Raw genomic sequence first — 57,671 nt, 5'->3', positions numbered from 1 at the left:
CCATAAGCTAGGCCCAGAGCGGTCATGGAATTTCCGGCGATGGTTCCACCTAAGGCAATTACCTGTGAAGGGGTAAAAGCCAGGGCCCCACCTAGAACCAGTAAGGAAAGCGTCCCGACCACCGTAAAGCTAATGGCTAAGAGCGAGATCCAAAAAACGTGGTCAACCCCCTGGCCCCGTTTCGCTGCGTGAAAGGCCGCATTAATAATAATCAGACCGATCAGCGTAGCAGTCAAGAGTGGGTGGTTGATATCAAAAATAAAGGAAAGAACCAATCCCACGAGATAAAGTTGCAGGACCACTCGAAAAGCGGAAGTGATTAATTCGCCCTCTAAGCCTAAGCGTTGGCGGTAGGAAATGTAGAGACTAATCACCACCAGGCCCGCACTGAAAATCAGAGAAAGGGGGTTGGCTTGGAGCATACTATTCACCCACTTCACCCCCTGCCTTTTCTTGGCTAGATGATTCATCTTCATCAGATGGCGCTTTTTCCGTAGCTGATAAGGTCAGCGTTCGGTCAGTCATCTCATGTTCCGAATCAATGTGGGAAACCATCAAGTAAGTCACCTGGTGTTTAGCGCGATAATCTTTTAGCCAGGACCAAACCAGGTCACGGGACTTAGCATCCAGGGCACTGGTAATTTCATCTAATAAGAGCACCTTGGGTTCAAAAAAGAGGTTCCGAATTAAAGCCACCCGCTGCTTCTCCCCGCCAGATAAGGTATCAATCGCCTTATCGATAAAACGGGTATCCAAGGCCATGGCTTCTAAGCCTCGCTTGGCTAAGGACTCATCGAAATCTTCCCCACGAATTTCAAAAGGAAAGGCCAGGTTTTCTCTCACCGTGTGGCCAAATAATTGCGGGGATTGGAAACAATAAGACACTTGCTTACGGATAGTGGTTGGCGGGTAATCCTCAATCCTTTGGCCATTTAATTGGTAAGTCCCGGAAACCTGTAAAGCTGGATCATACAATTGGGCCAAGTATTTCAATAAGGTACTCTTTCCTGAACCGGAAGGTCCCTTAATGCCAACAAACTCCCCCGCTGCAATGGTAAAAGACAAGTCCTTAATAATAGCCCCTTGGTCACTGGCAATATTTAAATGGTCGACTTGGATAATATTCTCTTTCATAATTACCTACTTTCCTGATAAAGAAAATAATCAACAAGAGCCAGACTGTCTCATGTTGATTATCTTCCTTCCTATATAATAAAAGTTAAAACTCTGCTTTTTTGACAGTCTCCCTGCCTAGTCTTCCTCACTTTGTTTCTTAATCACATCAACTAAAAGCTCACGGGCTTGACTGACACTAACATCAGAAATTTGGGTAGCGGCATTCGACAAGTGGCCGCCGCCGCCAAGTTCTTCCATAACGGTTTGTACATTAACATTCCCCATACTACGAGCAGAGATCCCTACCCGCTTGTCTTCTCTTAAGAAGACCACAAAGGAAGCGACAATCCCGTTCATAGATAGTAAGGAGTCAGCCGCCTGAGCTGCAGTCACTGTGGAATAGACCGTGTCATCATCCCCCGCAGCGATCCCATAGTAAGGTGGCATGATGTCGACACTTTCAATCAATTCATTCCGTTTAATGTATTCGGACAAGTCCTCCTTGAGGAACTCTTGAATCAGGATTGAATCGGCCCCACAGGATTTTAAGTAAGAAGCGGCGTCAAAAGTCCGTGATCCCGTTCTTAAGGTAAAGTTCCTGGAGTCAATAATGATCCCAGCTAACATGGTCGTTGCTTCAATCCGGTTAATGGATTTAGAGGAAGCGTTCTGATATTCAAAAAACTCGGTGATCAGCTCACAGGTTGATGAGGCATAAGGTTCAATATACTCTAGGAGGACATTCTCAGGATATTCTTCCCCTTTACGGTGGTGGTCGATCACCACTACCCCATTCACCATATCAATCAATTTCGGTGCGGTAGTAATCGAAGGCCGGTGAACATCGACGATAAAGAGTAAGGAATTGTGTTCAATCAGCTCTTCAGCTTCTTGCGGGCTGATGATGGATTCACTAATGACCTCATCCTTACGCAATTCCACTAGTAACTTCTCGATGTCAGAATTAATCCGTGATTCGTCAATAATAATATGACACTTGCGATCATTCATCTCGGCAATGCTTCGAATCCCAATGCAGGCCCCGATGGCATCCATATCCGGATAATCGTGACCCATTACAAAGATAGATTCGTTTTGTTGCATCATTTGGGCAATGGTGGTTGCAATTTGGCGGGAACGAACATGCGTTCTCTTTACCATGGGGTTGGTTTTTCCACCATAGTAACGCGCTTTTTCGCTTTCAATCTTAATAACCACCTGATCTCCCCCACGACTAAGGGCTAAATCCAAGTTAGATTGGGCAATTTCGTTAATTTTCCCAATATCTGGCGCTTCATCATCCTCTTCTTGGTAAGAAATCCCCATGGAAATCGTCAAGGGGAAGTTGCCCTTAGAGGTCGTCTCGCGAATGGTATCGATGACTGAAAAGCGGTCTTCTTCCATTTCCATCAATTCCCCATACGTAGTGACTAAAAGGAAACGGTCGTCATCCAAACGCTTGATAAAAGAACCAAACTTCTTAGCCCAAGCGAATAATTGCTTAGTCATAAAGTTATCCACTGTGGATTTCCGCCGGTCGGAATAGGAAGCGATGGTTTCGTCATAGTTATCAATTAAGATGTTAGCAATGACTAGACGGTTCTTGTCAGCCACATCGGCTATACGACCATATTCAGTGATATCTAGCATATACATAGCATTTTGGTCTTCCAAAAGTCCCACCGAGAGATAGTGGTCATCCCAGGAAATCGGGTGGCCAGTGACGTCATCTTCATCCCTTTCTTTTAATTGGTGGTAGATATCGGATAAAACGCTATCCACGTCATCAATCTTATTGCCTAAAGTATCACTACTATTAAAGTAATTTTGCATATAGGGATTCATCCAACGTATGGTGTCATCCTCTTCAAACAAAATAATTCCTAGGGGGATCTGTAAAAGAATTTCATTTTCAATGGTTTGAATATCATCAGTGAGGTCATAGACCTGCTTATTCAGTTCCTGTTCAATCAACCTGAAAGCTACATAAACCAGAATAATAGCAAAAATAACCAAAAGAAATGAAATCATGGCAATTAAGGGATTGTTATGCATCAACATCCCTACCGCTAGGAAAACTAAGATGGCAGCAATAACCAAAGGCACAAAAATATTGGATTGATTTAAAATATTGGACAGCCGTCCACTATGTTTACTATCTTTCATATTTTTCTCCTTTGTAGTTAACGATAAAGGTATACATACATCCTCTATTTTACCATATTTTTAATAAATTCTAAAGATTTCCTATTCCTGAGCGATGTAAGTCTACAAGAAATCTAAACTGTGAAACAATTGCTTTCTATTAAAGCGGCTTACCAAAGTAAAGCTACTTTTATGAGATTGCAGTGACTTGATTTGCCTAAATAATACAAGTATTGACTTAAAAAGGAAAAAGCAGGCTTTTTTAGGTGGGTGAAAAAAGAAGTCAAATAAAGGAGAAGGGGCAACTTGAAGATCCCTCAGGAATGTTTCACGTGAAACATACTTTCTTATTTCTTAAATGCCAAGCTTTAAAGAATATATATTTCTAGTGTGTAAAGGACTAAATTATTATATCTTACTAGCTTGAAGCACTACTTTTCATTAGTAAGATACTTAAAGCTTAAAAGCCGTGTCCCGTCGCCTTGATTTGATAAAAAAGAACTATTAATCATCTACTTGCATAGAAAATTATTTATAAGCGAATTTTCAGATAATTATAGCCCATTGTTGTTATTTTCCTTGATCAAGCAACTAGGCAAAGATAAGTAAGACACATGAGTAAAACGATTTAACGGAGAGAAATACACATATAATTAAATACCTTATACATATATATATTATATATCGCAGATCAGAGCAAAATGGTAAGAAAAGCATGAGTAACAGTTTTCCTTTTCAAATTTATTGAAGCTTGATAAATTTAGATTTAGCAATTCTTCAATTTCTATATCTTTTTACTGTATAACCCCTTATAGATTATAAGGAATCAGTAAGATTGCAAAGTAACAGAGAATGTTTCACGTGAAACATGTGTAAATAGGCTACAGCATTACTAATATTAATAGAATAAATTGAATGAGTATGATCTAGATAGCAATAAACAAACAGCACAGTCCATCAGATATATGAGCTATGGCTAAGAATACCTCACAAAATCATTATATATTTTTGCTAGCTGCGAATTTGGAACCCGTGCTGCCATTTTGCAATACCTTCTTTATGCGAAAACATAATTTATATAAGATATACTCATTGTTTCACGTGAAACAATAGTAATAAATACGTTTTTTCTTTGATTTTAAACTGATTTACCTTTCCTTTATTTTATTAATAGCTTTTTTTATTGCCTATTTTACCCATTACGGACTATATAACTTAATAAACGATGGATAAAGCTTAAAGCTTACTTATGCTAAGTTCACTATCATTATAAAGCCTATCTATGATTATAACTTATTTCAATTTCAAGCAAATCTAATTAAATAGACTTATAAGGGTAAATGTTCCACGTGGAACATTTGGAAATGAAACCTATTAACAAGTTAAACAAAGCTGTTTACATGTTTCACGTGGGACAATACTGTAAAACAAATAAATATTGAACTCTATAACTCCTATATAAGAAGAAGGAATATCCAAATCACACGAACTGACTGGATAGGATTACCTTTTTTCTGGAAAAACGAGTAACTAGTAGTTGTACAAGCTCTAATACTAAAAGAAGCAAATCTTTTAAAAAGTCTTTGCCTAGTACAGTACAGACTAGCAAAGTTAAATTAAGCCCATAAAGGAAATAATTTGTCAGTTAGGGAGTTTATGAGTTAAAAAGAGGATAGATAATAGTGAAATTATAATAACTTTATGCTCAAAAAGTGACTTGGGCTGCATAAAGCATAAGAAAAGACTAAAAGCTAGGATGAAAACTCAAAGTAACGCTGTTCCACGTGAAACATCGAATTTCTCATAGCTAAAACTAGACTATAAGCCCGAACTCTAGCTTATTCTCAAAAAGTGCTAGTGTTAAGTTCTTTTCTAATACTTACTTAGCTAATTTATGAATAAACAGCGCGGAGAACATCATTTTTAGGTAAGAAAATAAGCTATTTGATATCTAACGTAATAAGTGATTTAGTGATTTATTTACATTACAGGTTCAAATAAAAAAATATGGCAAGAGAGTATATAGACTCAATAACCATCACCAGCAGCATATTATTTATAAAAGACTCATCAATCAATCACCGCTTATTTACTAAATAAAGAAGCAAAGCAACAAATAACAGCTAGGAAAGAATAATGACAAGTAACAGAGGATACCAGTACAGTAAACAGTACAGTAATGAATTTTATATTTCCCTAGCATCAAGGGAAACTATAAATAGATTCCAGCTCAAAAAAGAGAAGAGACAATAACTTTATAGCTTATCCACAAATTTAGCTTAAAGAAGACGAAAAAGTTCACTTCACTTTATCCACTATGAGTAAGTGATATCCACTTGTGGATAAGGTCAGCTGCATGGAATTTTTCCTACCAGAACACTCATAATCCGAACACTTATCCACAACAACAAAAGGCTTAGTAGCAAGGTTTTAAGATAGAACATTAGTTTTATTAACAACTTTATCCACAAGTGCAAATCTACTGTGTTCTTTTGTTTCACGTGAAACACTTATCCACAAAAAAAGCCTAGCAATCAGGCTAGGCTTCTACTACTTTTATTCAATAATTACTTATCCACAGGTCCTTTTCAAATTAAGAATCCTCATATTTCTTTAATAAATGCATATTCATATAATACATGAAGAGATAAAAAGTAACTGTCGCTACCAAGAGAAAAACAACTTCTCTCAGGCCAAATTGTACAGCACCTTCCCTAACCTTTTGGCCTAAGCTCTGAAATAGAAAAAGGATAATCCCATAGATTAGCGAACTTTTGGCACTTTTCTTTCGTATCCGCTTTTTATTGGCAGCGTAGTCAGAGGCATCAATTTCCTTTACCATAATACCTAATTTCATCGAAAAGATCAGAATATAGACCATAGTCAGGACAATGCCCAATAAGGATCCCCATAAAATGAAATTAAAAGCCATCAATGACTGGTCAACTGGGAAGAAGAGAGCAATTAAGAATAGAATGGCTTCCCAGAACCAGAGAAAAATAAAACACTTGTTCCCCATGCGCTCACATTGAATAAGCCGATATTCATCCATTTCTTCGACTCCGTAAAAGAATTTCAAGAAACGAATATAGAGACTATTTTTCTTTCTCATCATCATCTTCCTCCCAAAATAAAGCATTTAAATCAGTATCTAAGGCTTTGGCTAAGGCAATGCAAAGCTCTAGACTCGGGTTATAACGGTCATTTTCAATCATATTCACGGTTTGACGAGCAACGCCGATTTCTTCAGCTAGAGCTTTTTGCGATAATCCCGACCGTGTGCGGTAATATTTTAAGCGGTTCATTGTTCACCTCACCCATTTCACAGCGATGTCAGTAATATACGACAGTATAATCGAATTTTTTTATTTTGTCAATTATAATAGACAAATTATCTTTAGATTTTTATTTGTCCACATGTTGATAAGTTTTCCTACAGCCTTTATTAGAATCAAAGTTTTTGCCTAGGCAAGTTTCGTGCGCTCAGCAGAAAAGGGCCAAATAAAAAAAGACTGCGATAGTAATTATCACAGCCTCCTTTAACATTTTATTATTCAGCAACGGTAAATGGCAAGAGGGCCATAATCCGTGCGCGTTTGATTGCTGAAGTTAAGGTACGTTGGTGTTTAGCACAAGTACCAGTTACGCGACGTGGTAAAATCTTACCCTTGTCAGAAACGTAACGACTTAGCAAATCGGTATCTTTATAATCAATAAAGTCCATATGGTTAGCGCAGAAGAAACATACTTTTCTACGTCTGCGTCCACCACGGCGACGATTTTGTGCCATGTTCATTATCCTCCTTTATCCATTCCACTAGAATGGAAGATCATCATCAGCGATATTGATCGATCCGTCATTATCATTTGATGGGAAAGGATTATTATTTCCACCAGCAAATGGGTCGTTGGATCCACCAAAGCTGTTATCATTCATTGAAGGGGAATCTTGTTGATTATTATAGCCGCCAAAGCTTTGATTGGAGCCAAAAGAGTCATTAGCAAAATTATTGCCTGGGTTGGCAAAGTTATTGCCATTGTCACTGGCTTGTGGGCGTTGTTCAGTGACACTCTTAGGTTCCAGTAGGCTAAAGTTATTGGCTAAAACTTCAGTCACATAGACACGTTGGCCTTGTTGGTTTTCGTAATTACGGGTTTGAATATTCCCTTCAATCCCTACCAAAGAACCTTTCCGTGTGAATTTAGCAAAGTTTTCAGCAGCCTTACGCCACATCACACAATTGATGAAATCGGTTTGGGTTTCACCTTGGGCATTGCGGTAGTTACGGTCACAAGCTACAGTAAAGTTGGCTACTGCAGTTCCACTTTGGGTATAACGTAGATCAACTTCCCGAGTTAATCGGCCGACTAAGACGACATTATTAATCATACAATGACCCCTCTCTTAAGAATTACTTCTTATCACTAAGCTTCAACTTTTGTAATCATATGACGTAAAATGTCGTCATTAATCTTGGCAAGACGGTTGAATTCATCAATTCCGGCTGCGTCTTCAGCTTCGCATTCGATCAAGTGGTAAACACCTTCACGGAAATCATTGATTTCGTATGCGAAACGCAATTTTTGCCAATCTTCTGATTTAGTGATTGTTGTGCCGTTTGAAGTTAGGATATCGTCAAAACGTTTCACTAAAGCCTCTTTAGCTTCACTGTCAATGTTTGGACGGATAATGTATAACACTTCATATTTTGTTACATTTTCACTCATCAGTTCGCACCTCCTTTTGGTCTATAAGGTTCTTAATTCAATTAAGAACAAGGAGAGTAATTTTCATACTCACAGTTTTTAATCATAGCAAAAACCACTAGGAATAACAAGGATAAAATCTGGAATTCGGTGATTTTTTGTCGAGGCTGCTGAATGTCGCTGCCTAAGTCTATTCTAACAGTTATTTCCAAAAAATGCCGATCAAAAATCTCACGACTCAAAATGATCGGACTAGTCAAAACATCCCTGCTATTAGAGGGAATTAGTAAATGCGCTATGCTATAATAAATAGATAAAAAAAGAAAGACGAGGGAGGAATCATTATGTCAGACTTGACATTGGCCCAAGAGCTATCTGCCATGCGCCGGTATTATCACCGTTTCCCGGAGCCAGCTTGGATGGAATACCGCACCACCATCTCTATCATCAGTCGCTTGAAAGCGCTGGGCTATGAAGTGAAGTACGGCAAGGTCATCCACAATCCGGATTGTATGATGGGCCAACCCAAAAAAGACCTGGCCCAGGCCTATGCCGCAACAATTAATCGAGAGCTTGATTTTGATATTACTGAAATCCTAGCGGGTTATACCGGAGCGGTGTGCGAATTAGATACGGGACGGCCCGGACCAAGTATTGCCATGCGTTTTGATATTGACGGTTTAGCCATTAAGGAGAGTAAGAGTAAGAAACATCTCCCTAATCTCCAAGGCTTTGCCTCTAAGCACAAGGGTTACATGCATGCTTGCGGCCATGACGGTCATATTACGGTCGGGCTTTACCTGGCCCAATGGCTAAACGACCACCAAGACCAGTTGACGGGTAAGTATTTACTCATCTTTCAACCCGCTGAAGAAGGGGTCAAGGGTGGCAAGTCCATGGTTAATACCGGCCTAGTTGATGGCTATGATTACTTTCTATCTGGTCATATCGGAATGGGGGCACCAGCCGATAGCGTCACCATCGGTACCGATGGTTTTCTAGCGACCACGAAGACAGATATCCAGTTTTCAGGTTTATCTGCCCATGCCGGTGCTAGTCCAGAGAAGGGCCATAACGCCATCCTGGCTGCCGCTTCCGCCTTATTAAACCTACAAACTCTCCCTCAATACTCCACTGGGGCCGCTAGAGTCAATGTGGGTAAGATCCAGGGTGGGTCAGGGCGGAATATCATTGCCAATTCCTGCCGCTTAGAAATGGAAACCCGGGGCTCATCGTCGGCCATCAATGACCATTTAAACCAGCGGGTAAAGGAAGTGGTTGCCGGATCTGCCATGCAGTACCAATGCAAGTACCAACTCCAACAAGTTGGTGAGGCTCCTGCCTTAAATCAAAAAGACCAAGCCTTCTACCAAGAACTCCATGAGCTCCTGGACCAGGCAGACATTCCTAATTCCATTGGCTTTCATTTTGGCGCCTCAGAAGATGTAGTCTTCTTTATGAACCGGGTGGCTGAACTGGGAGGCAAGGCCTGCTTCTTTCTCTTTGGCAGCGAACTGGCCAAGGCAAATGGCCACCACAATTCTCAATTCGACTTTGAGGAATCGGTTCTGGTCACTATGGTGGAGACCTTTACTCACTTATTGATGCATTACGGACAGAAGAAAAAGGAGGAATCCTATGACTAAACCAAAGCTACGCCGCTTTAAAATGCCCAATTCCCTAGTGGTCCTATTTATCCTATTAATTGTTATTGCCGGCTTAACCTATATTATCCCGGCTGGAGAATTTGCCACCATGACCTTACCATCGGGGCAAGAGGTGGCTAATCCTGAACAATTTAACTATGTCCCCAGTAACCCCACCAGTTTTACGGACTTTTGGAATGCTATTCCTAAGGGCTTTGCCAAGAGTGCTAGCGTCATTGCCTTTACCTTAATTATTGCTGGAACCGTGGAAGTCTTAAAGAAGACAGGTCTCATTGATGGCATTGTCACCAATCTCTCGGCCCGTTTTTCCCATAATGGGGTTCTCGTCATTCCAATTTTAATGTTTTTCTTTGCCTTAATTGCGGCTTTTATCGGAACAGCAGAGCTGAGTTTGGTTTACTTACCTATTATCATGCCCTTAATTTTAAGTCTAGGCTTTGATAAATTGACCGCGGCAGGTGTGGTCCTCATTTCTACTACCTGTGTGGGGTTCTCCGCCGGCTTTACCAATCCCTTTACCGTGGGAATTTCCCACCAAATTGCTGGTCTCCCCATGTTTTCCGGGATGGGCTACCGAGTGGTGGTCTTTATTGTTTTCTATATGATTTGTAGTCTCTATCTCATGAAATATGCTAAGAAAATCCAACGCCATCCTGAAATCGTTCTTAAAGAAGCCTACCAAGAGGGCCTAATCGAGTCTGAAGAGCAAGGTCTGGGACAAGGCCAAGAAGCTGTGCGTCTGACTGGCCGGCAAAAAGTGATCGGTATCGTTTTGATCCTGCTCTTTGCCTATATGATTTACAATGTCCTGGTTAACGGCTGGGGCATGATTGAAATGGCTGGACTCTTTGTCATGATTGCTGTGGTTACCGCTTTGATTGACCGCATGCCCACCAATGACTTGATCCAAGCCTTTATGGACGGTTGTTCCAGTGTCCTATCCGGCGCCATCTTGATTGCGGTAGCCAATGGGGTTTCAGTCTTGATGAATGAGGCGAAAATCTTAGACACGGTGGTCCACCAATTTGGTAATCTTCTCCAAGGACTTCCAGTCTATCTCTCCGCCTTGGCCATCTTTCTCTTTATTACTATCTTTAACTTCTTTGTCACCTCTGGATCAGGTAAGGCCATTGTGGCGATGCCCATCATCTCACCGCTAGCACGGATGGTAGGACTCAACCAACAAGTGGCGGTCTTAGCCTATACCCTAGGGGATGGCTTAACCAATGTTTTCTATCCGACTTCGGGTTACTTTATGGCCACCATAGCTAATGCCAAGATTGAATGGGGCGACTGGGCTAAGTTCTTCCTTCCTCTCTTAGGAATTCTTTATCTTGCCAGCATGGCCTTAATAATTATTGCCCAAATGATTGGCTACGGGCCTTTCTAGATCATCATAAATCATAAAAAGGAGGTAAAAGATGACAAAAAAACGTATTGTATTAATTAATTTAGGGGGGACTATTACTAGTGTCCATACCCAAGCGGGAGGCTTACAGTCAGGGTCCTTAACCGGGGCCGAACTCCTAAAAGATATGGACTTGACCAGTTTGGCCGTTGACCTAAAAATTAAAGAGGTCAAGAGTATCCCTTCTAATGAAATGAGCCTAGCGGATATGGCTGATATTGCCCAAGCCATTGAAGCCGAAATCGACCAAGGTGCTCAGGGTATTGTGCTTACCCACGGAACGGATACCATGGAAGAGACCTCTTATTTTGTCGACCTGCTCCTAGATACCCCCGTTCCCGTCGTCTTTACCGGTAGCCAATTATCCAGTCAGGACTTGGGTTATGACGGCTTTTCCAATATCCGCGATGCCATCTTGACCGCTGCTAGTGACGATAGTTGCGGTAAGGGGACGCTCCTGGTTTTTAACCAGTGTATCTTTACCGTGAATGATGTGGTCAAAAACAACAGTATCGGCCTTCATGCCTTTGAATCAGTCAATGCGGGGCCTTTAGGTGTCACTTACGGAGGGCGAGCCCACTATTTCCGTGACTATCACCCAGTCGCTAAATTCCCGGTTCATTTAGAGCAAAGTTTCAGTCCCAACGTTTACTTGGTCAAGGCCAGCTTAGACTTCAATCCCAAGATGATTACCGCCTTGGTTGAGGCAGGGGCTGAGGGCTTTGTTTTAGAAGGTTTTGGGGTAGGATCCTTACCTCCGGTCCTCCAAGATATCCTCGCCCAAGTCATCCAAGCAGGAATTCCGGTGGTTTTAGTGGCTAAGGCCAACCGCGGCGGGGTCCATAAGGTCTATGCCAGCAAGGGCGCCGCTATCCAGTTAGAAAAAGTTGGAGTTATCTTAGACCAAGGCTATCTCAACGGCCAACACGCCCGCTTAAAACTCATTGCCATGCTCAACAGCCCTCTAAAGGACAATATCGCTGGCAATTGGAACAAGTACTAATATTAACTTCAACCGCTTGAGAAGGCCCTTAAAAAGCTTCTCAAGCGGTTTTTGATAGGAAATTTAGCGTTAAAGTTTAGCTTTTGTAATAACACTTGATTTTTTCCTTTACATTTACCCAAGTTTAGGCATACAATAGTAACATCGCGCAGGCGTGGCGGAACGGCAGACGCGCTGTCTTCAGGCGGCAGTTTCTTTGAAGTGTGGGTTCAAATCCCATCGCCTGCATAATAAAGTGCGACAGTCACATTAGAGGACGAAACCACTGGAGAAAACTGTCATAAGCTCAGCAGAGCTGAGTGTTGGCAGTTTTTGAAGTGGACGTTCGTCCTGTGACTGGAGCACGTTTGAATAGAGTATAAAAAAGTAGGGTCTTTTAGTTATTTCTAAGAAATCACGCAAATTTCACGTAAATTTCACGTAAATTAAAAAATACATCTATATGCTCTCAAGCTTTATGAAAGAAATAAGCACCTTAGTTACTAGGTGCTTTTTATTTGCTCTTTATATCTTTTAAAAATTATCTAAGGATTAATTCATAATAGACTTTAAAAGGAGAGTCTTCAAAGTCTCTCCTTTTTTGTACCTTAAATATGTTTTTCTAAGTAAACCGTATCTAACCATTGGTCAAATTTATACCCCACCTGGTGCAAGTGACCGACTAATTGGTAACCATTTTTTTGGTGGAAGTTGATGCTGACCTGGTTATCGGCAGTCACCAGGGCCAGGATGGTTTTAATGCCTTGGGCCTTTAAATCCCGCTCTACCGTCTGATAGAGGGCCGTGCCCAGTCCTTTCTCGCTCTTATTGACTTGGCTGTAAATAGAAATCTCAGCGCTATAACGGTAGGCAGACCGCTCATGAAAGGGATGAGCATAAGCGTAGGCTAGCACTTGGCCTTGGTCATTACAAGCCACATAGTAGGGAAAAGCTTTTGCGATGGAATGAATCCGTTCAGCCATTTCTTCACTCGTGGGCGCCACTTCTTCAAAGGTAAAGCTGGTATTTTCCACATAATAGCGGTAGATAGCCGCCAGAGCCTGACTATCCTCAATCTTAACCGGTCTAATTTCCATCATAATCCTCCCTCATCGTTTTTAATCTCTTATAGTGTAACCCTTAATCAATGAAAATACCCCCTAAAATAGTAAAAACCATGTAAGTTTTTTACCTACATGGTTTTTTGTTTAAGCTTTAAGCGCTTAATTATTTAGTATTAACTTGGCGTTCGCTTCTCCAGAGCGAAATGGATTGCTTAAAGGTATCCCAAGGTCCCTTATCACTGTAGGCCAAGACATTGCTCTTGTAGAGGCTGGTAGCAAAGATAAAGATCAATATCATGGTCACCAGAGAAACAACCATAGCCACAATCACTCCAGGCCATTCCACTGAATGATCCGCTAAGCGGAAAGGCATCACGAAAGGCGTAAAGAATGGAATCTGTGAGGAGATCCGATAGAAGGCGGTATCAGTTCCAGCCTGTTGTCCAAAGATACCAATATAGAAGCCGATCAAACCTAACCAGATCACAGGTTGAGACACATTTTGAGCATCTTCGGTCTTGGTCACCAAGGAGCCTAGGAAAGCAGCCAAGGCGATATAAGTCACAATCCCCATCAAAGCGAAGAGCCCGCTGATCAGTAACATAGTCAAGTTATTGGAGAGGAAGGCCTTGAGATCAAAGGCTTGGGTAATTTCCTCTGGTAGGCTGAGAATGCCGAATTGAGTGGATAGGATCCGCCACAGGATAAAGAGGAGGACATAGATCCCCACTTGGGTCAAGATCATTAGAACCACTCCCAAGAGTTTGCCATAGAAATGGGTTTTAGCAGGAATACTAGAGAGGATGATTTCCATAATCCGTGAGCCTTTTTCCGCTGCCACTTCTTGGATGATGATATTAATAAAGAACATCAGGAAGTAGAAGATGATAAAGGCAGCAATAGAAGCGACTCCATTTCGCCCCATCTCATTCATAGCATCCTTGTTTTCTTCAGCAACGCTGCCGTCCTCTTTGACATCAATTGAGACTTCTTCAATCGGCACTTGAGCTGTCATCAGGCTTTGGACTTGGTCAGGACTAATCCCAGCAGCCTGGGCATTGACCATCATTTGGTACTGGCTCAAAGTCTGTTGCAGGTTAACCTTGGCATTTTGCCTTAGATTGCTCTTCCCGTAATAAATTGCTTTGAGCTGGCCATCTTCCTGGTTCAACTTCAGCATACCATCGACTTCGCCATCAGCCAGGGCTTGACGGGCTTGGTCTTGATTTTGGTCAAAGTTGAAGTCTACGTTATGATTATCCATGGTCTTAAGGACTTCGACCATCCCAGGGTCGGCATCAACAACCGCAATTTGGTCCGGTGAACTCGTCTCACTCTGGGAAACAAAGTAGGCTACTGCAGCGATAATCCCGATAAAGATAAGGGGGGAGAGGACCATAAAGATAAAGGATCCTGATTTGACATTCTTTCGATAAACTTGGCGAATAACGACCCATAATTTACTCATTGTGTCCACCTGCTTTCATTTTGAAAATTTCTTCTAGTGTTGGTGGTTGTTGGCTGAAGTGGCGGATGTAATTGCCATGGGTCAGCGTTTGGAAAATAGCTGGTCCGTAAGACTCATCGGTCAGGTAGAGGCGGTAGTAGTTATCTTCCTTAACCCCCACATGGTCGACCCCTTCCAAGGATTGTAACTGTTCCTTGGTCCAATCCGGCGCTTCCACTTCAATGCGGGTGCGACCGAAGCTTTCCCGGATCTCCCGGATCTTGCCATAGAGGACCTGTTCGCCGTCATGGATCATCAGCATATCGTCGCAAATCGCTTCAACATTATTCATATTGTGACTGGAGAAGATAATCGAGGACCCCTTATCACGTAGGTATAGAATCCCTTGTTTCAAGAGATCAGCGTTGACTGGGTCCAAACCAGAAAAGGGTTCGTCCAGGATAATAAAGGCCGGTTCATGGATCAAAGTCGCAATCAGTTGGACCTTTTGTTGGTTCCCCTTTGACAGGCTGTTGATCTTATCGGTCCGTTTCCCCTTGACCTCGAAACGGTCCATCCACTCATCAATGCGGTTAAGGACCTCCTGCTTCTCCATGCCCCGTAATTGGGCAAAGTAAAGGATTTGTTGCTCAATGGTCATCTTCTCATAGAGTCCCCGTTCTTCGGGGAGGTAGCCAATGGTGTCGTAGACCTGGTCACTCATGGGCTTGTCATTCCATAGCACTTCCCCCTCATTCTCTGGGGTTAAAAAATTCAAGATCAAGCGAAAAATAGTGGTTTTTCCTGACCCGTTCCGGCCGATCATGCCTAGGATTTTACCTTGTTCCAGATCGAAAGAAACGTCGTCAACCGCTACGACATCACCAAAAGTCTTGCGTAAATGGCGTGCTTTTAACATGGGCTGGTTCCCTCCTTAATAATCATTCAATAATACCGCTTACATATCCATCACTATTGTATGACGACAGAAAAGAAAATACTATTCTTAGCCTAGCACTGGATAAATAATCAGAATTATCCAATAAATATACTTTATTAGTTAATTTTTGTCATATATATCTGACTAAGTTCAGTGTAAAGGACTTAAGAAACAAAGTCAACCAGTAATCGGTTATTATTTGTTAAAAGCCACAATCCCTTTTCAATCCATTATAATTGAGCCTTTATCAGCCAAGCAAGTGACGACAAAAAAAGAGTGCTCCTAAAGTTGTTAAAAAATACAACTTTTGAAAGCACCCTAAAGCTTATCATCACTCAGTCAAGTGATTTTTTATTCAATTAGTCTTCATCAAAGCTTTGGCCATCGTCTTCTTCCAAGAGTTGGCTGGAGAAATCTTGCATGTTATCGCGTATTTGCTCTTGGTTGAGTCGAGCGGGGACATTGTCATCACTAGAATCAATATCAGGGTCACTGAGGCCAGTTTCGGTGGCATATTGACCTTTTTGTTCCGGATCAACCGCCACGGTCTCTGGACTTTCTTCCTCATCCTCTTCCGGATCGACAACAGCCATGGTGGACACGTGAGCGGCTTCATCTAGGCGCATGAGGCGGACACCTTGGGTTGCTCGACCGGTTTGGGAGATGTCAACAGAATGGAAGCGGATAACTACGCCTTCATCGGTCATCAGCATAACATCTTCATCCAAATCAACGGTGGCTAAGCCCACCAGGGGACCGTTCTTTTCAGTAATGTTAACCGTCTTCACGCCCTTACCACCCCGGTGTTTGATACTGTACTCATCAGCCGGGGTCCGTTTACCATAACCCTTTTCTGTGACGATCAAGACATCTTGGTCAGGCCCTAAAATCGAGGCCCCAACCACATAGTCGTCCTTATCGAGACGGATGCCGCGAACACCAGTTGCCGTCCGACCCATGGACCGGACATCGTCTTCAGCAAAAGATACCGCATAACCTTGGCGGGAGCCGAGAATAATATTATCCTTTCCACTGGTTTGTAAGACAGCCACTAATTCATCGTCATCACGGAGGTTAATGGCAATCAGACCGTTGTTTCGAATATTGAAGTATTCCTCTATCGGCGTCCGTTTGACCCGTCCTTGCTTGGTAACAAAGAAGAAGTAGTCTTCCGTATTAGCGGCCTTGTCACTTGGGTTCACATTAATTACCCCGCGGACTTGTTCATCTTCTTGGAGATTGAGCAAGTTGACAATGGGGAGACCCTTGGCTGCCCGGCCGTATTCAGGGATTTCATAGCCCTTAATTTGAAAGACCCGGCCGCGGTCAGTAAAGCAGAGGATGACATCGTGGGTTGAGGTCGACAGCATGGCATCAATATAGTCGCCATCCTGTAGGGCCATGCCCTTAACGCCCCGTCCGCCCCGGTTTTGGGTCCGGTATTCAGAGTCTTCTACCCGCTTGATATAGCCCTTACGTGAGAGGGTGATGAGGACATTGCTTTCTTCAATTAAGTCTTCATCTTCTAAATTGGTAATTTCACCCACGCGAATTTCGGTCCGACGTTGGTCACCGAAACGTTTTTCAATTTCTAAGAGTTCTTGGTAGATAATTTCATAACGTTTTTCTTCGCTGGCTAAGACTTCATTCAAGTAGGCAATTTCTTCCATCAAGTCTTTATGTTCATTATCAATCTTTTCCCGTTCCAAACCAGTCAAGCGAACTAAGCGCATGTCTAGGATGGCTTGGGCTTGCTTATCGGAGAGACCATATTGGTCCATAAAGATAGTTTTGGCCTGGTCACCGGTCTTAGATGACCGTAAAATATTGACGATCTCATCGATATGGTCTAAAGCGATCTGTAAGCCTTCTAGGATATGGGCTCTAGCTTCAGCCTTTTCCTTTTCAAAGATGGACCGGCGGCGGATAATTTCTTCTTGGTGGTCCACGTAACGATTGAGAATTTGCTTGAGACTTAGGGTCCTAGGCACGCCTTGGTCAATGGCCACCATATTGAAGTTAAAGTTGGTTTGCATTTGCGTTTGCTTGAAGAGGTTGTTCAAGATCACGCTAGCACTGGCATCTTTGCGGCATTCAATCACAATCCGCATGCCTTGGCGGCCGGTTTCATCGCGGACCGCGGTAATCCCGTCAATCCGTTTATCGCGGGCCAAGTCGGCAATTCGTTCCACTAACTTGGCCTTGTTGACCATGTAAGGAATTTCGCTGACGATAATACGTTCTTTGCCACTGGCCATGGTATCAATTTCGGCCCGGGCACGGACGATGATCCGGCCTTTCCCAGTTTCATAGGCCTTCTTAATCCCAGCCTTACCAATCACGATCCCCGCAGTGGGAAAATCAGGACCAGGAATGGCTTCCATCAGGTCTTGGGTAGTAGCCTGAGGGTTTTTCATCAGGATATGGAGGGCCTGGATCACTTCACTCAAGTTATGGGGCGGGATATTAGTAGTCATCCCTACCGCAATCCCAGTGGCTCCGTTAACTAAGAGGTTAGGGAAGCGGGAGGGGAGGACTTCCGGTTCTCGTTCTTCCCCGTCATAGTTAGGAATAAAGTCCACGGTTTTCTTATTAATATCGCGGACCATTTCCAAGGCAATCTTACTGAGCCGGGCCTCGGTATAACGCATGGCAGCGGCTTGGTCACCGTCCACCGAACCAAAGTTCCCGTGCCCATCCACTAACATATAGCGGTAGGAGAAGTCTTGGGCCATCCGTACCATGGATTCATAGATTGCAGAGTCCCCATGGGGGTGGTATTTACCCATAACATCCCCGACAATCCGGGCTGACTTCTTGTAGGGTTTGTCCGGGGTAACCCCGAGCTCATTCATCCCATAGAGAATCCGGCGGTGGACGGGTTTGAGCCCGTCACGCACATCGGGGAGGGCACGGGCGACGATAACAGACATGGCATAATCCAGGAAGGAGTTACGCATTTCATGTGATATTTCACGTGGCGCGGGTTGTTTATGTTCTTCAACCATTGATTATCAACCTTCCTTTCTATAAGTCGATGGTGGCATAGGTCGCATTATTCTCGATAAAATCACGCCGTGGGGCGACTAAGTCCCCCATCAGCATGGAGATATTGCGGTCGGCTTCCTGGGCGTCATCCACGGTGACTTGCAGCATTTGCCGTTGGGTGGGGTCCATGGTGGTTTCCCATAATTGTTCAGCGTCCATTTCCCCCAGCCCCTTGTAGCGTTGAACACTAGGGCGAGGACGTTCTGCTAGAGTCTCCATGTAATCATTGAGTTCTTGGTCACTATTGACATAGTGGATGTTCTTGCCTTGACGGACTTGGTAAAGCGGTGGCACCGCAATATAGATATAGCCCGCATCGAGTAGGGGGCGCATGTAGCGATAGATCAAGGTTAAAAGCAAGGTTCTAATATGGGCCCCATCAACGTCGGCATCGGTCATGATCACTAGCTTATGGTAGCGGGCCTTGGTCACATCAAAATCATTGCCCCAACCGGTCCCCATGGCGGTAAAGAGGGAACGGATCTCCTCATTGGCTAAAATCCGGTCCATAGAGGCCTTCTCCACGTTCAAGATCTTCCCACGAATCGGGAGGATGGCCTGGAAGTGGCGGTCCCGGCCTAATTTGGCTGAGCCGCCCGCAGAATTCCCTTCGACGATGAAGAGTTCGCATTCTTCCGGTACCCGGCTGGAACAGTCAGCCAGTTTACCGGGCAGGTTAGAGATCTCTAAGCCCGACTTCTTCCGGGTCATTTCCCGAGCCCGTTTGGCGGCTTGGCGGGCTTTGGAAGCCAGAATTCCCTTATCGACAATTTGCCGGGCAATGTTTGGGGTCTCATATAAGAATTGTTCCAAATGCTGACCAAAGAGACGGTCAGTAATGGTCCGTACTTCCGAGTTCCCCAGTTTCATCTTGGTTTGCCCTTCAAATTGGGGGTTGGGGTGGCGGATCGAAACAATCAGAGTTAGCCCTTCACGGACGTCTTCCCCGGATAAGTTATCGTCTTTTTCCTTGAGCAGGTTTTGGCTGCGGGCATAGTCATTGATAGTCCGGGTGAGGGCCGTCTTAATCCCCGACTCATGGGTCCCGCCTTCAAAGGTATGGATATTGTTGGCAAAGGACATGAAATTGCTATGGTAGCCAGCCGTATATTGGAAGGCGACTTCCACTTCAATATCATCCATTTGCCCTTCCAAGTAAACCGGTTCTTCAAAGAGGATTTCCTTATTTTCATTCAGGTATTGGACGTATTCTTTAATCCCACCTTCATATTGGTAGGCAACTTCCTGGGAATCTTCCTCACGGCGGTCTTCCAGGGTAATATGCAAGCCCTTGTTCAAGAAGGCCAGCTCCCGAACCCGTTTGTTGAGGGTTTGGAAGTCATAGTCAGTAGTATCGGTAAAGATCTCAGGATCGGCCACAAAATTAACCACGGTACCGGTTTTATCGCTCTCACCGACGACTTTCAAGTCGGAAACGATATGACCGCGGCTATACTCTTGCTGGTAAATCTTGCCATCGCGGTAGACTTCGACACGGAGCTTGGTTGAGAGCGCGTTAACGACGGAAGCTCCCACACCGTGCAAGCCCCCAGAGACCTTATAACCGCCACCGCCGAATTTACCCCCGGCATGAAGGACGGTAAAGACGGTTTCCACCGCGGGGCGGCCGGTTTTTTCCTGGATATCGACAGGGATGCCCCGGCCGTTATCGATGACGGTAATGGAGCCATCACTTTCGATCTTAATATCAATCTTATCCGCATAACCAGCTAGGGCTTCGTCAATGGAATTATCAACGATTTCCCAAACTAGGTGGTGGAGACCAGGGGCACCGGTCGAACCGATATACATCCCGGGCCGCTTGCGCACCGCTTCTAAGCCTTCTAGGACTTGGATCTGACTGGCATTATATTCACTGGCCTGCTTGGGCTGCTTAGTATCTTTGGGATTATGGTTTTGAGGTTGTTCGTGTTCGGAATTATTTGCTTGATTTTCTGCCATCTTGCTTGATTCACTCCTTCAATTCCACCTGACCTGCCTTAATAGTAAAGAGATCAGGATCATCAATCTTATCTGCCTGGATGCCTTCCATGCTAGTTGTAGTCAGGAAGGTTTGGACTTTTTTCTCAATGGTTTTTAGCAGATGGGTTTGACGCTGGTCGTCCAATTCGCTTAAGACATCATCTAATAGTAATATGGGGTATTCCCCCAGGGTTTCGTGCATGCATTCAATTTCTGCCAACTTCAAACTCAAAACCGTGGTCCGCTGTTGGCCTTGGGACCCGTATTGTTGAACGACTTTATCATTAATCATTAACTTTAAATCATCACGTTGGGGACCGATTTGGGTGGAACCCACTTCAATTTCGCGCTCTTGGATGGACTGAAATTTGTCCATGAGCTCGCCTTTTAATTGGTCCACCGTGGACGTCTCATCGACTCTGAGGCTGGCTTGGTAGGCCAGCCTCAGAGTCTCCTTATCCATGGATAATTGGGCATGGATAGGCTGGGCATAGGCTTCCAACTTCTGAATGAATTGAAAGCGTTGGACCATCATCCGACTGGCGAAGTCCACCAATTGTTCGGTTAAGACATTCAAATATAACTTATCGTGGGCTTCCCGCCGCTGGAGCTGCTTCAAATAGGTATTGCGCTGCTTGAGCAGGTGCTGGTAATTACTGGAGTCATAGAGGTAAGTCGGGTTCATTTGACTGAGTTCCCGATCAATAAATGTCCGACGCAATTGGGGAGCACCCTTGACCAATTCCAAATCTTCCGGGGCAAAGAGCACCACGTTGAAGGCTCCAATATAGTCACTCAGCCGCTCTTGTTGGAGGCGGTTGAGCTTGGCAATTTTGCCTTTTTTGGTCATGGTCAGGGATAAAGGAATCTCCCCATTCTTCTTGGCAACCCGGCCTTCAATCCGGGCAAAGTCAGCCCCAAACCGGATCACTTCTCGCTCCTTAGCGGTCCGGTGGCTGCGGGCCAAGGACAGCATATAAATAGCCTCGATCAAGTTGGTCTTGCCTTGGGCATTGTCGCCGATAAAGACATTGATTCCCGGATCAAAATCCATGGTGACCTGGTCGTAATTACGGAAGTCCTTTAAGTAAAGTGACTTAAGGTGCATGGTGATCTGCTAGTGGATCGCTTTCGCTAGCCCCTCGAATGGCGTAAATGGCTCCTTCATGCGGAAATTCAACCACAGAGCCGGGATAAAGTTTCTTGCCCCGTCTTTGTTCCTCCTGACCGTCTAAGAACACTGGGTAATTGGCCAGGTAAATTTTCGCCTGGCCTCCAGTTTGGATATAACCCAGTGCCTTCAATAACTGCCCGAGCGTAATATACTCGGTATCGATGGCGACAATATTTACGTCTGACATCACACACCGCCTCCCTTTACTTTAAACTAAAAAAGCGTACTCCAATTCGGTCTCTTAGAGTACGATTTGTCTCCCTTATTCAAGTAATATTATACCCCAAATCCTCTATATAAGCAAAAAAAGGCCCTATTTTCCACTAGAGCCTCTTTTAGCCACTTCCTACTAATGCTTTTTAGAAGACCATTAAAGCCTAAAAATGAAAGTTTGGCATATGAAAGGGACTTTGAGTTTGGATAGGTAAAAAATTTAGTCGATCCTAAGGCGAGCAGTCTCTCTGCTTTTAATCTTGATCGTAAAAAAGCTGGGAGAGGGTCCCAGCTTGGTTTTCTATTAATGATTATTTTACTCTTCAATTTCAATGACCCGGCCTGGGTTGAGGAGGTTGTTAGGGTCAAGGGCTTTTTTAATGACTTTCATGGTATTTAATTCCGTTTCAGAGAAGAAGATAGGCATGAATTTCACCCGTTCGAGACCAATCCCATGTTCTCCAGAAGGGAGGCCACCATTTTCAGCTAAGAAGTCATAGAGACGGAGGTCATATTGGTGGAGACGGTCTTCCCATTCTTGGTCACTGAGTGCTTTCTTCATGAGGCAGATATGGATATTACCATCCCCGGCATGACCAAAGAAAGTCGAGGCAATCCCTAAGTCATCGGCAATCTCTTTGGATTTATTGATGGCTTGGGTGATCTTATTGACCGGAACGACAGGATCATCTAAGCGCATGGGACCTGCCTTATAAATTCCTGAGAGGATATGGTCACGGATGTCCCAGACGCCTTTTTCCACTTCACCACTTAAGAGCTCAGTCGCTAAAGCCCCAGCATTTTGAGCGATTTCTTCCAAGTTTTCCAGATCTTTTTGGATGGCCGCTTCTTGATTACCACTGAGGGTGACTAAGAGGAAGGCTTGGCCAGTTTTACTTGGCATTTCATTACCGAGCAATTCTTCAGCGTAGGTGATAGCATCGTGTTCAAACATTTCCAGGGCGGTTGGTGCCACAGAGGAATGCAAGATTTCATAAATGACCGGTCCTAGTTCTTCTAAGTGTTCGAAACCGATTAAGAGGGAGTTCTCATATTGGGGTTCCACCCGCAATTTCAATTGTAATTGACTAATAATGCCCAAGGTCCCTTCTGAACCGATGAAGAGGTCCTTCAAGTCATAGCCAGAAGAATCCTTATTATTCAAGCTACCGGCATTAATCACTTCACCATTAGCCAGAACCACCCGCATGGAACGGATATTATCCCGGGTCACCCCATATTTAATGGCCCGCATCCCACCAGCATTAGTGGCCGCATTTCCCGCTACGGTGGCCCGTTTTTCGCCAGGGTCAGGGGCATAGAAGTAGCCACTACCCGCTAAATAATCACGGACTTGGTTGAGGGTCACGCCCGCTTCCACGGTCAAGGTCAAGGTTTCCTTATCGAGGTCGAGGATTTGATTCATTTTTTCCAGATTTAAGAGGATTTCACCTTGAGGATAGGTGCCACCAGCCAGAGCCGTATGCCCACCAATGGTCACGAGTTTTTTCCCTTCAGCTTGAGCCTTCTTGACGGCTGCAACGATTTGTTCTTCATTTTCAGGATAGATAATCCCTTCCGCATGGCCGGCTTCTGATTCATGGATAAAGGTAGTGAGATATTTGTCGTCAACTTGTCTTTCAATTGTCATTATAATGCCTCCTTTTGTTAACTTTATAGTAAAGTAATCGATTTCACTGTGCAATGAAAACGCTTGTTTAAAAGTGAGCAAGATTGGCCTTTGAAAGTAAAAAAATTTCTCTATTTTATACAGTTGATGACTGATTATTTAACTTGTTTTAATAGATAGCTATGAACAGTTGATAGTTATATTCCTTCAAAATTCCAATAAAAAAACGCCCTAATTCTAAGTGAAGAATTAAAGCGTTTGGTCTAAGTATTAGCTTAATTACCAGGTGTCCGGATAGGGGTGATGAGTTGAACCATGTTAAATTCATCTTCATCTTCACTTGGGGTCAAGATAAAGGAGTGGGTTGGGTTAACGAAACGAATGACCACATCTTGGCCGCCAAAACTCCTTAGAGCTTCCCGTAAGTAGTCGGGGTTAAAGGAAATTTCCAAGTCATCGCCTTCAAAGCTTAGGAGGCTGAGTTTTTCCTTAACATAACCAATCTCAGAAGAGTGACCGGAAAGAATGGCTTCTTCTTGGGAAAGGGAAAGCTTAACCACATTGTTCTTGCCTTGGTGGCTTAAGATTAAGGCCCGTTCTACTGCGTGAACCAGTTCTTGGGCATCGACTTTAATTTTCGTGTTGTAGTCCAAGCTCAACAAGCGGTCGGTATCGGGGTAATTCCCTTCCAAGAGTCTGGAATAAAGGTAGACATTATCAATCTTAAAGAGGACTTGGTTATCGGTGACCATCATCTCAATATCTTCATTATCATCCACTAAACGGGTAAGCTCGGTCAGAGTTTGCCCTGGAATATTGATTTCTAAAGGCTTACCTTGGCTTTCTTCTGGCATGGTCAAAGGCACAATCCGTTGACTGAGCCGGTGGGAGTCGGTTGATACCGCTTTCAGTTGCTCATCGGCCAGGATAAAGTGAACCCCGGTAAAGAGTGGGCGGATTTGTTGGTTAGATACCGAAATAATGGTGTGGTTAACCACCCGTTTAAAGAGATGACCCGGTAAGACATAGGTCGAATCAGCATCAATTTCAGGGAGAGTGGGGTATTCGCTGCCGGCAGTCCCATTGAGGTTAAAGACGGATTCTCCTGAGCGGATAACAGTTTGTAAGTTATCTTGGACTTCCAAGGTCAGTTGGTCTTCAGGGAGTTTTTTGACAATGTCACCGAGGAAACGGGAAGGGAGAACAATAGACCCTGTCTCAGCAATCGATAACTGGTTACTTTCATCTTCTTTAGAAATATAAATTTCAATCGAAATGGTTGAATCACTACCAGTAAGGATGATTCCTGAATCCAGAACAGCGATTTTAATTCCAGTGAGTATAGGAATAGTTGTCCGTGAGGAAATCGCTCGTTGGACATTGTTTAAATGATCAACAAAAATGGAACGTTTAATTGTAAATTTCATAAAAAGCTCCTTTGCTGGATGCGTGCTTATTTATATATATATTAATAGTATAGTAATAGTAGTAGGTCATGTGGAAGCTGTTGAAAACTTCCTCAAAGAAGTGACCTTAAGACTTTTCCACTTGTGGATAAGTTGTGGGAAGGCTTGTGCCTAACTTAGCTATTTATCCACAGGCCCTTTTCTTTTATTAGTTTAGCATAAAAAGCTCACTTTGCCTGCCTTGAAGACAGGAGAGTCGGCTAAAACCCTAACGTTTGAGTAAATTTTGAATACTTTCGACATTTTCTTTAATCTCAGTGGCTGATTTCATGGCTTCTGAGATTTTTTCATGGGCATGGAGGACCGTGGTGTGGTCTTTGCCGCCGAATTCTTGGCCAATCTTAGGTAGGGAGGCATCCGTAATTTCCCGAGAGAGGAACATGGCAATTTGCCGGGGAACGACAATGTCCCGTTTCCGTTTCTTCCCTTTTAAATCGGCAACAGTCAGGTCAAAGTAATCGGCTACGGTTTCTTGAATTTCAGCAATACTTGGTACCTTTTTGGTATTGGCGTCGCGATAATTGGATAAGGCCCTGGCGGCGACATCAGGACTGAGCTCTTCTTGGTTCATGACCGCATAGGCTTGAACACTGGTGAGGGCTCCTTCTAGCTCGCGAATATTAGTATCAATTTGACCAGCGATATAGGAAAGGGTCTCGTCTGGAATATCAATGCCGTTGACCTTGGCTTTGTTGCGCAAAATGGCAATCCGGGTTTCTAAATCTGGTGGGGTGATATCCGTTGATAAGCCTTGCTTAAAGCGGGAAACCAGCCGGTCCTCTAACTCAGGAATTTGACTGGCATCGCGGTCACTGGTTAAGACGATATGCTTATTATTATTGTAGAGGGCGTTAAAGGTATGGAAGAACTCTTCTTGGGTCGACTGCTTGTTACCGATAAATTGAATATCATCGACCAAGAGCATGTCCACATGACGGTAGGCTTGATGGAAGTCCGGCATGGTATTGGTCCGAATCGCTTCAATAAAGTCATTGGTAAAAGTCTCACTGGTGACATATTTGACAATAGCATCAGGATGAGTCCGTAAGACTTCGTGGCCAATCGCTTGCATGAGATGGGTTTTTCCCAGTCCTACGCCCCCATAGAAGAAGAGGGGGTTATAGTCCCGTCCTGGACCTTCAGCCACGGCTAAGGCAGCGGCATGGGCCATTTTATTTCCTTCACCTACCACAAAGTTTTCGAAGGTATACTTAGGGTTTAAGTCGCTATGTCGGTTAGCGGTGCGATTGTCAGCTGGGGCTTGGCCAGGATTAGCTGCTGGTCCGAAGTCTAAATGATTGCTCCCCGCTTGTTGGTTGTCGAGTGTAATTTCGATCCGAATTTCTCGGCCGAGGTAGTCATAAATCACCTGTTGCAGCTGCATCATATAATTGGATTCAATGTGTTTTTTGTGCAGTTGGGAAACAGCTTCGATGTATAAGACATCATGATCCATCCGGAGGGGTTTGAGGCCCAAAATCCAGGTATCGAAACTTCCCTTGGTCAAGTGCGCACGAAAATACTCGGTGACCACTTGCCAAAGTTCCTGTAAAGGATCCATCGAAACGACTCCTTTCTATAGAAATAGTCTCTTTTAGTTTACCATGAAGCAGGAAAGTTATCCACATTTATTCACTTGGGGATAAAAGTTTTCCCAAGTTGTTCATAGACTTATCCACAATCTGTGCATAGCTAGGAGTTTACAGGGGAAAACTTGTTCGATTGTGGATAATACACAGGGATAAAAGCCTAACTACACACAGATTTCAAAAAGGAATCCACAGTTGTGGATAACTTCTCCCCTTGTTGTGGATTGTGCAGAAGTCTGTTAAAAGCCCTTGGGATAAGTTCTTGGCAGTAAGCTCTGTCCACTCCCCCTGGGAAAACTTATCCACTTTTGGGGATTTAAAAGAGTGCGACAGTCACGATAAAGGACGAAAACGCTACGCATACTATATCTGTAACTCGCTAACGCTTCGAACAGCTATAGCAATTGGAGAAAACTGTCATAAACTCAGCTATTAGGATGTGAGTACGCCGTCAAAGGCTTGAATTGCTGGAGGAAAATACCAAAAGCACAGGAATCTGTGCGTTGGAATTTTCTGAAGCAACTTCAAGGCTAGCGTACGAACTCAGCTTGACTGAGTGTTGACAGTTTTTGAAATGGACGTTCGTCCTGTGACTGGAGCAGGTTTAGAGAGTGTGACAAGTGCGTAAAAGAGCAAGACCGCTGGAAGAAATATGCGGAAATCCTTGAAAAGGATTGACAAATATTTCTGAAGCGGACGCTTGCTCTGCACTTGGAACAGGTTTGGAGAGAGTGTGACAAGCGCAATAAGAGGGGAGACCATTGGAAGAAGTGCGCCGAAAATCCTCAAAGAGGATTTGCAAGGACTTCTGAAATGGAGCTCACCTCGCGCTTGGAACAGGTTTGGAGAGAGTGTGACAGTCACACAAAAGGACAAAATCGGAGGGTTAGTATTTAAAAATAAGCATAAAAAAAGCCGAGCTTGCGCTCGACTTTGTTAGCAATTTTACTCTTGACCTTGGTAAGCAAAGACCACGTTACCGTCATATAATTTCAATACTTTTTCAAAGAGAACTTTGCTGAGTAAGGCAACGGCTACGGGAATGATCAACCAAGAAAGAACGACTAATGGAATGCTTAGGCCGGCATCGAAGGATGCTAGCGGTCCGACAATACCTACTAAACCGAAACCAGCGGATTGTGGGGTACCGGAAATATTGAAGAGGGCTACTGGAATAGCAGTAATCACTGCAGTAAATAGGGTAGGTACTAAGATGATTGGATACTTGAATAAGTTGGCCATCATCATCTTCATAGCCCCTAAGGCAATGGCTAGGGTAACCCCGGATTCATTAACTTTCCAAGAATGAACCACTAAAACGACTGTTGTTGCCGCAACCCCCATGGAAGCTGCCCCAGCAGCAATCCCATCGAGTTGGATGGCTAGACCGATCGCCACGGTTGAAATGGGTGAGATAATCAACATCGCGAATGAACAGGAGATCAAGATGGTCATTAGGATCGGTTGTAGGTTGGTAAAGCTGTTAATGACACTACCGATGGCGCCAGTGAACTTAGCGATAATAGGGAGTAAGAGGACCCCGATCAGGGCCACCCCACAACCTACTAAGATCGGCATGGCGATCACAGCGGTGGAGCCAAATTTATCTTTGACCCAGAGTAAGACCAGAACCGCTATGGCGGCAGTGATCATGGTATTGATCAAGTCCCCGGTTCCCGCACCGATATAGGCCTTGGCTTCAGGATTATATTGGACAACTCCCGAGCCCACGAAACTGGCTCCGGCGGTCACCATGACTTGCATGGGCTTGAAGCCAAATTGCATGGCGATTAAGGCCCCGATCAGAAGCGGGGTCGCTAATTGGAAAATAACGGCAATTTGAGAAATGGTAACGGCTAGGGGAATGTGGGTAAAATATTTTAAAATCCCGGATAGAACGGCATTAGGAATTAAACCAATAACCACTCCTGTCGCTGTCCCATTCAATACTTTATTAAGAAAGACCTTAGGGGTCATTTGTGTTTCTTCACTCATATTGTCACTCCTTCTTCTCTAGAAATAATTGGTTGACTCTCAGTTAAAGACTGTCGCTAGAGTCTAAGAAGCGCATTAATATATCTCTGTTTCTTGGCTGAATTGAGCTAAATTGTGGACCACATCTTGTAAGAAGCGACCGGCTTCTAAACCGTCGAGGAGACGATGGTCAATGGAGAGACAGAGGTTAACCATGTCGGCCATTTTGAAATTACCGTCATCACTGACAAGAAGGCGCTTCTTAATCGATTCGACTTGAAGAATCGCAGCTTGTGGTGGATTAATGATCCCCATGGATTGGACCGAACCGAAGACCCCCGTATTATTTACGGTAAAGGTCCCGCCTTGCATGTCTTGGCTGGTCGCCTTACCGTTTTTAACGGCCTGGGCTAAGCGGTCAATTTCATGGGCAATCCCATTGATGGATAAACGGTCCGCCTGTTTGATCACTGGCACATAAAGATGGTCTTCGGTAGCTACTGCTATCGATAAGTTAATGTCTTTATGGTAGTGAATCCCATCTTCCTGCCAACTGGCGTTAAGCAGTGGGTGTTGTTTTAAAGCTTGGGTCACTGCTTTAACAAAGAATGGGAAGTAAGAGAGGTGGATCCCTTCATTATCCTGGTAAGATTCTTTTAAATGATTGCGTAAATTAACAATATTGGTCACGTCAGCTTCTACCATCATCCAAGCATGGGGAATCTCTTGATAGGACTTAGTCATTTGTTTAGCAATGGCCTTACGGATACCATCGGCTTGTGTGACTTGGTCTTGAGATTGACTTGGTTGACTCACTTGAGCCTTGGCTGACTGACCAGCTGGGCTGCTATTTTCAGACTGGTTGGCAGTTTGGTCTGGGCTTGGGCCCGATTCAAGTGCCGCTAGAACATCTTTTCGTGTGATACGCCCTTTAGCACCAGTTCCCACCAACTGAGACAAATCAATATTATGCGTCTGAGCTAATTTTAGCACAGCTGGTGAGTATCGGCTAGAAGATTTCGATTTTTCTGAATCATTTGACAATTTTGCTTCACTAGTTTTTGTGCTTTGACTGCTGTTTTTGATTTGATCAGCGGCTTTGAGGACGTCTTTTCGGGTAATGCGGCCATTTTTACCAGAACCGGTGACTTGCTTGAGGTCGATGCCTTTTTCCTGGGCCAAGCGGACCACAGCCGGGGAATAGTTAAGATTTTGAGCTGGCTGGCTGGCTTCCTTTGTTTCAGCGGCCGGCTCTTGGTCATTCGCTGCTGTTGGACTGGCTTCAGCCTGGTCGTCTGGGCCATCCCCTTCGACTATAATGGAAAGGATAGCTTGGCCAATAGGTATTTCTTCATCTTCATCAACCAACAATTCATCGATCACCCCACTATATTCGGAGGGGACCTCGGTGGTGACCTTGTCAGAGATCACTTCTGCAAGCGGGTCGTATTTTTTGACGGTATCGCCGGCTTTGACTAGCCAAGCGTTAATGGTCGCTTCGTGAACACTTTCGCCTAGGGCCGGCATCTTGATGATTTTTTTAGTCATTAGTTTAAGCTCCCTTCTGCTTAATGACAAGTCCTATTCATGATTAGAATTCAGCGAGCTCTTTCATGGCTTGGTAGACCTTGTCCTCATCCACTAAGAATTCACGTTCTAAGTTGAGAGCATAGCCCACAGTAGGCACATCCGGACCAGCTAGACGGCGGATGGGCGCATCCAAGTCGAAGAGGGCCTCTTCAGCGATAATGGCGGCGATTTCACTCATAATGGCGCCTTCCTTGTTGTCTTCAGTGACCAGAAGGACCTTACCGGTTTTCTTAGCCGCTTCCACCAGGGTTTCTTTGTCTAGTGGATAGAGGCTTCTGACGTCAACAACTTCAGTCTCAATGCCTTCTTCTTCACTTAAGCGTTCAGCGGCTTTAAGAGCGTATTGGAGGACAATCCCATAGGCAATCACGGTAATATCGTCGCCTTGACGGAGGACATTGGCCTTGTCTAAAGGAACAGTATAGTCTTCGCTAGGAATTTCATCTTTTAAGAGCCGGTAGAGACGTTTGTGTTCATAGAAGAGGACGGGGTCATCGGAACGGATGGCGGCCTTGATCATCCCCTTAGCATCATAGACAGTGGATGGCGTTACAATGCGAAGGCCTGGTTGGCCAGCAAAGACCTTGTCCGTGGTTTGAGAATGGTAGAAACCACCGCGAACCCCAGCTCCATAAGGTGCTCTAAAGACGATAGGAGCGGTCCAGTCGCCCTTGGTCCGGTAACGCATTCTAGCGGCTTCGGAGTTAATTTGGTTAACAGCAGGGAGGATATAGTCGGCAAATTGGAATTCACCAATAGCCCGGTAGCCTTTAACGCCTAAGCCCACGGTTAAACCAGCAATAGCAATTTCGGTTAGGGGACTGGAGAAGACCCGGTCATCCCCGTATTTAGCGGCTAGGCCTTTGGAGACACCAAAAACCCCACCTTTTTCCCCGCCGACGTCTTCACCAAAGATGAGGACCTTATCGTCGCGGGCCATTTCTTCATCAATACCTTGGTTTAAGGCCTCTAAGTATGTTATTTCTGTCATCTTGAGTCATTCCTTTCCTATTATATGGAGAAATTAGTCGGCATAGACTTGTTCATAGAGTGATTCTGGTGTAGGGTCAGGGCTGGCTTCGGCTTCATCAGTAGCTTGGTCGACTTCAGCTTGGAGTTCTTGGTAGATTTTTTCGTCTTCCGCTTCAGTCAGATAGCCTTCTTCGATGAGTTGTGCTTTGAATTTCTTAATGGGGTCATTGGCCTTGACTTCCTCTAATTCTTCTTTGGACCGGTAAACGGTTTGGTCGTCATCGGAGGAGTGGCTGGTTAAGCGGGTGACCATGAGTTCAATCAGGTGAGGGCCACCGCCTTGGCGGACCTTTTCCACGGCTTTTTTGAAAGCCTTGTAGCTTTGGGCAAAGTCAAAGCCGTCTACCCGTTCGCCTTCAAAACCATAGCCAGGACCTCTGAGGGCCAGGGATTCGGCATGGTATTGGTGTTTGGCAGGAACGGAGATGGCATAACCGTTATTTTCCACCACGAAGATGACTGGAAGTTGCATAACCCCGCTAATATTCATAGCTTCAGCACATTCCCCTTGGTTAAAGGAGCCTTCACCTGTGGTCGTGAGGGCGATGCTGTCCGAACCATCCAGTTTGTTAGCTAGGGCGACTCCCGCAGCCACGGGGTATTGGGTCGACACCGGGGAGGAATGGCTGACGATATTGTGTTCTTTGGAGCCAAAGTGGTTAGGCATCTGCCGGCCGTGAGAGTTGGGGTCAGCATCCTTACCAAAGGTGGCCAGGAGAACATCGGTACAGGACATGCCCCACACCATGCAGGCGGTCATGTCCCGGTAATAAGGAAGGAAGAAGTCCTTGTCATGGTCAAAGGCTAAAGCCATGGCTACTAGACCGACTTCATGTCCTTGACCAGAAATATTAAAGGAGGTCTTACCGATCCGGGTTAATTGCCAAATCCGTTCATCGAGTAAACGGCTCCGGACTACATGCTTATAAGCCTCGATAATGGCTTCTTTACTTAGACCAGTACTTGCTAATTTTTCCATGATAGTCAACTCACTTTCTTTATTCGATGGATGAGCTGAAAAGAGCATCCGATTACCACATTATTTTTATTAGCTACTATATATTTTGTGACAGGGTATTATTTATGAATGGCTATATCCATGGCATCTAAAGCGGCCTCTTGGAGGGCTTCGGACAGGCTAGGGTGAGGGTGGACGGTGGTAGCGATTTCTTCATTAGCGGCATTGAGGTAAAGTCCCAGGCTGCCTTCACTGATCAACTCGGAGGCATGGGGGCCAAAAATCGTAATGCCTAGTAGGTCGTCCGTGGCTTGGTCGCGGATGACTTCAATAAATCCGTCACTGGCCTGCTCGATCAGGGCTTTGCCGTTGCCTGCTAGGGGGAAGTGGCCCACCTTGGCTTCAACGCCCTCGGGAAGGTTATCTTGGTTATAACCCACGCTGGCAATTTCCGGAGAGCTATAGACACAACGTGGTAACATGGTGTAGTTGAGCGGGTCACTGGTCTTGTTAACGATATGGTCAACGGCACACTTGGCTTCCGCCATAGCTACATGGGCCAGTTGGAGGGTATTAATGGCGTCCCCAATGGCATAGATATGGCCTTCCTTGGTTTGGAAGTGCTGGTTGACCTCAATCCCTTTCTTACCATATTTAATCGAAGTATTATGAAGGCCAATATTATCAATGTTGGGTTCACGACCAACAGCCACTAGGACCTTGTCAAAAACTTCCTGGTCCTGACCTTGGTTCATGGAGACCAGGACCTGGCCATCCTTGACCTGGGCTTGGTCGACTTGGCAGCCGAGTTTGAGGGAGATGCCTTGTTTTTTAAAGCTTTTGGCCAGGGCTTGGGAAATATTCTTACCTTCGTTGGCTAAGAGCCGGTCCAGGTATTCGATAATGGTGACCTGGCTTCCCATCCGAGCGAGGAAGGAGGCAAATTCTACCCCAATGACCCCGCCACCAATAATGGCGATGGATTCAGGAATTTTTTCTATTTCTAAGAGGCCGGTGGAGGAGAGAATGTATTCCTCATCAATAGTAATATTGGGCAGGTTTTTGTTCCGCGAGCCGCTAGCAATAATGACGTTTTTGGGAACGATAATACTTTCTTCTTCCTTGGGATCATTTGGACTTACTGCAATGGCGCCCGAATTGGGAGAGAAGATAGAAGGCCCTAAAACTGCCCCGTGCCCCTTTAGGAGGTGGACCTTGTTTTTCTTGACTAAGCCTTCCACCCCAGTTACTAATTGTTTGACTACGGCATTTTTATAGGACTGGACTTTTTCCATCTTGACCTGGGATTGGCCGCTACTTTCAATCCCAAAGTCCTGGGCCTGGTCGACCGTGTCTTTAACATGGGCGGCTTGTAAGAGGGCCTTGGTAGGGATACAGCCCCGGTTTAAACAGGTTCCCCCGACTTTGTCTTCTTCGATTAAATAAACCTCTAAGCCGAGTTTGGCTGCCTGGATAGCGGCCACATAGCCGGCGGGTCCGCCACCGAGTACGACTAAATCTGTATTGATCATCAACCGTCACCTTTCTTTCTATAAATCTTGCTTGAATAATTAGCTTTGTTTACGGTTTATTCACTTGAAAATAAAAAGAGGCGAAAAGATATGGATTTATAGTAAGTAAGCGCTTTCTTTTTCACTTTTATTATACTCATCCTTAGGCCATTTCGCAAAGGTTGGACTTAATTTATAAGAAGAAACTATTAATTATTTGCCGACTAGAAACCATGTTTATAAGACTGCTGGAGAAGATGTGTTTTTTAGAAAAAGATTAGTCAGTTGGTGAATTTTTTTTTAGATTTCTATTGATCTTATTTTAGTTGTTCGGTATAATGTGAAAGATTGTTATTAGATATAACCATTCCCAAATCATAGGAGGTGTCATTCATGAAGAGAACTTATCAACCAAATAAACGTCGTCGTCAAAAGAAACATGGCTTCCGCAACCGTATGAGTACAAAAAATGGTCGTCACGTTTTAGCGCGTCGTCGTCAAAAAGGCAGAAAACGACTTTCAGCATAAGACCACAAAGCGCTGTGGTCTTTTTTTATTTAGTGTCGAGGAGGGAATACAATGCGCAAGAGCTACCGAGTCAAGTCAGAAAAAGATTTTAGCTTGGTTTTCCACCAAGGAGACAGCAAGGCGAACCGGCAATTTGTAGTCTACTCCATCGAAAAAGAGCAAAAACATTTTCGGGTTGGACTCTCTGTGGGAAAAAAGATCGGCAATGCGGTGACCCGCAACCGGGTGAAACGGTTAATCCGCCAGGCGCTGACCGAGTTAAAACCTTATATTAAAAGCAATGTCGACTTCATCATCATTGCCCGTAAGCCAACTAAGGACATGAGCCAAGACCAGGTTAAGTCCAGTTTGATCCACGTCATGCGCTTACAGGGCCTCTTCCACACTGACCCGTCTAGGCCAGTAGAAAGAAACGAGAGGGCAGAAAGTGAAAATTAAACAAAATAAAAAACACCTGCTAGTTCTGGGGATGCTCTTAGTTGGGGTCCTTGTCTTGAGCGGGTGTGCCAGAGCCGGCGGTATGGAGCCGATTACAGCCGATTCCACGGGCTTTTGGGACCGTTTGCTCTACATGCTATCGCAAATCATCATTTGGTTATCAGGGGTCTTTGGTAACAGCTATGGGATGGGAATTATTGTCTTCACCATCTTGGCCCGCCTCCTTTTAACCCCGCTCTATCACTTACAAATGAAGAACACGGAGAAGATGCAAAAGATGCAGCCTGAACTTCGGGCTCTGCAAGAAAAATATGCTTCCCGTGATGCGGAAACCCAACAAAAACTCCAAGAAGAGACCGCCAAACTGCAAGAGAAGTATGATACCAACCAATTTGCTGGCTGTCTCCCCTTACTCATCCAACTCCCGATTCTGACGGCCCTTTACCAAGCCATCAGTCGGACAGAAGCCTTAACTAATGGGCATTTCTTATGGATGGAATTAGGAAAGCCAGATCCTTACTTTATTTTACCGATTATTGCTGCGGTATCGATTTGGTATTCGACCCACCTCAGTCAGATCGCTTCAGGGATTAAGTCGGGATCGATGACAGCTATGCAATACGTTATGCCTGTCTTTATTTTCTTTGTTATGATGAACTTACCAAGTGCTTTGGCCTTATACATGGCAACAGCCAATGTCTTTACCATTGGCCAAACCCTATTGATCAACAACCCTTATCAAAAACAAAGGGTTCGCCATGAAGAAGAGGCCAAGGAAAGAGATTTGGAACGGCGCTTAGAGAAAGCCCGTCGTAATCCACGAGGTAAAAAGCGTAAGTAATAAGGAGCATCAAATATGAAATTAGAAACTTATCAAGGCGCCAGCGTTGAAGAGGCGATTGCAGCAGCTAAAGAAGGGCTCCAAGTCAGTGACATCCCGATGGAAGATGTCAAAGTCCTCCAAGAGCCTAAAAAAGGTTTCTTTGGTTTTGGTAGCCAACCAGCCATTATTCAAGTCAGCCTAGCGGATGATGAACCCAGTGTTGATGAGATTGTGGCTGAAGTAGCTGTTGAAGCAGAAACAGTCACTGACCCAGCAGCTGATACAGAGCCGGCCACGACTGAAGTGGTCGAAGAAGCGACTGTGGTTGAAGCGCTTGATGATAGCCAAAGTGTTGCCAGCCAAGCGACTAGTGAATCAAGCAGTGACAGCCAAGTCGCTGATACACTCGATAGTCAAAGCACTAGCCAAGTTGATGAAAGCGCCAGCGCCGACTTAGAGCCAGTGGAAAGTCAAAGTGAGCCAGCCAGCCAATCAGTAGCAGCTGACTACTCTGAGAGTGCCAGCCAGTCTCAAGACGCAGATGAAGAGGATGATGAAGAAGCTTCCTATCCTTTCGACTGGGGCGTTGAAGATGTGGCCCACTATCTCATCGATGTCATGGAAGCCTACCTGGTGGACGTGACTATTGACGTTGAAGATATGGATGACTTAATTATCTTCCATATTAATACCGACAAACCGGGCTTAGTCATTGGTAAGCATGGTAAGATTATCAATTCCTTAGAAACCCTGGCTCAGATTCTTACCCATTCCCATGTCCGCAAACGGGTAGCCGTTGAAGTCAATGTGGGTGACTACCGGGAACGTCGTGAGCAAACCTTGGAAAAATTGGCGGAAAGAACCGCTGACCAAGTGACCGTGGAACGTGAAGATGTCACCTTGAGTCCCTTGCCAGCGCGTGAACGGAAGATTATCCACCGCTGCCTATCCAAGTACAGTCATATTAAAACCCAGTCTCAGGGTCGTGACCCACACCGTTATATGGTCGTGTCCTATAAGGACTAGTGATGTTGTAAGAAGAACTCCAGTGTCTGATGGCGCTGGGGTTTTTTATTTAATAAATGATTTTAGTGAGCATTCCTTTAGTACAAAAATTGCATAAATCAGCCTTTCAGGAGAGAGATTAGCCAAGAAATAAGTCATTTATTTTTTGGCTTTTTTCTTTATGTTTATATTTTATCAAGGCTAGGGGAGGGCTTGTGAAAGGAATTTTTCAGGCTATCTTGGCTTAGTGCTAGTGATTTTAGTACTAGATAACTAATAAGTGCACAAGCATAAAAATGATAAAGCGCTTACATTTTTGCTACAATACTTGTGAAGATAATAAATCCAAAGAAAGGAAGTGTTGTTTCTATGTCAGAGATCAATACAATTGGCGTGATTGGAGCCGGCTCCATGGGGGCAGGGATTGCTAACGTGTTTGCCTCTAACGGTTACCAGGTGATCTTAAGAGATATTGAAGACAAGTTTGTCCAAGGGGGGATAGACCGGATTAGTAAATTCCTCGACGGCAGTGTGAAACGGGGGAAATTAGATGAAGCCGGCAAGGAAGAAGTGCTCGGCCGCATCACCGGAACCACCGACCTCAAGGACTTCAAAGATGTGGACTTTGTGGTTGAAGCCGTTTTAGAAAAGATGGACTTAAAACAAGAAGTCTTTAAAGAAGTGGAAGGCATTGTCCGTGATGACATTGTCCTGGCGACCAATACCTCTTCTTTATCGATTACCGAAATTGCTAGTGCCTTAGAAGATCCTAGTCGTTTCGCGGGGATGCACTTTTTCAACCCACCACAAGTGATGAAGTTAGTAGAAATTATCTATGGCTATGAAACCAGTGATGAAACAGTGGCTGTGGTTAGAGAAGTTGCTGAAAGTATCGGTAAAGAAACCGTGACCGTTCATAAAGACTCCCCCGGTTTCATCGTTAACCGGATCATGATTCCACAAATGATCGAAGCCATTAAGGTGCTCGAGGAAGGTATTGCCACCCCAGAAGACATTGACAAGGCCATGCGCTATGGTTTGAACCACCCCATGGGCTCATTTGAACTTCAAGACTATGCCGGTGTCGATATTGGTTACTATGTCATGGAATACTTCGAACAAGAGTATGGTGACCCACGCTGGACTCCACCAGTCACCATGAAGAATATGATGCGGGCTGGCCGCTTTGGTAAGAAGGCAGGCAAGGGCTTCTATGACTACGATGAAGAGGGGAATCAATTACCTTCTGAACAAGCCAAAAACCAAGAAAAATTACAGGGAAAATAGTTAGATAAGCAAAAGACCTAAACAACGCTAGTCTGGGGGAGAAATGAACTTTCCCAGTCGCTTGGGTCAATATGAGCGAATTAAAGGACAAGGAGAACGATTATGGTTAAAGAATCTAGAGCAGACATTGATGCAGTTGAAAAAATGTTTTATTCCGACCTTTATAACTATGCCGAAGACTTAACCGATGGGGAAAAAGAAGTCCTCCAAGAGGTCGAAAAAGTCCTGAAAGAGGATATCTACCCAGTCTTAGATGAACACTGGGACAAGGCAACTTTCCCCTTAGAAGAAATGCAAAAAATTATTGATATTGACCTGATTCAAAACCCTAAATTATTAGAAGGACGTGAAGATGGGACTATTAGTCAACTCTTCCGTGGTTTCCGAGCCTATACCCTAGCTAAAACCGACCCGGTGATTGGGACCTTCTATACCTCTAATGGGGGTCTCTTCCACGAATGTGTCAAAATTGGGGGCAGCAAGGAACAGCAAGAAAAACTCATGCCTGGCGTTTTAAGCTGGGAAGGTAAGGGTGTTCTCGCTATGACCGAACCTGAACACGGCTCTGATATTGCTGGTGGGATGGCAGCGACCGCTAAACGGGAAGGCGACACCTGGATCTTGAATGGTCATAAGAAATGGATCGGCGGCGGGACTCTGGCTAAGTGGCACGCTTTCTTTGCCCGTGATGTGGATGATGGCCAAGTGAAGATGTTCTTTGTGGAACGGGAAAGTGAAGGGGTAGAAACCTTCAACACCGAACCAAAAGCCTTCTTCCGGATGATGCCTAACGCAGAAATTATTTATACCGATGTTAAAGTGCCTGAATCTCAACGGGCGCAAAATGTGAACTCTTGGAAAGACGCGGCGAACATCCTCCGTAACACCCGGTCTGACGTGGCTTGGTTACTAGCAGGTGCGACAGCTGGGGCTTTTGAAGCAGCCTTGAAGTACACCCGGGAACGGGAAGCCTTCGGTAAGACTGTGGCCAGCTTCCAATTGATCCAAGAAAAATTGTCCCGCATGGCAATGAACGCCCAAGCAACCCTAGCTATCGCAGTCAGATTAGCCCAACAACAAGAACGTGGTATCTACAAAGAAGAGAATTCTTCTATGGCTAAGATGCATAACGGTTACCGGGCTCGTGAAAATGCGGCTCTGGCTCGGGAAGTCTGTGGGGGTAACGGCATTCTCTTGGAATATGACGTGCCACGCTTTATGGCGGATATTGAAGGGATGTACACCTATGAAGGGACCCACGAGGTTAACTCCCTCATTATTGGTCGTTACTATACTGGCCAACAAGCCTTTATTTAAGAAGTTTTCGATAATCAAGCGCTGGATTAAAACTTAGCCGAATAATATAACAAGACGAAAAAAGTGTCTCTTTCACTGATGAGTGAGAGAGACACTTTTTTCTTTGGCTATAAATTACCTTAACTGTCTTGATTTAACCACGTTTTTTATTTTTTTGGGCAAGTTTTTGTCGCTTCCTGCTTCGGGCACCAGGGATTCCCATGGCTTGGCGGTACTTGGCTACAGTCCGGCGGGCTAGGTAGTAGTTATGGAGGGCTAAGTGGTCACTGATGGCTTGGTCACTGAGGGGATGGTGGGAGTATTCCTGATCAATGATTTGGCGAATGAATGTTTCTGCTTGCTTGCGAGTCAGAGATTCGCCATTGGCGGAAACTTTTTTAGCTAGGAGGTCATGAAAACTTAAAATTCGCTGATTATATTGCAAGTATTTGTCCATGATAGCCCGGGAAATGGTTGACTCGTCATAGTCTAAGGCTTGGGCCAAGTCTTTTTGGGAAAGGGGGCAGAGCTGGTTTCCTTGTTGATTTAAATAGGCGGCTTGGTAGTGGACCAGGTATTGGCTAATTTTCAAGAGCAGTTGGTCTCTTTTCTTGAGGGAGAAGACCAGCCAGTCAAATTCTCGTTTTTTCTCTTTGAGATAGGCAAGCGTTTCTGCATCAGGGCTTTGACTTTGCAGGGCTTGGTAATAATTTTGATTAAAACTTATTTTGGGGAGATAGTCTTTAGATACTTGAAGGCTTAGGTCTCCATTTTCTGTTTTGACAATAATATCGGGCAGGGTGTAGGCAGGTATTTCAAGAGAAAAATTACGAGCTGGCCGGGGTTCCAGGCTTTGAATCTGGATAAAGCCCGACTTTACCCGGTCTAAAGGGATGCTTTCTTGCTGAGCGATTTTGTCAAAGTTTCCCTGGGCCAGGTCTTCTAAGTGATCATAGATTAAGGCTTCCACGAATTGCCCGTCAGGAAGCGCTCTGGCCTGTAAAGCTAGACACTCTTGTAAATTACGAGCGCCGATGCCTTTGGGGTCCAGGCTTTGCAGAATACTTAAATAAGTCTCTAATTCTTCTTGACGCCAAGCAAAGAGTTGGCGGGTGACCTGGTCCTCCTTACGGTAGTAACCGTCTTGATCCAGTTGACCGATTAAATAAGCAACTTGTCTTTTTTCATAAGCAGATAAAGACTTCTCTTTGACTTGCTGAATCAGGTACTCATCCAAGGATAAAGCATTGGGATCGGCCAAAGTGTCTGCTAAGGAATAGTCACTCGCCTCATGAGTAAAGGAGGCTTGGACTTGTTGATTTTCACTGATCTCGATAAAGGGATTGCTTTCATAGTAGTTCTTGAGTTCAGTGGCTAAGTCGACCTGGTTCTTTTGTAAGAGTCGGCTGGCATGGACCAATTGAGTTTTGACATAGGGGGATAATTTTTCCTTAATCTTTTGCTGGGTACGGTAATTGATAGCCATAAAAGAACTCCTTAAACACTAATAAGTTATTATGAACACTAGAATAATCTTTGTTTACTATTATATCAGGAAAGTTTTGGCATATAAATTGCTATATATAGAGTAAGAGATTGAGAAAGGAGGTCAGTTGATGACTAAGAAAATATTAATTGCTTCTCACGGACACTTGGCATCTGGCTTTAAATCGTCAATCAAGATCCTTACTGGTCTAGAAGACCAAGTCCAAGTGATTGATGCCTATGTCACGGATGAAGATTATACCAGTCAAATTGACCAATTCTTAGCCGATATTGAGGCTGAAGACCAAGGCATTATCTTTACCGATATCTTTGGCGGTTCGGTTAACCAACGGATCGTTTCCAGGTGTTTACACAGTGATAAGGCTAAGCAAGTTTTTGTGATCAGTAATGCTAACCTGGGAGTGATCCTGAGTGTCTTACTCTCACCTGATGAGCTGAGCGAAGCCAGCTTACAAGCCGAGATCGAAGAAAGTGCCGTTAAATTAGTTCAGTTAGAGGTTGAGGAGTCCGATGAAGACTTCTTTGCTTAAGTCAATAGAATGGAGATTTTTACAATGATTACCCAAATTCGTGTCGATGACCGCTTAATCCATGGCCAAGTGGCTGTAGTGTGGACCAAGGAATTGAATACCCCCTTAATTATCGTGGCTAATGATGCTGCTGCTAGTGATGAAATTACCCAAATGACCTTGAAAATGGCTGTGCCAGAAGGGTCTAAATTGTTGATTCGTTCAGTCGCTGACGCCATTAAAGTTTGCCAAGACCCTAGAGCCGCTGATCGGAAATTATTCGTGATTGTCAATAAGGTCTCCGATGCTTATCAAATTGCTAAGGCCGTTGAGAATACTGAAGCTGTGAACGTGGCTAATGTTGGTCGTTTTGACCAAACGGATCCCGCTGAAAAGGTGGCGCCATTTTCTAGTGTGCAGTTGAATCCAACCGAATTACAAGCGGCTAAAGAGCTTTCTCAACTTTCAGTGGATAGTTTCCACCAAGTTTTACCAAGTAATACTAAGAAAGATCTTGCTGAATCCTTAGCGAGTCTATAAAAATTTAGAAAGGAATTGAATGATGCTTACTTATGCAATAATTGCCTTTTTCGTTGTCTTCTTCTGTTCCTCAGTCACCTATTTGACGGGTCAATCCATGATCGAACGTCCCTTAGTGGTTGGACTAGTGACAGGTTTATGTATGGGAGACATGACCACAGGTATCTTAATCGGAGCTGCCTTAGAGGCCGTCTTTATGGGTAATGTGAATATCGGTGGGGTGATTTCCGCTGAACCGGTAACCGCGACTGCCCTGGCAGTGACCTTTGCTATTATTTCTAATGTTGAACAACAAGCCGCTATTACCTTAGCGATCCCTATTGGTATGTTAGCCGCCTTCGTGGTGATGTTTTTGAAGAACGTTTTTATGAACATCTTTGCTCCAGCACTTGATAAATTTGCACGGGAAAATAACCAAAAAGGTATCGTTTTCCTACATTACTTTAGTTTCCTGGTCTACTTCTTCATCTTAGCTTCTATCACCTTCATCGGTGTCCTCGCCGGAAGTGGTCCGATTGAACAGTTAGTCAATAATATCCCTGAGGCCTTAATGAATGGTTTGAAGGCTGCTGGTGGGCTCTTACCTGCTGTTGGTTTTGCCCTCTTGATGAAGCTCTTATGGAATAATAAATTAGCTGTCTTCTACCTATTGGGTTTTATTCTAACTGCCTACTTGAAATTACCCGCTGTTGCCGTTGCGGCTCTTGGTTTTGTGATCTGTCTAGTCAGTGCTCAACGTGACTTAGAGCTGAATGAATTAAGAAGCCTAAGACAAGCGGCAGCATCAAGCAATCATGTTGCAAACACCGATCAAGCAGAGGAGGATGACTTTTTCTCATGAAATTATTAAGTCAAAAAAAGGCACAAAGTCCTGAAGCCATTGAAGATAAAAAGATGTTGCGGTCAATGTTCTGGCGGTCTTGGACCATTAATATGAGTCGGACCGGGGCTTACCAATACCATGCCATTGGTTTACTGTATACCCTCTTGCCTGCCATTAACCGTTTCTATAAAACTGATGAAGAAAAAGCCGATGCCTTGGTGCGTCATACCACGTGGTACAATGCCACCATGCACTTGAATAATCTGATTACTGGTATTGTTGCGGCCATGGAAAGATCCAATGCCGAGTCTGATGACTTTGACCCTAACTCCATCACAGCGGTAAAAACTTCCTTGATGGGACCAATCTCAGGGATTGGGGATTCCTTCTTCTGGGGGATTTTACGGGTGATTGCCGCAGGAATTGGGATATCCATTGCGTCGACTGGGTCACCTTTAGGAGCTATCATTTTCCTGCTACTCTATAACATTCCAGCTTTCTTAATTCATTACTATATGCTGGATATTGGTTATTCCTTAGGGACCAACTTTATCCGCAAGGTCTATGAATCTGGAGCCATGAAAGTCATTACCAAGGCTTCCTCTATGCTTGGTTTGATGATGGTGGGCTCGATGACAGCCTCCCACGTTAAATTTAAGACTACCTTGTCAGTTGCCGTTAACGGCGGTGGCGACCCGATTTTAATTCAAGAATACTTAGACCAACTCTTTAAAGGTTTAGTGCCCATGGCCGTGACCTTGTTAGCTTTTTATTTAATCCGGAATAAACGCGTGAATGTTAACTGGATTATGTTAGGAATTATCCTCCTTTCAGTCGTTCTGGGACTTTTAGGGGTTGTATAATCTTGTAATTTATCCTTTAATAGATAGTGTGATAAAAATCACAAGATAAGAGGCTGCGATTAAACGTAGCCTTTTTAAACGGGGGGAGTTATTGTGAAGAAAGACATCCAAAAAGAATTAATGAATATCCTTTTACGGCAGTCCCAGCCACTAAGTACTAAAGATTTGAGTGAGGCGATCGGTCGTAGTCGATCCTTAACCAGCAATTATCTCAATAATTTAGCCAAACTCGGCAAGGTAGAGAAGTCCGATTCACGCCCTGTTTATTGGTCTTTAGCTAGCCAAGTTAAGCAGTCGCAAACAAGCGAAGATCCGATTGATTATTTTGCCCAATTTATTGGTAGTCAAGGGTCGGTTAAGGAAGAAATTAAACAAATTAAGGCTGCTGTCAATTACCCACCAATTGGTTTGCCAATTTTATTAAATGGAAATTCTGGGGTAGGCAAGTCTTATTTGGCCCAACTGATTTATAAGCAGCTCCATGCTTTGAATAAGTCTTGCTCCGAGCGTTTTACCGTCTTTAACTGTGCTGACTATGCCAATAACCCGGAATTAATGTCCTCACTTCTCTTTGGTCATGTCAAAGGGGCCTTTACCGGGGCAGATAATAAACGTGATGGACTCTTAAAAACTGCTGACCAGGGTCTTCTATTTTTAGACGAAGTCCATCGGCTCTCTTATGAAAACCAGGAGAAGCTCTTCCAATTCTTGGATAAGGGCTATTTCCGGCCCTTGGGTGAAGAAAATGAGGAAGTTTATTCTAAGGTGCGTTTGGTCCTTGCGACTTCTGAGGATCCCGAAAAAGTCCTCTTGCCCACCTTTTACCGGCGGATTCCCTTAACTATTAAGCTGCCGGACTTCCATCAAAGGCCATATGATGAGCGGATTAAATTAGTGGAAACCCTCTTTCGTAAGGAGTCTAAGCGTCTAGAATTACCCATTAAAATTGACATTGGTGATTTTGAATTTCTCGTTAACCAAAAATATCCCGGCAATATTGGTTCGCTCTACAATAATATCCAATTATTATGTGCCCAGGCCTTTGAATACCAGGATAACGCGGATTTTCTCTTGATTTCTAATCAGAACCATATTGATCAGGCCCTGACGATCGATGCTAAGGAAGGGCCTTCAAAGCGTCAAGAAGACATTGAGCAATTAATTATCAAACCCCTACAGAAGGTCTTTGACCAAGCCTCGATTTATAGCGTCCGCTCAGATTTTATTGGTTTTACCCAAGATCATTTAAATAATATTGAACAATCGAATTTGGAACCAGTCATTCTCTATCAAAGCTTAGTGAAGTCCTGCCAGGCCATCCTAGGCAAAAACATTTTTAATGACCATGTCCAAACTTTTATCCGCTTTTATAGTGCCTACCAATCCTACCTGCAAGAAATTACTTTTCCTAGCCATCTTAAAAAGAAAATTCTTGCTGATTATTCTAGGACCTATTCCTTGGCTAGGGAAGTTTGTAAAGGTCTTGATCCCAAGGCTTATAAGAACTTGGTCTGGTATTTAAGTCTCTTGCTATTGGATGCCGTCAATGAGAACCTGACCTACCATGCTTTACTGGTGGCCCACGGGGATTCGACGGCTTCCAGTATCCAAAAGGTGGCCAACCAATTAAATGATCATTATATCTTTGATGCCATTAATATGCCTTTTTCCGCTTCAGTTCATGATGTTATTGCCCGGGTCAAGGAGTGGATGGATGACCATCAAACTTTGTCGGGAATTATTATGTTGGTGGATATGGGGTCCCTGACAACCCTTTATAAGGGCTTGAAACCGGAAATTCGTGGGGAACTCTTTGTCATTAACCAGTTAAGTACTGCCCTGGCGTTAGAAATTGGTAATTATCTGATTCAAAAACGCTCGATGACCGATTTTATTGAAGAAACCGAGGGAAAATTTTCACCTAAGGTTCAGTTCTTTGAAGGTTTTGATATTCAAAAAAATATTATTATTTCCAGTATTTCTGGAGAAGAATTAGCTGAGGGCATGGCTGATATTCTGAAAAAATATCTGAAGCCTAATATTAAAACTATTGTAATGAATTATAATGAGCTCCTCCATTTAATTCACCAGCAGGATATCAATGAAAATTATTTTGATGCCACTTATTTTGTCCTCACCACCACCCCCTTGGATTGCCAGGGCCGGGTGAAAAATGTTAATTTACTAGAACTCTTAGAAAATGATTCTGACAATCTAAGTACTTATTTTAAAGATATTGTGGCTTTAACTGATCTCCAAGTTTTATTTAAGGATTTTCTCAAGTTCTTTTCCGTAGAAGGCTTGTCCTCGCGCTTGGAATTCTTAAATCCTGAAGTTATTATTACCCAAGTAACCGGCGTGATTGAAAAGCTTGAGGACCGTTTTCAAATCGAGCTCCCACCCAAGATTAACTTTACCTTAACCATGCATTTGGCCTTGATGATTGAACGGATTATTTTAGACCCAGTGGATTATGAGCTGGCGGTTGATATTCACCAATTGCGTCTAAATAATAAACCTTTTTATAACTATCTCAATACCATTCTCTACCCCTTGAAGCAGTTCTATCGCATTGAGGTCAATGATTGGGAAATTTATAGCATCTATGCCATGTTAACCAGTTACCAGGAAAGTCAAAAAGAGAAAGACTATTCTAGTTAACTATTGTTAACAGCATTTAAAAGTAAAGGCCAAAGAAAAAGGATCTAGCAGATTTCATTCTACTAGATCCCTTTTTAATTATTTGTCAAGCGTGTTCCAGTCACAGGACGAATGTCCACTGACGTGACTATCATACTCTTTTCAAACCTGCTCCGGCTGCAGATCGACTTCTACTTCACTAAAGTGCAAGAAAGTCTTTTCAAAAATTTTTGCTCTTTAGCTCCAGTTGCTATAGCTGTTCGAAGCGTCAGCGAGTTACAGATATAGTATGCGTAGCTCTATCGATCTTTGGTGCATCCGTCACACTCTTTCCCTCTAAGGAATAATTTCTCCGCTGCTTGCGTTGACATCCACATCATCGACGTTGGTGAGATCGACTTCATAGTGGATGACGCCGTTGTCATCAACAGAGAGTTCCCAGTTCTTGACTTTTTCGCCTGGGTGTTCGGCAAGCGCTTTTTCCATAGCTTCTTTTGGTGTGATTAGGCTGGTGACTTCGATTTGTTTGCTTTCATCATTGGCTTCTTTTTCAGCTTCTACTTTCAAGACTTCACCACTATCGGGATCAATGTGCATGTCCCATTCATTTTCAGCGTTGTAGCCTTGGATTTCATAGGTATATTTGCTGAATTCTTCTTCATAGTCAAATTCGATTTCTTCAATTTTAACGTCTTGAGCGCCGGTTTCTTCGTTAAACTTATTAACGGCATCCTCGATAGAAATGGCGTATTCTTTATTTTCAATACCGTCTTGGTCTTGGCTGGATTCCGCTTGGTCCTTATTGCCCTCTTTAGATTCTTGTTGGTCTTGGTTTTCCTCTTTGGAAGCCGTTTCTCCCTTGGTTTCTTTGGAAACTTCCTGGCTGCTTTCATTTTGGTCAGTCTTGGAGCTATTTCCCCCATCATTCGCTTGGCCACAGGCAGCTAGGGTAAAGATGCTGGCTAGACTGACTAGTGAGATTTTCAATTTCTTATTCATCGAATCGTCCTCCTCAAAATGCTTTTATATGATTGACATACTTTAAGCTTAGGAGAAATACTGAAAAACCATAAATGGAAACGCTTTATTTTTAGGATTCTTAACGTCTCCTTAATAAAAAACAGAGAAAAACTTAGAGTTTCTCTCTGTTTAGCAGGGAATGGTTTATATAATTTGCTGGACAGGCACCTGACTTAATCACTTAAGCTGACTGCGGTACCGCTGCAGGTGACCATGAGAATGCCGTTGTTAGCGCCTAGGGTTTCATAGTCCATCTTGACGCCCACCACCGCATCGGCGCCCAGTTCTTTGGCCCGGTCAGCCATTTCTTGGAGGGCTTCTTCGCGGGCTTGGGTCAGTTCACCTTCGTAACCCTTGGACCGACCACCAAAGACATTCCGAAAACCTGCTCCCATGTCTTTGAGCAGGTTGACCCCTGTCACCACTTCGCCAAAGACAATGCCTTGGTAGGCGGTAATGGTCTTGCCTTGGATGTTTGGGGTAGTTGTAGTAATCATGATAAGCCTCCTTATCTTTAAATAAAAGCGCTTAATTTCTACTTTTATTTTACCACTTAGCCTCCTTAGCTAACAGGGCTAGCCTAAAAAAACCGTCCCCTTTTTTAAGATGAGGGAACGGTTCTGGGTAAAAATTAAGACACAGACCTTGCTTAATTCAAGCCCTCTTCACTAGCCAAGGCTTGGATACTGAAGTCGTGTTGGCGGGCCAGTTGGCTAGGAGCTTTGACCTCTTGAGTGTCAGTAGCTTGGGCTTTGGTCTCGCGGTAGTTGACGTCAAATTTAAGCAAGCGGTAGCCGGCTGAAGCAATGGGTACGCCGATAAGCATACCGGCAACGCCCATTAAGCCACCGCCAACCGTTACTGCAATTAAGACCCACATGCCCGGAAGTCCCAGGGAATTACCCACCACTTTTGGATAGATCAAGTTACCCTCAATTTGTTGGACCACCACAATAAAGACCACAAAGAGCAGGGCTTGGACCGGTGAATGCATGAGGATCAAAAGAAAACCTAATCCCCCAGAGATATAGGCCCCTAGGAGCGGGATAATGGCCGTGACCCCAGTGAGGACCCCGATCATGCTGGCGTAAGGAAAGCCAAAAATCCACATGCCAAAGCCAACCATACAGCCCAGGATAGCGGCCTCCACCACTTCGCCAGCGATAAAGTTATAGAAGGCGTCATTGACCATGGCGAGGACATAGTGGACTTGGTTATAACGCTTGTCCTTTAAATATGCCTTAGTGAGCCGGTGGAATTGGTGGCCCAATGTTTCCTTAGACATCAAAATATAAAAAGTAATAATGATGGCAATAAAGATGGTGACGATCCAGCTGGCGACTGAAGTGACAGCGCCAATAGTTGACCCAATTAAACTCGAGGTGAGTCCTTGGGCAAAGCTAACGGTGCGCCGAACCATGCTTTGCCAGTTGAGGTCCAAGTTCCCCATATAGGAGACAATTTCCGGATAGAGGTCCTCGTAGCGCTCTAGGAGTCGATCGAGACTTTGGAAGAGGCGGGGGAGGATTTCCATGAAGTTGGTCACTACAGCCACCAATTGGGGAATAATCAAGCCCAAGGTGAGGGCGATAATGGCCAGAATCGTTAAGAGCGCCAAGACAATGGCGATGGGGCGGCGGATTTTTCTCAGCCAGTCCTTATCAGTATGCGGCCATAAATACTTCTCATAAAGCGACATTAAAATATTGACCACATAGGCCATCATGGCCCCTAAAGTGATCGGATAGGCAATCGACCAGACTTGGCCCAGCCAGGAGATGATGGTTGACCAATTGAGGACAATCAGGCAGAGGGCGATGATGCCTAGTCCCAGTGATAACCATTGTTTACGGTTAAAATGCACAAAGTTAACCTCCTTTATTGGTTAATGATTGAATATTTTTTTGGCATAAGTTTACTTTAACAAATTATTGGTTAGAAGTCTTAAGAAAAAAGCAAAGTCAGCGGCCTTTTTGGCCTTTTGGAAATATTTTGAAAAAAATAAGCTTACTACTTTAGAAATATTCTAAAGTAGTGTATACTAAGCATACGCAAGTAAGATGAGTAATAAGGAGGAAGAAAAATGACTGATTTTCAACAGTTCATCGTGACCTTGGTCACTGGTGCAGTTGCCCTCTGCCTACAATTTCTCATGGGGCAGGAGACCATGGCCTTTTGTCTGATTGCCATTTGGGGAATTATCATGTCCCTTCTTTTGGCTAAGGATATGATTGAAACCCTAAAGGATGGTTACTATGGGGTGGATATTCTGGCGATTACCGCTATCCTAGCGACTCTAGCCGTGGGGGAACATTGGGCCAGTTTAATGATCCTCGTGATGATGACTGGGGGAGAATCCCTGGAAGCCTATGCCACCCAACAAGCCAGTCGGGAACTGGAAGCCTTACTGGAACACTCTCCCCAATTTGCCCACCGGATTAATGCGGATGGTTCGGTAGATTCCATCCCGGTGGAAGAGATTGAAGTTGGCGACCAAGTTAGGGTCCGTCCCAATGAGTTGGTGCCCGTGGACGGAGTCATTGTCCAAGGCGAGACCTTTGTCGACGAATCGTCCTTGACCGGAGAATCCAAACCCGTGGAAAAAGGCGTGGGCGATGAACTCATGTCAGGGTCTATTAATGGGGACGCCAGCTTAACCTTTGAAGTGAAAAAGGCAGCTAAGGATAGCCAGTACCAACGTTTAGTGGCCCTGGTGGAGAATTCTAAGGAAGAGCCCGCTCCCTTTGTCCGCCTGGCTGACCGTTATGCGGTGCCCTTTACCATTATTGCCTATGCCATTGCCTTTATCGCCTGGTTTGTCTCTAAAGACCCGGTTCGTTTTGCTGAAGTCCTGGTGGTGGCGTCACCTTGTCCTTTGATTATTGCTGCTCCGGTGGCCATTGTGGGTGGGATGAGTAATTCTAGCCGCAATGGGATTGTGATGAAATCAGGCACCAGCTTGGAAAAACTCGACCAAGTCAAAACAGCGGCCTTTGATAAGACTGGGACCATTACCCAGGGTTCTCTAGCTGTTGATGATATCGAAGTCCAAGCGGGCTTTGAGGCTGATCATATTCTCCACTATGCAGCCAGTGCCGAACAATCCTCGACCCACGTTTTGGCCCGGTCCTTAGTGGATGCAGCTCATGACAAGGGCTTAGACCTCAGTCCCGTTAACCACTTAGAAGAAGTGACCGCTGCTGGGGTCCAAGGCCAAGTGGATGGCAAGGAAGTCAAGGTGGGTAAGGCAGACTTTGTCGGAGCTGAAAAGATTACTGACGGCAAGACCAATGTCTATGTGGCTATCGATGGTGCTTATGCTGGTCGGATTACCTTTAACGATCAAATCCGTCCTGAAGCCCCAGCCACCATCCATGAATTAGAAAGCTTGGACCTCGACCGGCTTATTATGCTAACCGGTGATGATGAAAACATAGCCCAAAGGATCGCCGACAGCGCGGGGATTGAAGAAGTTCATGCTAATCTCCTGCCTGAAGATAAGATTAACTTGCTCAAAGACTTAAGAGAAGAGTCTCGTCCGGTCATGATGGTGGGGGACGGGGTCAATGATGCCCCAGCCCTAACTGTCGCCGATATCGGGATTGCCATGGGGGCCCACGGGTCAACCGCAGCCAGTGAATCCGCCGATGCGGTGATCTTAAAGGACGACCTGTCTAAGGTGGCCCAAGCGGTTAAAATTGCCAAACACACCCTGAGAGTGGCCAAACAAGCCGTGATCTTTGGAATTGTGACCTCAATTATCTTGATGTTGATTGCTTCGACTGGTGTTATCCCGGCCTTACTCGGAGCCATACTCCAAGAAGTCATGGACCTCATGGCCATCTTCTACGCCCTAAGAGCCAGAATGCAAGTGAAGTAGAGAGTGCGACAAGCGCACCAGAAGGCAAGACCACTGGAAGAAAAGGGAGTAAAGATTCTCATAGAGAATCTGTCGCCCTTTTCTGAAGTGGACGCTTGCCTTGCGCTTGGAGCAGGTTTTAAGGATGTGAGGTGACATGAAAAAGTGAAACACTGGAAGAAATATGCGGAAATCCTCAAAGAGGATTGACAAATATTTCTGAAGTGGAGTTCACTTTTGTCACCGAACTCAACTGTAAAGAGTGCGACAGTCACACTAAAGGACGAAATCGCTGGAGAAAACTGGGATAAGCTCAGTTATAAGGATGTGAGTACGCCGTCAAAAGACTTGAATTGCTGGAGGAAAATACCATAAGCTCAGCTAGACTGAGCGTTACCAGTTTTTGAAGCGGACGTTCGTCCTGTGACTGGAGCAGGTTTGAAAGAGTATGACAGTCACACTAAAGGACGAAATCGCTGAAAAAACAGTAAAAAGAGCTAGTAGCTAATAGCGCCCAAACTTGGAAAAAATCTCCAAGTCCTGGGGGTTAAAATAGCCAACTAGCTCTTTTTTTGTTGTAAGCCATAAAAAAAGACGCGCTCAGGCGTCTTTTGTTCTAGTCTTTCTATAATGGGAGGAGAAAGATAGAAATAATGTATCTATTTACTACGCTTTTATAGTAAGCCATAATTGTGAAGAACTTGTGAACAAACTGGGAAGAAACTAACAAATCTCTTAATTATTCTTCTTTGTCGTGGTCACTTTCTTCATATTGAGCGGCTTGGCCCACGATCTCATCTTCAGGGAGGCGTTTGGCGTCCAATTTACCGACTCTTTGTTTGTCCTCTTCAACCACTTCAAAGACCCAGGCCCCGACCGCAAAGTGGTCGCCGAGTTCCGGTAATTTACCCAGGTAGTGGGTGGCAAAACCGTTAATAGTGTGGTAGAGGTTAGCTTCCTTGAGGGGGAGTTGGAGGAGGGGTTGGCTTTTTTCAATAGCACAACCGCCGCTGAAGACATAGTGTTGACCTTCTTCGATCGTTTCAATATCTTGGGTGACCACATCGTCCTCGTCCCAAATCTCACCCACTAATTCTTCTAAGACGTCTTCCATGGTGACGATCCCTATCATGCCGCCGTGTTCATCGCGGACCACGGCCATATGAATTTGTTTGGCTTGCATTTGCCGCAAGAGGGTGGCTAGTTTCATATTTTGCGGGATGGAAAAGGTATCCAGTAGCAGACTGTTTAAGAGAATCTTTTTCTCAGGATGTTTGAATTTTTCCCGTAAATAGCGGTTGAAGTCGCGTTCGTGGAGGACACCGAGGACATTGTCGATGTCTTCTTCATAGACTAAGAGCCGGGAATAGGGTTGGTTTTCAAAGATCGCTTCAATTTCTTGGTCACTGTCCGACACATCGATGGCTTCAACGTCAATCCGTGGGGTAATGATGGCGGAGACTTCTCGGTCATCGAAGCGGATGGCGGCCTTGACTAAACGTTGCTCATCATGTTCAATACTACCGCCGACCCGGGCTTCATCAACCATGGACAACAATTCTTCTTCACTAATGCCTTCTTGAGCTTCCAAGGGAAAGAAGTGTTGGACCATTTTTTGCCATTGGTTAACTAACCATACCAGGGGTGTGAACAGCCACATGATGGCCCGCAGATAGGGGGTTGAAAACTTGGCAAAGGGTTCAGGAACAATCTTGGCGATTAATTTCGGGGTAATTTCCGAAAAGAGTAAAAGGGTTACCGTGGTAAAGACCGTGGCAATAGTGGCTCCGTATTCAGGAATTAACTCTATAAAGACCACGGTCGCAATGGAAGAAGCGGCAATGTTTACGAAGTTGTTGCCAATTAAAATAGTTGATAATAGGGAATCAAATTGGTTTTGTAAGTCCAAGGCCTGTTTGGCGCGCTCGTCACCTAATTCCGCTTCATTCTGTAAACGAATCGAAGAAGCTGAGGTGAAGGCTGTTTCTGATGATGAGAAGTAGGCCGATAAGAGTACACAAACGAAAAAGATGATAATGCTGACAAGAAAACTGTCATCCATAGATGAAATTCCTCCTAAATTTTATTACTTCTATCATAGCACAAAGCCTGCCCTTGTCCCATCGATAGACTAGAAGAATTCTAAAAAATGAACCGGATAGGGGTTCGCTTTATTTTAAATAAACATAAAGTTTATTTGTCTTTAGAATCCTTCTAATCTTGTGAAAAATATTGCAAGCGGACTAGATATGGGGTATAATTTTCGCGTAGCTACAAGATCTTGGGTAAGGCAGTGACTTCGCCGAGCCACATTGCGTAGAGAAAATAAGTTCAGGACTAGTTTCATGAGTGACCATTGCTGGGATGATGACCAGCAGCTTTCATAAGGACTTGGGGGTCAAGTTTTTTGCGACTAGTCCGCTTATTTCTGACCTTTTTTCCCATGGGGGTTGTTATTGTTAGGCATTTTAGTGTATCAAAAAGGAGAAATTTTTAATGCATTTATCTAAAAGTCAAGCCCTAAAGTTATTTCTAGTGGCTTTCTTGTTTTTATTAGTGGCTTTCTCTGAACCCGCCCACGCCATGCACATCATGGAAGGGTACTTGCCACTGAAATGGGTGATCATTTGGTTTGCGATTTTCATTCCTTTCTTCTGCTACGGGGTTTACCAAATTAAGGAAAGCGTCAAAAAAGATAGTAAAAATAAAGTCTTATTAGCCCTCAGTGGTGCCTTTATCTTTATCCTATCTTCCTTAAAAATTCCATCCGTGACTGGGTCAACCTCCCATCCTACGGGTGTCGGTGTGGGGACCTATTTATTTGGTCCTGGGGTGATTAGTGTTTTAGGGACTATCTGCCTCTTATTCCAAGCCCTCTTCCTAGCTCATGGTGGTTTAACCACACTGGGTGCCAATGCTTTCTCGATGGCGGTTGTAGGACCTTTTGTTGGTTATGCCGTTTACCGTTTAGGCGAAAAAATCAACCTACCAAGTTCTGTGAATATCTTCCTCTGTGCAGCCTTAGCTGACTTAGCCACCTACATGACCACTTCTTTCCAATTGGCTTTAGCCCATCCTGACCCTGCCTTAGGGATCTTTGCGGCAGCTATGAAATTTATGGGGGTCTTTATGATTACCCAAATTCCTCTAGCTATTGTTGAAGGGCTCCTTTCCGTGGTAATGGTGAATATGATTAACGACACCGTCTTGAAAGAGGTGAAGAAATAGATGAAAAAGAAAAATTTATTACTCATCTTATTAGCCCTATTAATTATGTTTATTCCCCTATTTACCATTGATGGTGAATATGAAGGTTCCGATGGTGGGGCTGAAGAATTGATTGGGGAATTAGACGAATCTTATACCCCTTGGTTCGAACCCATATTTGAACCAGCTTCCGGTGAAATCGAAAGCTTACTCTTCACCCTCCAAGGAAGCATCGGTACCGGGATTATTTGTGGAATCGTCGGTTACTACTTAGGTAAGAACAAGGGCTTAGACCAAGCTAAAAAATAAACCAGTGAAGTGTATTCTCAATAAAGAAGCTGAGGTTCTGTGCCCAGCTTCTTTTAAAAAGCAAATGCTTAGTGAAAAGGTGTGATGTTATGGGGATTGATCGTTATACCTATCAATCCAAGTGGGTCAAGAAGTCGGGGAAGTTTAAATTTGCCTTTTGGCTCTTGGGAATTCTAGTGGCCTTTTCGGGCTGGAATAGCTTAGAAGTGGTGTATACCCTCTTGATCATGGCCCTCACCCTCTACCTGGTGCCGATTAGGCTTCGGACTTATTTGAACCTCTATATTGGTCCGGTTTTGTTTCTGGCCTTTTCTAGCCTGGCCTTGTTGGTGTCGGTTAGCCAAGAGTCGGCCCTTTTTTCCTGGTCGCTGTCACTGGGAGATTATTACCTGGGGCTTTTAAGTGGTCAGCTTTCCTATACTCTGACTCTAATCATTAGAGCTTTGACGGCGATCACGGTGACCTTTTTCTTCACCTTGACCACGCCCTTAAAACAGATCTTACAGTTGATGAAGCAAGCCCATATCCCTTATGTAGTGATTGAACTGGTCCTCTTGATGTACCGCTTTATCTTTGTCCTCTTAGATGATGTAGTGGTGGTCTACCAGGCCCAAAATTTGCGCTATGGTTATGCCCACCCTAAAGTGTCTATCCATTCTCTGGCCTTACTGGCTAAGGTGGTTTTGGAGCGATCTTTGTATCGCTTTACGGAAATGACTGACACCTTAGATTTGAAACTCTACCAGGATGAATTTTACCTGGATTAGTTTTGATCCCTTAATAAAGAGACTGAAAACGGCTAGGGAACAAGGATTTGTAGGCTTACAAAATAATAAGTGAGGAAGAAATTATGTTAAGTGTCAAACACCTATCTTTTGCCTACCAAGGGCATACCGTATTTGAAGATATTTCCTATGATTTTTCCAAGGGTCAGGTGATTGGGCTCATGGGGGCAAACGGGACCGGCAAGACCACCCTGATGCGAATTTTAACTGGTCTTATTCCGGTGGAGAAGGGGATGGTGGTCTTTCAAGGGAAGACTTTGTCCTATAAGAAGAAGGACCTCTACCAACTTCGCCAAGCGGTCAATATGGTCTTTCAAGACCCCAATCAACAGCTCTTTTACCCCACGGTTCAAGATGATGTGGCTTTTGCCCTCCATAATTTGAAGCGTGATCCGGCTGAAATTAAAGACCGGGTGGCTAGTGCTCTCAAGGCCCTGGCGATCGATCACTTAGCCAGCCGCCCGATTCAAACCCTGTCCTATGGGCAAAAGAAGCGGGTGGCTCTGGCGGGGATTTTAGTGATTCAACCGGCCATGATTCTCTTGGATGAACCCACTGTGGGGCTAGACCCAGCTGGAGTCAAGGACCTGACTAAAATTATCCAAGACTTGGTCAAGCAAGGCCACCGTTTCTTGATCTCAAGCCATGATATGGCCTTTCTCTACCAGCTCTGTGACCAATATTTGGCCATCGCTGATAAGGGTATTGTGGCCCAGGGGGATAGTGAGGCTGTCTTTAAGTCCGAGGCCTTTATGGAAAGTATTGGCCTAGAACTTCCCTGGCAAGTCCGACTCCTAGACGAGTAAAGCAGGCTATTGGACTCAGAAAATGGACCCTAATAGTTTACTTTTAGACCCTTAGCCCTTATAATGCTGGTGTAGTGACTAAGAAAATAAATCATTAAGACAGTCAAAGTGTCGTTTCTGCAAGCAAGTACCAGGCAGAAAAGGCACTTTTTTATTGAGTTTACATATGTTTTGAAGAGGAGTAATGCCATGTTTACTGAAGGTTTTGATACCATTGCTGCGATTTCAACGGCACCGGGAGAAGGCGCGATTGGGATTGTGCGCTTGTCCGGGGACCAAGCCCTAGAAATTGCCGATACCGTCTACCAAATGGGCACCAAACAATTGGCCAATCAGGATTCCCATACGATTCATTATGGCCATATTGTTGACCCTCAAAGCGACCAAGAAATGGATGAGGTCATGGTCACTGTTTTGCGCGCGCCTAAGACCTATACCCGTGAAGACATTGTCGAAATTAACTGCCACGGTGGTATGGTGGCTACTGACCGGATCTTGCAATTGGTTCTTAGGGAAGGGGCGCGGTTGGCGGAGCCGGGCGAATTTACCAAGCGGGCCTTTCTCAACGGTCGGATTGACTTGACCCAAGCAGAAGCGGTCCAAGACATGATCCGCTCTAAGACAGACCGGTCCATGGACCAAGCCATGAAGCAATTAGACGGGAAATTGTCCACCAAGATTTCAACCTTACGGGACAAGATTTCGGATGCTATGGTCCAAGTGGAGGTCAATATTGACTATCCGGAATACGAAGAAGAGGAAATGACTCTGGAACTCTTAGACCAAACTGCTGATGCTATCCAAGCTGAATTGCAAAAGCTACTGCAAACCGCCAAGCAAGGAAAGATCCTCCGTGATGGGATCGAAACTGCCATTATTGGCCGGCCTAATGTCGGCAAATCCAGCCTCCTCAACCACCTCTTACGTGAAGATAAGGCTATTGTGACCGATATTGAAGGGACCACCCGGGACACCATTGAAGAATATGTCAACTTACGGGGCGTGCCATTGAAATTGGTGGATACGGCGGGGATTCGTGACACGGAGGATGTGGTCGAAAAGATTGGGGTAGAACGCAGTCGCAAGGCCATGGAAGAAGCCGACTTGGTGCTTTTAATTCTCAACCAAAGCGAAGCCTTAACGGATATGGACCGGGAACTCTTAGACATGACTAAGGATTCGAATCGAATTATCCTCCTCAATAAGACCGACCTAGATCCAGCCTTGAGCTTTGACGACCTGGCTGACTATGCTGATAAGGAAGAGATCATCAAAACCTCGATTACTCAAGACCAAGGAGTGGATGACTTGGAAGAAAGAATTTCTCAGCTCTTCTTTTCGGGACGAACAGGCGACCGGGATGCTACTTATGTGTCCAACACCCGCCATATTGACCTCCTTCAAAAGGCCAGCCAAGCCATTGGGGAAGCCAAGGAGGCCATTGGTCTGGGCACCCCAGTTGATTTAATCCAAATCGACTTTAACCGGGCCTTTGAATTCCTCGGCGAAATCACCGGGGAAAATGCGCCAGATGAATTGATTACCAAACTCTTTAGTCAGTTTTGTCTAGGGAAATAAGTTAGGGCAGTACCTTAATAAAAATTGATCTTTAATCGATGGTCAAGTCGAGCCTCTACTATTACTAGCAGAAGTAAAGCTAGGGGCTTTTTTTATGGCTATAGCTTGACGAATTTATTTTAAAAAAGGAGTTCTTAACTGGTCCGAAAGCTTGATTTGACGGGCTTGCAACTCCTAGTTGCGCCAATGATCTGGACTGGTGCTA

48 protein-coding genes, 1 tRNA gene and 1 pseudogene (1 of these 50 only partly in view) are annotated in these 57,671 nt (G+C 44.4%); 21 read left to right on the top strand and 29 right to left on the bottom strand.

Going from position 1 to position 57,671, the window contains the following annotated elements:
- From AWM73_RS08925 to rpsF, 8 genes are all read right to left on the bottom strand, one after another.
- A protein-coding gene (locus AWM73_RS08925) for an ABC transporter permease (protein ID WP_076340273.1) crosses the window boundary here: on the bottom strand, positions 1-422 show its 5' portion. Its footprint begins 352 nt before the window's first position; only the first 422 of its 774 coding nucleotides appear in the window; its start codon is at positions 420-422; its stop codon lies off the left edge, out of view.
- Position 423: 1 nt separating this feature from the next.
- The gene (locus tag AWM73_RS08920) at positions 424-1,134 is read right to left on the bottom strand and encodes an ABC transporter ATP-binding protein (protein ID WP_060779019.1); all 711 of its coding nucleotides are present in this window, start codon (positions 1,132-1,134) and stop codon (positions 424-426) included.
- A gap of 117 nt (positions 1,135-1,251) precedes the next feature.
- On the bottom strand, positions 1,252-3,282 hold the full coding sequence (locus tag AWM73_RS08915) for a DHH family phosphoesterase (protein ID WP_060779018.1): 2,031 nt from the start codon (positions 3,280-3,282) through the stop codon (positions 1,252-1,254).
- Between the two features lie 2,572 nt (positions 3,283-5,854).
- Positions 5,855-6,376 carry a DUF3278 domain-containing protein gene (locus AWM73_RS08910; RefSeq protein WP_158083606.1) on the bottom strand — a complete coding sequence of 174 codons (522 nt, stop codon included), beginning with the start codon at positions 6,374-6,376 and terminating at the stop codon, positions 5,855-5,857.
- Positions 6,357-6,566 carry a helix-turn-helix transcriptional regulator gene (locus AWM73_RS08905; RefSeq protein WP_060779016.1) on the bottom strand — a complete coding sequence of 70 codons (210 nt, stop codon included), beginning with the start codon at positions 6,564-6,566 and terminating at the stop codon, positions 6,357-6,359. The genes AWM73_RS08910 and AWM73_RS08905 overlap by 20 nt, the downstream gene beginning before the upstream one ends.
- 245 nt (positions 6,567-6,811) lie before the next feature.
- Complete coding sequence (gene rpsR, locus AWM73_RS08900) at positions 6,812-7,051, bottom strand: 30S ribosomal protein S18 (RefSeq protein WP_013669454.1); 240 nt, start codon at positions 7,049-7,051, stop codon at positions 6,812-6,814.
- 27 nt (positions 7,052-7,078) lie between these two features.
- Positions 7,079-7,651, bottom strand: coding sequence for a single-stranded DNA-binding protein (gene ssb, locus AWM73_RS08895; protein ID WP_060779015.1), 573 nt, complete (start codon positions 7,649-7,651; stop codon positions 7,079-7,081).
- Between the two features lie 35 nt (positions 7,652-7,686).
- A complete protein-coding gene (rpsF, locus tag AWM73_RS08890; protein WP_013669618.1) occupies positions 7,687-7,989 on the bottom strand; it encodes a 30S ribosomal protein S6 in 303 nt (100 codons plus the stop codon).
- A gap of 323 nt (positions 7,990-8,312) precedes the next feature.
- Here rpsF and AWM73_RS08885 point away from each other — a divergent pair, with 323 nt between their 5' ends.
- The 4 genes from AWM73_RS08885 to AWM73_RS08870 all read left to right on the top strand — a co-directional run bounded on the left by AWM73_RS08885 (position 8,313) and on the right by AWM73_RS08870 (position 12,274).
- A complete protein-coding gene (locus AWM73_RS08885; RefSeq protein WP_060779014.1) occupies positions 8,313-9,614 on the top strand; it encodes an amidohydrolase in 1,302 nt (433 codons plus the stop codon).
- On the top strand, positions 9,607-11,025 hold the full coding sequence (locus AWM73_RS08880) for a YfcC family protein (RefSeq protein ID WP_060779013.1): 1,419 nt from the start codon (positions 9,607-9,609) through the stop codon (positions 11,023-11,025). Before AWM73_RS08885 ends, AWM73_RS08880 begins: the two co-directional genes overlap by 8 nt.
- Before the next feature lie 31 nt (positions 11,026-11,056).
- Complete coding sequence (locus AWM73_RS08875; protein WP_060779012.1) at positions 11,057-12,046, top strand: asparaginase; 990 nt, start codon at positions 11,057-11,059, stop codon at positions 12,044-12,046.
- Positions 12,047-12,194: 148 nt separating this feature from the next.
- A tRNA-Leu gene (locus AWM73_RS08870) sits at positions 12,195-12,274 on the top strand.
- Between the two features lie 359 nt (positions 12,275-12,633).
- Here the strand turns inward: AWM73_RS08870 and AWM73_RS08865 are convergent.
- The 16 genes and pseudogenes from AWM73_RS08865 to lpdA all read right to left on the bottom strand — a co-directional run bounded on the left by AWM73_RS08865 (position 12,634) and on the right by lpdA (position 33,668).
- Positions 12,634-13,125 carry a GNAT family N-acetyltransferase gene (locus AWM73_RS08865; protein ID WP_060779011.1) on the bottom strand — a complete coding sequence of 164 codons (492 nt, stop codon included), beginning with the start codon at positions 13,123-13,125 and terminating at the stop codon, positions 12,634-12,636.
- Positions 13,126-13,252: 127 nt separating this feature from the next.
- The gene (locus AWM73_RS08860; RefSeq protein ID WP_060779010.1) at positions 13,253-14,557 is read right to left on the bottom strand and encodes an ABC transporter permease; all 1,305 of its coding nucleotides are present in this window, start codon (positions 14,555-14,557) and stop codon (positions 13,253-13,255) included.
- Complete coding sequence (locus AWM73_RS08855) at positions 14,550-15,455, bottom strand: ABC transporter ATP-binding protein (RefSeq protein ID WP_060779009.1); 906 nt, start codon at positions 15,453-15,455, stop codon at positions 14,550-14,552. The genes AWM73_RS08860 and AWM73_RS08855 overlap by 8 nt, the downstream gene beginning before the upstream one ends.
- Positions 15,456-15,835: 380 nt before the next feature.
- Entirely contained in the window at positions 15,836-18,484 is a 2,649-nt protein-coding gene (gyrA, locus tag AWM73_RS08850; protein WP_060779008.1) for a DNA gyrase subunit A, read from the bottom strand.
- 19 nt (positions 18,485-18,503) lie between these two features.
- Positions 18,504-20,486 carry a DNA topoisomerase (ATP-hydrolyzing) subunit B gene (gyrB, locus tag AWM73_RS08845; RefSeq protein ID WP_076340236.1) on the bottom strand — a complete coding sequence of 661 codons (1,983 nt, stop codon included), beginning with the start codon at positions 20,484-20,486 and terminating at the stop codon, positions 18,504-18,506.
- Between the two features lie 10 nt (positions 20,487-20,496).
- Positions 20,497-21,615, bottom strand: a complete 1,119-nt coding sequence (gene recF, locus AWM73_RS08840) for a DNA replication/repair protein RecF (RefSeq protein WP_060779007.1) — start codon at positions 21,613-21,615, stop codon at positions 20,497-20,499.
- The gene (gene yaaA / locus AWM73_RS08835) at positions 21,605-21,868 is read right to left on the bottom strand and encodes a S4 domain-containing protein YaaA (RefSeq protein ID WP_060779006.1); all 264 of its coding nucleotides are present in this window, start codon (positions 21,866-21,868) and stop codon (positions 21,605-21,607) included. Before yaaA ends, recF begins: the two co-directional genes overlap by 11 nt.
- A gap of 342 nt (positions 21,869-22,210) precedes the next feature.
- Entirely contained in the window at positions 22,211-23,545 is a 1,335-nt protein-coding gene (locus AWM73_RS08830) for an FAD-binding oxidoreductase (protein ID WP_076340235.1), read from the bottom strand.
- 254 nt (positions 23,546-23,799) lie between these two features.
- Positions 23,800-24,951: a DNA polymerase III subunit beta gene (gene dnaN, locus AWM73_RS08825; RefSeq protein WP_060779005.1), complete on the bottom strand. Its 1,152-nt coding sequence runs from the start codon at positions 24,949-24,951 to the stop codon at positions 23,800-23,802.
- A gap of 247 nt (positions 24,952-25,198) precedes the next feature.
- A complete protein-coding gene (dnaA, locus tag AWM73_RS08820; RefSeq protein ID WP_060779004.1) occupies positions 25,199-26,551 on the bottom strand; it encodes a chromosomal replication initiator protein DnaA in 1,353 nt (450 codons plus the stop codon).
- 973 nt (positions 26,552-27,524) lie between these two features.
- Complete coding sequence (locus AWM73_RS08810; protein WP_060779002.1) at positions 27,525-28,574, bottom strand: PTS sugar transporter subunit IIC; 1,050 nt, start codon at positions 28,572-28,574, stop codon at positions 27,525-27,527.
- A gap of 75 nt (positions 28,575-28,649) precedes the next feature.
- Entirely contained in the window at positions 28,650-29,597 is a 948-nt protein-coding gene (locus AWM73_RS08805; RefSeq protein ID WP_411910816.1) for a dihydrolipoamide acetyltransferase family protein, read from the bottom strand.
- Positions 29,598-29,651: 54 nt separating this feature from the next.
- Positions 29,652-30,101, bottom strand: a pseudogene (locus tag AWM73_RS09200) (biotin/lipoyl-containing protein); the annotation flags it as partial.
- Between the two features lie 43 nt (positions 30,102-30,144).
- Positions 30,145-31,134, bottom strand: a complete 990-nt coding sequence (locus AWM73_RS08800; RefSeq protein WP_060779000.1) for an alpha-ketoacid dehydrogenase subunit beta — start codon at positions 31,132-31,134, stop codon at positions 30,145-30,147.
- A gap of 33 nt (positions 31,135-31,167) precedes the next feature.
- Complete coding sequence (locus tag AWM73_RS08795; RefSeq protein ID WP_060779101.1) at positions 31,168-32,154, bottom strand: thiamine pyrophosphate-dependent dehydrogenase E1 component subunit alpha; 987 nt, start codon at positions 32,152-32,154, stop codon at positions 31,168-31,170.
- A gap of 98 nt (positions 32,155-32,252) precedes the next feature.
- The gene (gene lpdA / locus AWM73_RS08790) at positions 32,253-33,668 is read right to left on the bottom strand and encodes a dihydrolipoyl dehydrogenase (RefSeq protein ID WP_060778999.1); all 1,416 of its coding nucleotides are present in this window, start codon (positions 33,666-33,668) and stop codon (positions 32,253-32,255) included.
- A 369-nt stretch (positions 33,669-34,037) separates the two neighbouring features.
- Between lpdA and rpmH the strand changes: the two genes are divergently transcribed.
- From rpmH to AWM73_RS08765, 6 genes are all read left to right on the top strand, one after another.
- On the top strand, positions 34,038-34,172 hold the full coding sequence (gene rpmH, locus AWM73_RS09020; RefSeq protein WP_013669588.1) for a 50S ribosomal protein L34: 135 nt from the start codon (positions 34,038-34,040) through the stop codon (positions 34,170-34,172).
- A 51-nt stretch (positions 34,173-34,223) separates the two neighbouring features.
- The gene (gene rnpA, locus AWM73_RS08785; protein ID WP_060778998.1) at positions 34,224-34,610 is read left to right on the top strand and encodes a ribonuclease P protein component; all 387 of its coding nucleotides are present in this window, start codon (positions 34,224-34,226) and stop codon (positions 34,608-34,610) included.
- Complete coding sequence (gene yidC, locus AWM73_RS08780) at positions 34,600-35,451, top strand: membrane protein insertase YidC (protein WP_306301628.1); 852 nt, start codon at positions 34,600-34,602, stop codon at positions 35,449-35,451. Before rnpA ends, yidC begins: the two co-directional genes overlap by 11 nt.
- 15 nt (positions 35,452-35,466) lie before the next feature.
- Positions 35,467-36,459 carry an RNA-binding cell elongation regulator Jag/EloR gene (jag, locus tag AWM73_RS08775; protein ID WP_060778997.1) on the top strand — a complete coding sequence of 331 codons (993 nt, stop codon included), beginning with the start codon at positions 35,467-35,469 and terminating at the stop codon, positions 36,457-36,459.
- A gap of 348 nt (positions 36,460-36,807) precedes the next feature.
- Positions 36,808-37,725 (top strand): 3-hydroxyacyl-CoA dehydrogenase family protein, encoded by a 918-nt coding sequence (locus AWM73_RS08770; RefSeq protein ID WP_060778996.1) that lies wholly within the window; start codon positions 36,808-36,810, stop codon positions 37,723-37,725.
- A 102-nt stretch (positions 37,726-37,827) separates the two neighbouring features.
- Entirely contained in the window at positions 37,828-39,042 is a 1,215-nt protein-coding gene (locus AWM73_RS08765; protein ID WP_060778995.1) for an acyl-CoA dehydrogenase family protein, read from the top strand.
- A gap of 133 nt (positions 39,043-39,175) precedes the next feature.
- Here AWM73_RS08765 and rpoN read toward each other — a convergent pair whose 3' ends face one another.
- Positions 39,176-40,507 carry an RNA polymerase factor sigma-54 gene (rpoN, locus tag AWM73_RS08760; RefSeq protein WP_060778994.1) on the bottom strand — a complete coding sequence of 444 codons (1,332 nt, stop codon included), beginning with the start codon at positions 40,505-40,507 and terminating at the stop codon, positions 39,176-39,178.
- A 130-nt stretch (positions 40,508-40,637) separates the two neighbouring features.
- On the opposite strand from rpoN, the gene AWM73_RS08755 reads away from it, so the two are divergent.
- The 5 genes from AWM73_RS08755 (at position 40,638) to AWM73_RS08735 (ending at position 45,923) form a co-directional block, all read left to right on the top strand.
- Positions 40,638-41,057, top strand: a complete 420-nt coding sequence (locus tag AWM73_RS08755; protein ID WP_060778993.1) for a PTS sugar transporter subunit IIA — start codon at positions 40,638-40,640, stop codon at positions 41,055-41,057.
- Between the two features lie 24 nt (positions 41,058-41,081).
- Positions 41,082-41,576, top strand: a complete 495-nt coding sequence (locus AWM73_RS08750) for a PTS system mannose/fructose/N-acetylgalactosamine-transporter subunit IIB (protein ID WP_060778992.1) — start codon at positions 41,082-41,084, stop codon at positions 41,574-41,576.
- A gap of 22 nt (positions 41,577-41,598) precedes the next feature.
- Positions 41,599-42,417 (top strand): PTS mannose/fructose/sorbose/N-acetylgalactosamine transporter subunit IIC, encoded by an 819-nt coding sequence (locus AWM73_RS08745; RefSeq protein ID WP_060778991.1) that lies wholly within the window; start codon positions 41,599-41,601, stop codon positions 42,415-42,417.
- The gene (locus AWM73_RS08740) at positions 42,414-43,262 is read left to right on the top strand and encodes a PTS system mannose/fructose/sorbose family transporter subunit IID (RefSeq protein WP_060778990.1); all 849 of its coding nucleotides are present in this window, start codon (positions 42,414-42,416) and stop codon (positions 43,260-43,262) included. The genes AWM73_RS08745 and AWM73_RS08740 overlap by 4 nt, the downstream gene beginning before the upstream one ends.
- Before the next feature lie 93 nt (positions 43,263-43,355).
- A complete protein-coding gene (locus tag AWM73_RS08735) occupies positions 43,356-45,923 on the top strand; it encodes a sigma 54-interacting transcriptional regulator (protein ID WP_060778989.1) in 2,568 nt (855 codons plus the stop codon).
- A 315-nt stretch (positions 45,924-46,238) separates the two neighbouring features.
- Here the strand turns inward: AWM73_RS08735 and AWM73_RS08730 are convergent, their stop codons facing one another.
- From AWM73_RS08730 to AWM73_RS08720, 3 genes are all read right to left on the bottom strand, one after another.
- Positions 46,239-46,901 (bottom strand): PepSY domain-containing protein, encoded by a 663-nt coding sequence (locus AWM73_RS08730; protein WP_060778988.1) that lies wholly within the window; start codon positions 46,899-46,901, stop codon positions 46,239-46,241.
- Positions 46,902-47,095: 194 nt separating this feature from the next.
- Entirely contained in the window at positions 47,096-47,419 is a 324-nt protein-coding gene (locus tag AWM73_RS08725) for a putative heavy metal-binding protein (RefSeq protein ID WP_060778987.1), read from the bottom strand.
- 152 nt (positions 47,420-47,571) lie between these two features.
- Entirely contained in the window at positions 47,572-48,786 is a 1,215-nt protein-coding gene (locus AWM73_RS08720; RefSeq protein ID WP_060778986.1) for an AI-2E family transporter, read from the bottom strand.
- Between the two features lie 219 nt (positions 48,787-49,005).
- Between AWM73_RS08720 and AWM73_RS08715 the strand changes: the two genes are divergently transcribed.
- Complete coding sequence (locus AWM73_RS08715) at positions 49,006-50,802, top strand: heavy metal translocating P-type ATPase (RefSeq protein ID WP_060778985.1); 1,797 nt, start codon at positions 49,006-49,008, stop codon at positions 50,800-50,802.
- A gap of 718 nt (positions 50,803-51,520) precedes the next feature.
- On the opposite strand, the gene AWM73_RS08710 is transcribed toward AWM73_RS08715, so the two are convergent.
- Positions 51,521-52,843 carry an HlyC/CorC family transporter gene (locus AWM73_RS08710; RefSeq protein ID WP_060778984.1) on the bottom strand — a complete coding sequence of 441 codons (1,323 nt, stop codon included), beginning with the start codon at positions 52,841-52,843 and terminating at the stop codon, positions 51,521-51,523.
- Positions 52,844-53,277: 434 nt separating this feature from the next.
- On the opposite strand from AWM73_RS08710, the gene AWM73_RS08705 reads away from it, so the two are divergent.
- The 5 genes from AWM73_RS08705 to mnmE all read left to right on the top strand — a co-directional run bounded on the left by AWM73_RS08705 (position 53,278) and on the right by mnmE (position 57,466).
- Entirely contained in the window at positions 53,278-54,009 is a 732-nt protein-coding gene (locus AWM73_RS08705; protein WP_060778983.1) for an energy-coupling factor ABC transporter permease, read from the top strand.
- On the top strand, positions 54,010-54,297 hold the full coding sequence (locus tag AWM73_RS08700; RefSeq protein WP_060778982.1) for an energy-coupling factor ABC transporter substrate-binding protein: 288 nt from the start codon (positions 54,010-54,012) through the stop codon (positions 54,295-54,297).
- An 89-nt stretch (positions 54,298-54,386) separates the two neighbouring features.
- Positions 54,387-55,064, top strand: a complete 678-nt coding sequence (locus AWM73_RS08695) for a CbiQ family ECF transporter T component (RefSeq protein WP_060778981.1) — start codon at positions 54,387-54,389, stop codon at positions 55,062-55,064.
- A gap of 83 nt (positions 55,065-55,147) precedes the next feature.
- Positions 55,148-55,888, top strand: a complete 741-nt coding sequence (locus AWM73_RS08690; RefSeq protein WP_060778980.1) for an energy-coupling factor ABC transporter ATP-binding protein — start codon at positions 55,148-55,150, stop codon at positions 55,886-55,888.
- Between the two features lie 189 nt (positions 55,889-56,077).
- On the top strand, positions 56,078-57,466 hold the full coding sequence (mnmE, locus tag AWM73_RS08685; protein ID WP_060778979.1) for a tRNA uridine-5-carboxymethylaminomethyl(34) synthesis GTPase MnmE: 1,389 nt from the start codon (positions 56,078-56,080) through the stop codon (positions 57,464-57,466).
- Positions 57,467-57,671: the final 205 nt, after the last annotated feature.

This window comes from Aerococcus urinae (assembly GCF_001543175.1).
GTDB classification, from domain to species: domain Bacteria; phylum Bacillota; class Bacilli; order Lactobacillales; family Aerococcaceae; genus Aerococcus; species Aerococcus urinae.
The sequence above is the reverse complement of the archived record's forward strand: the minus strand, read 5'-3'. Positions and strand labels throughout refer to the sequence as shown.

Excerpts from the sequence above, each read along its gene's own strand:
- AWM73_RS08730 (WP_060778988.1), bottom strand. The coding sequence starts at position 46,901 with ATGAATAAGAAATTGAAAATCTCACTAGTCAGTCTAGCCAGCATCTTT.
- AWM73_RS08695 (WP_060778981.1), top strand. The coding sequence starts at position 54,387 with ATGGGGATTGATCGTTATACCTATCAATCCAAGTGGGTCAAGAAGTCG.
- rpsR (WP_013669454.1), bottom strand. The coding sequence starts at position 7,051 with ATGGCACAAAATCGTCGCCGTGGTGGACGCAGACGTAGAAAAGTATGT.
- AWM73_RS08810 (WP_060779002.1), bottom strand. The coding sequence starts at position 28,574 with ATGAGTGAAGAAACACAAATGACCCCTAAGGTCTTTCTTAATAAAGTA.
- AWM73_RS08910 (WP_158083606.1), bottom strand. The coding sequence starts at position 6,376 with ATGATGAGAAAGAAAAATAGTCTCTATATTCGTTTCTTGAAATTCTTT.
- AWM73_RS08700 (WP_060778982.1), top strand. The coding sequence starts at position 54,010 with ATGAAAAAGAAAAATTTATTACTCATCTTATTAGCCCTATTAATTATG.
- recF (WP_060779007.1), bottom strand. The coding sequence starts at position 21,615 with ATGCACCTTAAGTCACTTTACTTAAAGGACTTCCGTAATTACGACCAG.
- AWM73_RS08690 (WP_060778980.1), top strand. The coding sequence starts at position 55,148 with ATGTTAAGTGTCAAACACCTATCTTTTGCCTACCAAGGGCATACCGTA.
- AWM73_RS08750 (WP_060778992.1), top strand. The coding sequence starts at position 41,082 with ATGATTACCCAAATTCGTGTCGATGACCGCTTAATCCATGGCCAAGTG.
- AWM73_RS08920 (WP_060779019.1), bottom strand. The coding sequence starts at position 1,134 with ATGAAAGAGAATATTATCCAAGTCGACCATTTAAATATTGCCAGTGAC.
- AWM73_RS08740 (WP_060778990.1), top strand. The coding sequence starts at position 42,414 with ATGAAATTATTAAGTCAAAAAAAGGCACAAAGTCCTGAAGCCATTGAA.
- AWM73_RS08765 (WP_060778995.1), top strand. The coding sequence starts at position 37,828 with ATGGTTAAAGAATCTAGAGCAGACATTGATGCAGTTGAAAAAATGTTT.
- gyrB (WP_076340236.1), bottom strand. The coding sequence starts at position 20,486 with ATGGCAGAAAATCAAGCAAATAATTCCGAACACGAACAACCTCAAAAC.
- AWM73_RS08885 (WP_060779014.1), top strand. The coding sequence starts at position 8,313 with ATGTCAGACTTGACATTGGCCCAAGAGCTATCTGCCATGCGCCGGTAT.
- AWM73_RS08800 (WP_060779000.1), bottom strand. The coding sequence starts at position 31,134 with ATGACAGAAATAACATACTTAGAGGCCTTAAACCAAGGTATTGATGAA.
- AWM73_RS08875 (WP_060779012.1), top strand. The coding sequence starts at position 11,057 with ATGACAAAAAAACGTATTGTATTAATTAATTTAGGGGGGACTATTACT.
- AWM73_RS08715 (WP_060778985.1), top strand. The coding sequence starts at position 49,006 with ATGACTGATTTTCAACAGTTCATCGTGACCTTGGTCACTGGTGCAGTT.
- AWM73_RS08855 (WP_060779009.1), bottom strand. The coding sequence starts at position 15,455 with ATGTTAAAAGCACGCCATTTACGCAAGACTTTTGGTGATGTCGTAGCG.
- AWM73_RS08725 (WP_060778987.1), bottom strand. The coding sequence starts at position 47,419 with ATGATTACTACAACTACCCCAAACATCCAAGGCAAGACCATTACCGCC.
- mnmE (WP_060778979.1), top strand. The coding sequence starts at position 56,078 with ATGTTTACTGAAGGTTTTGATACCATTGCTGCGATTTCAACGGCACCG.
- dnaA (WP_060779004.1), bottom strand. The coding sequence starts at position 26,551 with ATGGATCCTTTACAGGAACTTTGGCAAGTGGTCACCGAGTATTTTCGT.
- ssb (WP_060779015.1), bottom strand. The coding sequence starts at position 7,651 with ATGATTAATAATGTCGTCTTAGTCGGCCGATTAACTCGGGAAGTTGAT.
- rpsF (WP_013669618.1), bottom strand. The coding sequence starts at position 7,989 with ATGAGTGAAAATGTAACAAAATATGAAGTGTTATACATTATCCGTCCA.
- rnpA (WP_060778998.1), top strand. The coding sequence starts at position 34,224 with ATGCGCAAGAGCTACCGAGTCAAGTCAGAAAAAGATTTTAGCTTGGTT.
- AWM73_RS08795 (WP_060779101.1), bottom strand. The coding sequence starts at position 32,154 with ATGGAAAAATTAGCAAGTACTGGTCTAAGTAAAGAAGCCATTATCGAG.
- AWM73_RS08755 (WP_060778993.1), top strand. The coding sequence starts at position 40,638 with ATGACTAAGAAAATATTAATTGCTTCTCACGGACACTTGGCATCTGGC.
- AWM73_RS08865 (WP_060779011.1), bottom strand. The coding sequence starts at position 13,125 with ATGATGGAAATTAGACCGGTTAAGATTGAGGATAGTCAGGCTCTGGCG.
- AWM73_RS08880 (WP_060779013.1), top strand. The coding sequence starts at position 9,607 with ATGACTAAACCAAAGCTACGCCGCTTTAAAATGCCCAATTCCCTAGTG.
- jag (WP_060778997.1), top strand. The coding sequence starts at position 35,467 with ATGAAATTAGAAACTTATCAAGGCGCCAGCGTTGAAGAGGCGATTGCA.
- AWM73_RS08915 (WP_060779018.1), bottom strand. The coding sequence starts at position 3,282 with ATGAAAGATAGTAAACATAGTGGACGGCTGTCCAATATTTTAAATCAA.
- dnaN (WP_060779005.1), bottom strand. The coding sequence starts at position 24,951 with ATGAAATTTACAATTAAACGTTCCATTTTTGTTGATCATTTAAACAAT.
- gyrA (WP_060779008.1), bottom strand. The coding sequence starts at position 18,484 with ATGGTTGAAGAACATAAACAACCCGCGCCACGTGAAATATCACATGAA.
- rpoN (WP_060778994.1), bottom strand. The coding sequence starts at position 40,507 with ATGGCTATCAATTACCGTACCCAGCAAAAGATTAAGGAAAAATTATCC.
- AWM73_RS08705 (WP_060778983.1), top strand. The coding sequence starts at position 53,278 with ATGCATTTATCTAAAAGTCAAGCCCTAAAGTTATTTCTAGTGGCTTTC.
- yaaA (WP_060779006.1), bottom strand. The coding sequence starts at position 21,868 with ATGTCAGACGTAAATATTGTCGCCATCGATACCGAGTATATTACGCTC.
- AWM73_RS08770 (WP_060778996.1), top strand. The coding sequence starts at position 36,808 with ATGTCAGAGATCAATACAATTGGCGTGATTGGAGCCGGCTCCATGGGG.
- AWM73_RS08710 (WP_060778984.1), bottom strand. The coding sequence starts at position 52,843 with ATGGATGACAGTTTTCTTGTCAGCATTATCATCTTTTTCGTTTGTGTA.
- AWM73_RS08905 (WP_060779016.1), bottom strand. The coding sequence starts at position 6,566 with ATGAACCGCTTAAAATATTACCGCACACGGTCGGGATTATCGCAAAAA.
- AWM73_RS08860 (WP_060779010.1), bottom strand. The coding sequence starts at position 14,557 with ATGAGTAAATTATGGGTCGTTATTCGCCAAGTTTATCGAAAGAATGTC.
- AWM73_RS08745 (WP_060778991.1), top strand. The coding sequence starts at position 41,599 with ATGCTTACTTATGCAATAATTGCCTTTTTCGTTGTCTTCTTCTGTTCC.
- rpmH (WP_013669588.1), top strand. The coding sequence starts at position 34,038 with ATGAAGAGAACTTATCAACCAAATAAACGTCGTCGTCAAAAGAAACAT.
- AWM73_RS08830 (WP_076340235.1), bottom strand. The coding sequence starts at position 23,545 with ATGACAATTGAAAGACAAGTTGACGACAAATATCTCACTACCTTTATC.